The 56,750-nt window shown below is 68.9% G+C and carries 47 protein-coding genes, 1 pseudogene and 1 riboswitch (1 of these 49 running past the window's edge); of the genes and pseudogenes, 19 read left to right on the forward strand and 29 right to left on the reverse strand.

What is annotated here, in order from left to right:
• A pseudogene (locus tag DI526_RS03815) lies at positions 1 to 98 on the reverse strand (SPOR domain-containing protein); the annotation flags it as partial.
• A 161-nt stretch (positions 99 to 259) separates the two neighbouring features.
• A complete protein-coding gene (locus DI526_RS03820; protein ID WP_304274202.1) occupies positions 260 to 1,444 on the reverse strand; it encodes a deoxyguanosinetriphosphate triphosphohydrolase in 1,185 nt (394 codons plus the stop codon).
• Between the two features lie 88 nt (positions 1,445 to 1,532).
• On the opposite strand from DI526_RS03820, the gene erpA reads away from it, so the two are divergent.
• The 3 genes from erpA (at position 1,533) to DI526_RS03835 (ending at position 3,992) form a co-directional block, all read left to right on the forward strand.
• Positions 1,533 to 1,865, forward strand: a complete 333-nt coding sequence (gene erpA, locus DI526_RS03825; RefSeq protein ID WP_304274205.1) for an iron-sulfur cluster insertion protein ErpA — start codon at positions 1,533 to 1,535, stop codon at positions 1,863 to 1,865.
• A 378-nt stretch (positions 1,866 to 2,243) separates the two neighbouring features.
• A complete protein-coding gene (gene xth, locus DI526_RS03830) occupies positions 2,244 to 3,032 on the forward strand; it encodes an exodeoxyribonuclease III (RefSeq protein WP_304274209.1) in 789 nt (262 codons plus the stop codon).
• A gap of 54 nt (positions 3,033 to 3,086) precedes the next feature.
• On the forward strand, positions 3,087 to 3,992 hold the full coding sequence (locus DI526_RS03835; protein ID WP_304274212.1) for a hypothetical protein: 906 nt from the start codon (positions 3,087 to 3,089) through the stop codon (positions 3,990 to 3,992).
• Positions 3,993 to 4,061: 69 nt separating this feature from the next.
• Here DI526_RS03835 and DI526_RS03840 read toward each other — a convergent pair whose 3' ends face one another.
• Positions 4,062 to 4,700 carry a LysE family translocator gene (locus DI526_RS03840; RefSeq protein ID WP_304274214.1) on the reverse strand — a complete coding sequence of 213 codons (639 nt, stop codon included), beginning with the start codon at positions 4,698 to 4,700 and terminating at the stop codon, positions 4,062 to 4,064.
• Between the two features lie 31 nt (positions 4,701 to 4,731).
• On the reverse strand, positions 4,732 to 5,649 hold the full coding sequence (locus tag DI526_RS03845; RefSeq protein ID WP_304274216.1) for a Gfo/Idh/MocA family protein: 918 nt from the start codon (positions 5,647 to 5,649) through the stop codon (positions 4,732 to 4,734).
• A 113-nt stretch (positions 5,650 to 5,762) separates the two neighbouring features.
• On the opposite strand from DI526_RS03845, the gene DI526_RS03850 reads away from it, so the two are divergent.
• Complete coding sequence (locus DI526_RS03850; RefSeq protein ID WP_304274218.1) at positions 5,763 to 6,788, forward strand: NADP-dependent oxidoreductase; 1,026 nt, start codon at positions 5,763 to 5,765, stop codon at positions 6,786 to 6,788.
• Positions 6,789 to 6,839: 51 nt separating this feature from the next.
• Here the strand turns inward: DI526_RS03850 and DI526_RS03855 are convergent, their stop codons facing one another.
• Positions 6,840 to 7,190 carry a copper-binding protein gene (locus tag DI526_RS03855; RefSeq protein WP_304274221.1) on the reverse strand — a complete coding sequence of 117 codons (351 nt, stop codon included), beginning with the start codon at positions 7,188 to 7,190 and terminating at the stop codon, positions 6,840 to 6,842.
• A gap of 282 nt (positions 7,191 to 7,472) precedes the next feature.
• On the opposite strand from DI526_RS03855, the gene mdoH reads away from it, so the two are divergent.
• Positions 7,473 to 9,467, forward strand: a complete 1,995-nt coding sequence (mdoH, locus tag DI526_RS03860) for a glucans biosynthesis glucosyltransferase MdoH (protein ID WP_304274224.1) — start codon at positions 7,473 to 7,475, stop codon at positions 9,465 to 9,467.
• Positions 9,468 to 9,557: 90 nt separating this feature from the next.
• Positions 9,558 to 10,454 carry a cobalamin biosynthesis protein CbiG gene (locus tag DI526_RS03865; protein ID WP_304274228.1) on the forward strand — a complete coding sequence of 299 codons (897 nt, stop codon included), beginning with the start codon at positions 9,558 to 9,560 and terminating at the stop codon, positions 10,452 to 10,454.
• A gap of 87 nt (positions 10,455 to 10,541) precedes the next feature.
• Here DI526_RS03865 and DI526_RS03870 read toward each other — a convergent pair whose 3' ends face one another.
• Positions 10,542 to 11,969 carry an MATE family efflux transporter gene (locus DI526_RS03870; RefSeq protein WP_304274231.1) on the reverse strand — a complete coding sequence of 476 codons (1,428 nt, stop codon included), beginning with the start codon at positions 11,967 to 11,969 and terminating at the stop codon, positions 10,542 to 10,544.
• A 127-nt stretch (positions 11,970 to 12,096) separates the two neighbouring features.
• Between DI526_RS03870 and DI526_RS03875 the strand changes: the two genes are divergently transcribed.
• The 3 genes from DI526_RS03875 to DI526_RS03885 are packed head-to-tail and all read left to right on the forward strand — an operon-like array spanning position 12,097 to position 14,583.
• The gene (locus tag DI526_RS03875; RefSeq protein ID WP_304274234.1) at positions 12,097 to 13,104 is read left to right on the forward strand and encodes an SDR family oxidoreductase; all 1,008 of its coding nucleotides are present in this window, start codon (positions 12,097 to 12,099) and stop codon (positions 13,102 to 13,104) included.
• Between the two features lie 43 nt (positions 13,105 to 13,147).
• Positions 13,148 to 13,534, forward strand: coding sequence for a VOC family protein (locus tag DI526_RS03880; RefSeq protein ID WP_304274236.1), 387 nt, complete (start codon positions 13,148 to 13,150; stop codon positions 13,532 to 13,534).
• A 5-nt stretch (positions 13,535 to 13,539) separates the two neighbouring features.
• Positions 13,540 to 14,583 (forward strand): ThuA domain-containing protein, encoded by a 1,044-nt coding sequence (locus tag DI526_RS03885; RefSeq protein ID WP_304274240.1) that lies wholly within the window; start codon positions 13,540 to 13,542, stop codon positions 14,581 to 14,583.
• On the opposite strand, the gene DI526_RS03890 is transcribed toward DI526_RS03885, so the two are convergent.
• From DI526_RS03890 to DI526_RS03930, 9 genes are all read right to left on the reverse strand, one after another.
• Positions 14,538 to 15,125, reverse strand: coding sequence for a DUF2239 family protein (locus DI526_RS03890; RefSeq protein WP_304274243.1), 588 nt, complete (start codon positions 15,123 to 15,125; stop codon positions 14,538 to 14,540). The two genes, DI526_RS03885 and DI526_RS03890, sit on opposite strands and share 46 nt — an antisense overlap.
• Positions 15,125 to 15,460: a GIY-YIG nuclease family protein gene (locus DI526_RS03895; protein WP_304274245.1), complete on the reverse strand. Its 336-nt coding sequence runs from the start codon at positions 15,458 to 15,460 to the stop codon at positions 15,125 to 15,127. The genes DI526_RS03890 and DI526_RS03895 overlap by 1 nt, the downstream gene beginning before the upstream one ends.
• 63 nt (positions 15,461 to 15,523) lie before the next feature.
• Complete coding sequence (locus DI526_RS03900) at positions 15,524 to 15,910, reverse strand: hypothetical protein (protein WP_304274248.1); 387 nt, start codon at positions 15,908 to 15,910, stop codon at positions 15,524 to 15,526.
• Positions 15,911 to 16,010: 100 nt separating this feature from the next.
• Positions 16,011 to 18,734, reverse strand: a complete 2,724-nt coding sequence (locus tag DI526_RS03905; RefSeq protein ID WP_304274250.1) for a TonB-dependent receptor — start codon at positions 18,732 to 18,734, stop codon at positions 16,011 to 16,013.
• Positions 18,735 to 19,006: 272 nt separating this feature from the next.
• The gene (locus DI526_RS03910; RefSeq protein ID WP_304274254.1) at positions 19,007 to 20,377 is read right to left on the reverse strand and encodes a S41 family peptidase; all 1,371 of its coding nucleotides are present in this window, start codon (positions 20,375 to 20,377) and stop codon (positions 19,007 to 19,009) included.
• Positions 20,378 to 20,435: 58 nt separating this feature from the next.
• A complete protein-coding gene (gene thiC, locus DI526_RS03915; protein ID WP_304274257.1) occupies positions 20,436 to 22,274 on the reverse strand; it encodes a phosphomethylpyrimidine synthase ThiC in 1,839 nt (612 codons plus the stop codon).
• A gap of 73 nt (positions 22,275 to 22,347) precedes the next feature.
• A riboswitch (TPP riboswitch) is annotated at positions 22,348 to 22,454 on the reverse strand.
• 80 nt (positions 22,455 to 22,534) lie between these two features.
• Entirely contained in the window at positions 22,535 to 23,383 is an 849-nt protein-coding gene (locus DI526_RS03920) for a neutral zinc metallopeptidase (protein ID WP_304274260.1), read from the reverse strand.
• 15 nt (positions 23,384 to 23,398) lie between these two features.
• On the reverse strand, positions 23,399 to 23,794 hold the full coding sequence (locus tag DI526_RS03925; protein ID WP_304274263.1) for a hypothetical protein: 396 nt from the start codon (positions 23,792 to 23,794) through the stop codon (positions 23,399 to 23,401).
• 44 nt (positions 23,795 to 23,838) lie between these two features.
• Entirely contained in the window at positions 23,839 to 24,396 is a 558-nt protein-coding gene (locus DI526_RS03930) for a tetratricopeptide repeat protein (protein WP_304274266.1), read from the reverse strand.
• Positions 24,397 to 24,538: 142 nt separating this feature from the next.
• Here DI526_RS03930 and DI526_RS03935 point away from each other — a divergent pair, with 142 nt between their 5' ends.
• Complete coding sequence (locus DI526_RS03935) at positions 24,539 to 25,540, forward strand: D-cysteine desulfhydrase (RefSeq protein WP_304274269.1); 1,002 nt, start codon at positions 24,539 to 24,541, stop codon at positions 25,538 to 25,540.
• A gap of 12 nt (positions 25,541 to 25,552) precedes the next feature.
• Positions 25,553 to 26,218: an aspartate/glutamate racemase family protein gene (locus DI526_RS03940; RefSeq protein WP_304274272.1), complete on the forward strand. Its 666-nt coding sequence runs from the start codon at positions 25,553 to 25,555 to the stop codon at positions 26,216 to 26,218.
• Between the two features lie 255 nt (positions 26,219 to 26,473).
• On the opposite strand, the gene DI526_RS03945 is transcribed toward DI526_RS03940, so the two are convergent.
• From DI526_RS03945 to DI526_RS03955, 3 genes are all read right to left on the reverse strand, one after another.
• Positions 26,474 to 27,052 (reverse strand): SRPBCC family protein, encoded by a 579-nt coding sequence (locus tag DI526_RS03945; RefSeq protein ID WP_304274274.1) that lies wholly within the window; start codon positions 27,050 to 27,052, stop codon positions 26,474 to 26,476.
• A 66-nt stretch (positions 27,053 to 27,118) separates the two neighbouring features.
• Complete coding sequence (locus DI526_RS03950; RefSeq protein WP_304274279.1) at positions 27,119 to 27,379, reverse strand: DNA-binding transcriptional regulator; 261 nt, start codon at positions 27,377 to 27,379, stop codon at positions 27,119 to 27,121.
• A gap of 76 nt (positions 27,380 to 27,455) precedes the next feature.
• Positions 27,456 to 30,311 (reverse strand): ATP-dependent DNA helicase, encoded by a 2,856-nt coding sequence (locus DI526_RS03955; RefSeq protein WP_304274282.1) that lies wholly within the window; start codon positions 30,309 to 30,311, stop codon positions 27,456 to 27,458.
• A 114-nt stretch (positions 30,312 to 30,425) separates the two neighbouring features.
• On the opposite strand from DI526_RS03955, the gene DI526_RS03960 reads away from it, so the two are divergent.
• From DI526_RS03960 to pdeM, 3 genes are read left to right on the forward strand one after another with little or no spacing between them, the layout of a single operon-like run.
• Entirely contained in the window at positions 30,426 to 31,175 is a 750-nt protein-coding gene (locus DI526_RS03960; protein ID WP_304274284.1) for an SIMPL domain-containing protein, read from the forward strand.
• 42 nt (positions 31,176 to 31,217) lie between these two features.
• The gene (locus DI526_RS03965) at positions 31,218 to 33,758 is read left to right on the forward strand and encodes a ligase-associated DNA damage response DEXH box helicase (protein WP_304274286.1); all 2,541 of its coding nucleotides are present in this window, start codon (positions 31,218 to 31,220) and stop codon (positions 33,756 to 33,758) included.
• The gene (gene pdeM / locus DI526_RS03970; RefSeq protein ID WP_304274288.1) at positions 33,755 to 34,462 is read left to right on the forward strand and encodes a ligase-associated DNA damage response endonuclease PdeM; all 708 of its coding nucleotides are present in this window, start codon (positions 33,755 to 33,757) and stop codon (positions 34,460 to 34,462) included. The genes DI526_RS03965 and pdeM overlap by 4 nt, the downstream gene beginning before the upstream one ends.
• Positions 34,463 to 34,472: 10 nt before the next feature.
• Here pdeM and DI526_RS03975 read toward each other — a convergent pair whose 3' ends face one another.
• Both DI526_RS03975 and DI526_RS03980 read right to left on the reverse strand, forming a co-directional pair.
• On the reverse strand, positions 34,473 to 34,934 hold the full coding sequence (locus DI526_RS03975; RefSeq protein WP_304274290.1) for a DUF3429 domain-containing protein: 462 nt from the start codon (positions 34,932 to 34,934) through the stop codon (positions 34,473 to 34,475).
• 195 nt (positions 34,935 to 35,129) lie between these two features.
• Positions 35,130 to 37,841: a tetratricopeptide repeat protein gene (locus tag DI526_RS03980; protein WP_304274292.1), complete on the reverse strand. Its 2,712-nt coding sequence runs from the start codon at positions 37,839 to 37,841 to the stop codon at positions 35,130 to 35,132.
• A 208-nt stretch (positions 37,842 to 38,049) separates the two neighbouring features.
• On the opposite strand from DI526_RS03980, the gene DI526_RS03985 reads away from it, so the two are divergent.
• Entirely contained in the window at positions 38,050 to 38,265 is a 216-nt protein-coding gene (locus DI526_RS03985) for a hypothetical protein (RefSeq protein ID WP_304274295.1), read from the forward strand.
• On the opposite strand, the gene DI526_RS03990 is transcribed toward DI526_RS03985, so the two are convergent.
• Complete coding sequence (locus DI526_RS03990; RefSeq protein ID WP_304274297.1) at positions 38,262 to 39,914, reverse strand: bifunctional lysylphosphatidylglycerol flippase/synthetase MprF; 1,653 nt, start codon at positions 39,912 to 39,914, stop codon at positions 38,262 to 38,264. The genes DI526_RS03985 and DI526_RS03990 overlap by 4 nt on opposite strands.
• Positions 39,915 to 40,086: 172 nt before the next feature.
• On the opposite strand from DI526_RS03990, the gene DI526_RS03995 reads away from it, so the two are divergent.
• The 4 genes from DI526_RS03995 to DI526_RS04010 all read left to right on the forward strand — a co-directional run bounded on the left by DI526_RS03995 (position 40,087) and on the right by DI526_RS04010 (position 44,092).
• Complete coding sequence (locus tag DI526_RS03995) at positions 40,087 to 41,292, forward strand: acyl-CoA dehydrogenase family protein (RefSeq protein ID WP_304274299.1); 1,206 nt, start codon at positions 40,087 to 40,089, stop codon at positions 41,290 to 41,292.
• Between the two features lie 22 nt (positions 41,293 to 41,314).
• Entirely contained in the window at positions 41,315 to 41,926 is a 612-nt protein-coding gene (locus tag DI526_RS04000) for a 2-hydroxychromene-2-carboxylate isomerase (RefSeq protein ID WP_304274302.1), read from the forward strand.
• The gene (locus tag DI526_RS04005; RefSeq protein WP_304274304.1) at positions 41,926 to 43,059 is read left to right on the forward strand and encodes an acyl-CoA dehydrogenase family protein; all 1,134 of its coding nucleotides are present in this window, start codon (positions 41,926 to 41,928) and stop codon (positions 43,057 to 43,059) included. Before DI526_RS04000 ends, DI526_RS04005 begins: the two co-directional genes overlap by 1 nt.
• Positions 43,060 to 43,342: 283 nt before the next feature.
• Positions 43,343 to 44,092, forward strand: coding sequence for a Crp/Fnr family transcriptional regulator (locus DI526_RS04010; protein ID WP_369691872.1), 750 nt, complete (start codon positions 43,343 to 43,345; stop codon positions 44,090 to 44,092).
• A 2-nt stretch (positions 44,093 to 44,094) separates the two neighbouring features.
• Here DI526_RS04010 and pyk read toward each other — a convergent pair whose 3' ends face one another.
• The 8 genes from pyk to DI526_RS04050 form a co-directional block, all read right to left on the reverse strand.
• On the reverse strand, positions 44,095 to 45,525 hold the full coding sequence (gene pyk / locus DI526_RS04015) for a pyruvate kinase (RefSeq protein WP_304274310.1): 1,431 nt from the start codon (positions 45,523 to 45,525) through the stop codon (positions 44,095 to 44,097).
• Between the two features lie 22 nt (positions 45,526 to 45,547).
• Positions 45,548 to 48,022, reverse strand: coding sequence for an exo 1,3/1,4-beta-D-glucan glucohydrolase (locus DI526_RS04020; RefSeq protein WP_304274313.1), 2,475 nt, complete (start codon positions 48,020 to 48,022; stop codon positions 45,548 to 45,550).
• Between the two features lie 296 nt (positions 48,023 to 48,318).
• Complete coding sequence (locus DI526_RS04025; protein WP_304274316.1) at positions 48,319 to 49,338, reverse strand: LacI family DNA-binding transcriptional regulator; 1,020 nt, start codon at positions 49,336 to 49,338, stop codon at positions 48,319 to 48,321.
• 84 nt (positions 49,339 to 49,422) lie between these two features.
• Positions 49,423 to 50,418 carry a glucokinase gene (gene glk / locus DI526_RS04030; RefSeq protein ID WP_304274321.1) on the reverse strand — a complete coding sequence of 332 codons (996 nt, stop codon included), beginning with the start codon at positions 50,416 to 50,418 and terminating at the stop codon, positions 49,423 to 49,425.
• A gap of 14 nt (positions 50,419 to 50,432) precedes the next feature.
• Positions 50,433 to 52,241: a phosphogluconate dehydratase gene (edd, locus tag DI526_RS04035; RefSeq protein ID WP_304274323.1), complete on the reverse strand. Its 1,809-nt coding sequence runs from the start codon at positions 52,239 to 52,241 to the stop codon at positions 50,433 to 50,435.
• A gap of 4 nt (positions 52,242 to 52,245) precedes the next feature.
• Positions 52,246 to 52,932: a 6-phosphogluconolactonase gene (gene pgl, locus DI526_RS04040; RefSeq protein WP_304274326.1), complete on the reverse strand. Its 687-nt coding sequence runs from the start codon at positions 52,930 to 52,932 to the stop codon at positions 52,246 to 52,248.
• Between the two features lie 2 nt (positions 52,933 to 52,934).
• Entirely contained in the window at positions 52,935 to 54,398 is a 1,464-nt protein-coding gene (gene zwf, locus DI526_RS04045) for a glucose-6-phosphate dehydrogenase (protein ID WP_304274329.1), read from the reverse strand.
• 281 nt (positions 54,399 to 54,679) lie between these two features.
• Positions 54,680 to 56,750 carry the 3' portion of a lipopolysaccharide assembly protein LapB gene (locus DI526_RS04050; RefSeq protein WP_304274331.1) on the reverse strand. Its footprint extends 803 nt past the window's final position, so the window shows 2,071 of its 2,874 coding nt (coding positions 804-2,874); the start codon falls outside the window, past its right edge — the gene reads right to left on this strand; it ends in the stop codon at positions 54,680 to 54,682.

Here is a 56,750-nt window from a genome sequence, read left to right on the forward strand (position 1 = left end):
ATGGGCAGCGGGCGCGCCCCGCGCACGGGCTGACGCGCGTCGAACGACAAAGGCGCGTCGGTGGGCGGCGTATAGGCCCCGCGGTGCGGATCGGACATCGTAAGCTAAGCTCCAAAAACTCGGGGCGCGGATCGAAGGCCTCGAATCGGACGCGCCGGCTCCTAGGTTACCCCAAGGCCGCGCGGTCCCAGAAGCGTTCGCGCCGCGCGACAGGCTGTCAGGCGCGCTGGCCCAGCCGCTCCGCCCCGCGCGAGGAAGCCTAGTTCCAGACGTCGAGATGAAACAGCTTGCGGTGCTCTTCTATCGCGAAACGGTCGGTCATGCCGGCGATGTAGTCGCACACCACCCGCGCCCTGCCCGCTTCGTCGCGGTTCTGCGACTTGGCGAACCAGTAGGTCGGAAGGACCTCCGGCTCCTTGAGGAATAGCGCGAACATTTCGCCGAGAATACGGCGAGCCTGGCTGCGCGTGCGATTGACGCGCCAGTGGCGGTACATGCGCTCGTAGAGGAAGGCGCGCAGGCGGGCCAGGTCCTCGGCCATGTCGGGGGAGAAGGCGACCAGGGCGTGGTCCAGCGCCCGCACGTCGTCGGCGGACTGGACACCGCTGGCCGCCGCGCGCTGCAGGGTCTCGCCCATGACGTCGTCGACCATCGCCCCGATCATGCGGCGCACGGCCTCCAGATGCGTGAGGCGCGGGTCGAGATCGGGACGCTCGCTCTTCACCGCGAACAGGATCGGGCCGATCAGCGGCACGTCCATCAGCTCGTCCAGGGTGAAAAGGCCGGCGGTGACCCCGTCGTCGACGTCGTGGTTGTTGTAGGCGATGTCATCGGCCAAGGCCGCGACCTGCGCTTCGGCCGAGGCCCAGCTATCCAGGCCCAGCTCATACTCGTTGTCGTATTTCGAGATCGCCTTCCAGGACGGCTTGCCCAGCTTATTGGTCACCGGGCCATTGTGCTTGATGATCCCTTCCAGGGTTTCCCAGGTCAGGTTCAGGCCGAGAAAGTCCGGATAGCGGTGCTCCAGCTCGGTTACGACCCGGAACGTCTGGACGTTGTGGTCGAAGCCGCCGTAGTCGCGCATCTGGATCTCGAGCTCGTCCTCGCCGGCGTGGCCGAACGGCGGGTGACCCAGGTCGTGGCCCAGGGCGATGGTCTCGGCGAGATCGCTATCCAGGCCCAGGGCCGTGGCCAGCGAGCGCGCCACCTGCGCCACTTCCAGCGAATGGGTCAGGCGCGTGCGGAAATTGTCGCCCTCGTGCGCGACGAAGACCTGGGTCTTTTCCTTCAGGCGGCGGAACGCCGAGGTATGGATGATGCGATCGCGGTCGCGGGCGAACGGGGTGCGGGTCCGGCTCTCGTCTTCCTTGAAGCGGCGCCCCTTGGACTTGAAGGGATCTTCGGCGTAGGGCGCGCGCGGGACGAAGTACGGGACCTGAGACATAGACCGCCTTTATCGCGTTGAACGATTTGGCCCCTTCCGAAGAGGCCGCGACACCCTCATATAGGGCGAAGGTGACTTTTCCACAGCCATGACCCAAACAGACTTAACGCTTTCCGAAAACGCCGCTCGCCGCATCAAGACCATCAGCGAGAGCGAAGGCCGCCCGCTGATGCTGCGCATCGCCGTGGACGGCGGCGGCTGCTCGGGCTTCCAGTACCGCTTCGACCTGGTCGACTCCGTCGAGGAGGACGACCTGAAGATCGAGCGCGACGGAGCCGCCGCCCTGGTGGACGTCGTCTCCCTGGCCCTGCTGAAGGGTTCGGAGATCGACTTCGTCGACGAACTGGCCGGCGCGGAGTTCCGGGTCCGCAACCCCAACGCCAAGTCTAGCTGCGGCTGCGGGGTCAGCTTCTCGATCTAGCTTACTCAGCACGATCGTGAGAGCCTCGCCCTATGCCCAAGACCTCCAGGCTCGTTCTTCCCATCTTACCCGACAAGGTCGACTTGGTGAGGACGACCTTGATGGAATGTGGCATATCCAAATGGCAGGAAAGCGAAATCAGTCCGAAACGAACGGATTTCCTCATGAAGGTTACGCCCGATGAGGAGCGCCAAATCGTAGCTCGTCTGATGCACGACTTGATCGAGGTCTTTGCGCTTAGGGGCGTAATACTCTGACGGCTGCTCGCGCCCCCTCGCACTGGGAACATGAACGTCAGCTTCTCGATCTAGCCGCCAAGCAACGCTTGAGCCGCTCCGCTTGGGGCCCTAGCTTCCGGCCTCAAGTCTGGAGTCCCCGATGCGCATCGCCACCTGGAACGTCAATTCGGTCAACGCCCGCCTGGAGCGTGTCCTGGGCTGGTTCGAGGCCGAGACGCCGGACGTCGCGGTGCTGCAGGAGATCAAGTGCGTCGACGAGAAGTTCCCGACCGAGGCCTTCGAGCGCCTCGGCTACAACATCGTCGTCCACGGCCAGAAGACCTATAACGGCGTCGCCCTGCTCTCCAAGCATCCGGTCGAGGACGTCCGCAAGGGCCTGCCCTTCCTGTCGGAGGACGAGGTCGACGAGCAGGCCCGCTATGTCGAGGCGGTGATCGGCGCGCCGACGCCGTTCCGCGTCGCCGGCATCTACCTGCCCAACGGCAACCCCGTCGACACCGAGAAGTTCGACTACAAACTCGCCTGGATGCGCCGCCTGAACGCCCACGCCCAAAGCCTCCTGACGTTCGAGGAGCCGCTGGTCATCGCGGGCGACTACAACGTCATCCCCGAGGCGCAAGACGTCGCCAACCCCGAGGCCTGGGTGAACGACGCCTTGTTCCGCCCGGAAAGCCGCGCCGCCTTCCGCGCCCTGAAGAACCTTGGCCTCACCGACGCCTACATGCAGGCCGACGGCGCCCCGGGCGGCTATACCTTCTGGGATTACCAGGCCGGCGCCTGGCAGCGGAACCTGGGCATTCGCATCGATCACCTGCTGCTGTCGCCGCAAGCGGCCGACCGCCTCGAGAACGTGGTCATTCACCGCGACGAGCGCGACAAGGAAAAGCCGTCCGACCACGTGCCGGTCGTCGGTCACTTCCGCGCCTGACGCGACGACGCGTCCCCCTGTGCGGGAATCGCAAGCGCCGCTAGTCTGCGCCTCATGAGCGAACTCGCGCGTCTTCTGCTGTTCGTGGCCATCGCCGGCACGGCGGTGACGTTCCTGGGCAGCTTCGCCATCTGGTACGGCGACGAGGACCGGCGCATCCGCCGGGCCCTGCGCAATGTGCTCAAGAGCGAACCGGAGGGCGTGATCGTCGCGCGGGGGCGCGGCCGCGGCGCGGGTTTCTCGTTCTCCACCAACCTCCTGGCCGTCGCCTGGGACCGTGGGGGCTGGTGCCTGGTCTATCGCCTGGAAGAGCTGACCGGAGCCGAACTCCTGGTCGACAATCAGGTCATGGGCCGGGTGTTCCGGGGCGAAGGCCGCCGCGCCATCGACCACATGTCGCCCCAGGCCGACACCGTGACCCTGCGCCTGGTCTTCGACGATCCGCGCCATCCCGACTTCACGCTCGATCTGTGGACCCCCGGCGACGAGCAGCGCCGCGAAAGCCGCTCGGCCGGCGAGCTGGTGCAGGAGGCCAACCGCTGGCTCGCCCGCTGCGAGGCGATCGTCCGCCGTCCGCTGCCGCCTCGGCCGGAAAAGGCCGCGCCGGCCGCCTTCACGACCGGGCCTACGCCGACGCGACCGCCCGCAGCGCCGCCGCCGCCGCCTCCGGAAACCTTCGACGACGAGCCTGACGACGAGACGTTCGCCGCGCCGGAGCCCGCGCCCGTCGCGCCCTCGCCGAGCGCCCGGCACTCGTCGTTCGATCAGGTGGCTCGTCCGACGCCCACGCGCCCCCGCCCCGCCGAGCCGGACATGTTCGACGACCCGCCGTGGGATGACGACGAGGACGACCGCTCGCCGCCTGCACCGCCGCCGGAGCCGGTCTACAAGCCGGTGTCCAAGGCCCGCCGCGAGACGCCCAGCGACCAGAACGAGCTGCCGTTCGACCTGGACGACTGACCCGGCTCTCAATCAGACACTTAGAGCGTGAGGTCAGCCGAAACCGGTTCCCACTTTCGGCCTCACGCTCTAGCGGCCGGTTTCCACTGCGATCCAGACCGCGGTGGCGACCAGGGCGATCGCGAACAGCCGGCGCGCCATGACGCTGCTTCCGACCAGGGTCAGTCGCCGCGCCAGCCCGTCCGACGACAGGACAATGGTTGCGTGGACCAGGATGCTGACCCCGATATGCGCGCCGCCCAGGATCAGGGCCTGGGCTACGGGCGAGGCATGGCCAGGCTGGACGAAGCCCGGCAGCAAGGTGACGTAGAACAGCGCCGCCTTCGGGTTCAGCAGGTTGGCGAGCAGGCCCTTGCGGAAATGCGTCCAGTCGCTGGCGCCGTCGCGAAGGTCTTCGGCCTTCTCCTTGCCTCGCCAGGCGTCCAGGGCCAGCCACAGGACATAGGCGACGCCCGCCCAGCGAAGGAGATCGTAGAGCGGACGATTGACCCGCAGGATCTCGGTCAGGCCAACCACCGAGGCCAGCATATAGGCCAGCAAGCCACAGGTGATCCCGGCCACCGTGACCAGACCCGCCCGGCGCCCCTCGACCGCCGAGAGCCCCGCCAGATAGCCCATGTTCGGACCCGGCGTGAGCTCGATCAGGATCACCGCCACCAGGAACGGCAGCAGGACGGTGGGGTCGATCGGCCAGGCGTCGTGCGGCAAGATCGTCTCCACAGGGTCAGCGAGCAGCTCCTTAGCCTTCTACCGCCTGCTCGACCGCCAGGGCCAGATCAAGCGCGCGGGCGGCTTCAGCGCCGGTCACGACCGGACGCGGCGCCTCGCCTCGGACGGCGGCCAGGAAACCGGCCACAGAGAAGCCCAGCGGATCCTTGCCGGCCGGGGTTTCGGTGAAGTTCTCGATCAACGGGTAAGGCGTGGTGTTGCGGAAGGCGCGCGTCAGAAAGTCGATCTCGACCTCGCCCGACGGATAGACGACCTTCATCGTCCGCTCGCGGGCCTCGGCGACGCGCGAGCTGTCGAACACGGCGGTGAAGCCGTTGTCGAAGTTCGCCTCGGCCTTGACCCAGTCCAGCGAGGTCGAGCGAGCGATCGCCCCCTCGCCTTCCACCGCCACCGGCTCGCCGTCGCAAAGCGCCAGGGCGAGATCGATGTCGTGGATCATCAGGTCCAGAACGACCGAGACGTCGAGGTTGCGGTCCGACGGCGTGCCGCGACGCACCGCCTCCAGCCGCAGCGGCTGCTCGGGAATGTCGAGCAGGCCCATGGCCTGGAACACGACCCGCTCCTGGTGGCCGCAGGCCAGCGGTACGCCGGCCTTGGCGGCGGCGGCGACCATCTTGTCGGCGTCCTCGGGCGTCACGGCGAGCGGCTTCTCGGAATAGACCGGCTTGCCCGCCTTCAGCGCCGCCAGGGCCGCGCCGGCGTGATGCACCGCCGGCGTTGCGACGGTCACGACATCCACGGCGGCCAGGAAGGCGTCCATGTCGTCGAAGGCTTGCGCGCCCAGCGGTCCGGCCAGCGCCTCGGCCCGCGCCAGATCGACGTCGAACACGCCCGCCAGCGTCACGTCCGGCAGCTCCGCATATTTCTTGGCGTGATAGCCGCCGAACACTCCGGCGCCGACGACGCCCGCTTTCAAAGTCTGGGTCATGGGGCGCTTCCTACTCCGCTTCGCGGTCGCATAGAAGCACTGGAGGCTTCCGTAAGGACGCGCTAAACAGTCGTTTAAATCAGCAGACTTGGCCTGGCCAAGGGAGGAAGATCATGACCACGTCGCGCGAAATCCGCCTGAAGAGCCGTCCCGTCGGCCTGCCCACGGCCTCGGACTTCGAACTGGCCACCGTCGACCTGCCCGCGCCGGGCCCCGATGAGATCCAGGTCCGGAATCTGTGGATGTCGGTCGACCCGTATATGCGCGGGCGGATGTACGATCGGCCCAGCTATGTCCCGCCCTTCCAGATCGGCCAGGCCCTGCAAGGCGGCGCGATCGGCGAGGTCGTCGCCTCCAACGATCCGAACTTCAAGCCGGGCGACATCGTCAATTCGATGTTCGGCTGGCGCGAGGCCTACAACGCCTCGCACAAGGCGCTGGCGGCCGGGGGCCTCGGCGCCATTACCAAGATCGAGACGCACGGCATCCCGCCCCAGGCCTTCCTCGGTGTGGTCGGCATGCCCGGCCTGACCGCCTATGTCGGCCTGCTACGCATCGCGGCCCTTAAAGAAGGCGACGTCGTCTTCGTCTCGGCCGCCGCCGGCGCGGTCGGCTCGGTCGTCTGCCAGATCGCCAAGCTGAAGGGCCACACCGTGATCGGCTCGGCCGGCGGTCCCGAGAAGGTCGCGTTCCTGAAGTCGATCGGCGTCGATCACGTGATCGACTACAAGGCCACGCCTGACGTGGTGGCCGAACTGGCCAAGGTCGCCCCCAAGGGCATCGACGTCTATTTCGAGAATGTCGGCGGCGTGCACCTGGAGGCGGCGATCAACTCGGCGCGTCCGTTCGCCCGCTTCGCCCTGTGCGGAATGATCTCGCAATACAACGAGACGGGTAAGCCCGAAGGCCCACCGAACATCATCCAGGCGGTCGGCAAGAGCCTGCGCCTGGAGGGTTTCATCGTCTCGAACCACGCCGACATGTTCCCGCAGTTCGCCCAGGACATGGCCGAGTGGATCAAGGCCGGAAAGATCACCTGGAAAGAAACCGTCGAGGAAGGCGTCGAGCGCGCGCCGGACGCCTTCGTCAAGCTCTTCACCGGCGAGAACCTGGGCAAGATGCTTGTGAAGCTCAGCTAGATCCCCTCACACGGTCATCTCGCGACCTGTTCGCGGGATGACCGGGTTGGATTAAGGGCGAGCCTCCAAGCTGGACACTTCCAGGCCGCCAGCCGTCTTCTTGAACTGGAACTTCACGCGGGAGCCCGGCGTGATCGGCGCCTCGGCCAGCGTGTCGGCATAGACGATAAACCGGTCGCGGCCGGGCTTCAGTCCCGCCGCGCTCGCGCCGTCGTGATCGAGCGTGAGAATTTGCCCGTCCAGGCTGGATATGACGCCTTGCGCCTCATAGGCCGGCAGCGCCTCGGTGGAGGCCACCGCTTCAACCCCAGCGGGTTTCACGTGCGAGGGCGCTGAAGCGTCGTCGCAGGCCGTGAGGCCCAGAATGCCGGCCAAAAACAGGAAATTCCGGCAATTCATCATGTTAGCAAAACTCTCCTGTGAGGCGACCTGCCCGCGTACGGCTCGCGGCCAGGGTAATTTCTCGCCACTGCGAGATTGACGTGATTTCCGGTAGCGAATTTGTGATCGAGGTTTTACTGTGTGCGTCGCCGGTGCTTCTCCACGCCGGTTTTCGCCGTCATGAATCCGTCACGTGCGCTTGCGCGGTTCCCCTAGCGGAGCCTGGGCGATGCGGAAAGGGCTTAGGGCGACGAAACATTCGGAGAGAGCCCGGCTCGCCGGAAAAGTCCGAGATCTGACGATATGAGCGATCGTTCCGCCCTCTTCGACGTGCGCACCTCCACGAGCGTGTCCCTCGATCAGGTCGTCCCGCGCCGAGACAGCGTCGAGATCCCGGCCGAAGCGCCGCTGGCCATGCCGGTCCAGCCGCTGGGCTTCTGGCAAGGCGGCCCGCGCCGCGCCGCCTCGATCGTCGCCAACATGACCATGCGCCGCTGGATCGTCGCCCTGGCCACCATCGTCATGGGCGTCGCCGGCTGGAAGGCCACCTTCGACACCATCGCCCTGGGCGGCGTGACTCGCCTCGAAGCCATCGTGCTGACCCTGCTGGCCCCGCTGTTCCTGGCCCTGTCGCTGTGGTTCTGCACGGCCGTGGCCGGCTTCGTGATCCTGCTGGGCAAGCCCAAGGACCCGCTGGGCATCGACAGCGAAAAGCCGATGCCCAAGCTGCACACCCGCACCGCCATCCTGATGCCGGTGCACAACGAGGACGCCGCCGCCGTCTTCGCCCGCCTGCGCGCCATGGACGCCTCGCTGGCCGAGACGGGCCTGAGCCGCCACTTCGACATCTTCGTGCTCAGCGACACCCGCGACGCCCAGGTGGCCCTGGCCGAACAGGCCTGCTTCGCCCGCTTCCGCCGCGAGGCCCACAGCAACGTCTATTATCGCGTCCGCAAGGAAAACACCGGGCGCAAGGCCGGCAACATCGCCGACTGGGTCAGCCGCTGGGGCGGCGGCTACGAGCACATGCTGGTCCTGGACGCCGACAGCCTGATGACCGGCGAGGCGATGGTCCGCCTGGCCGACGCCATGGAGCGTCACCCGGGCGCCGGCCTGATCCAGACCATGCCGATGATCATCAACGGCCAGACGATCTTCGCCCGCACCCTGCAGTTCGCCACGCGCCTGTACGGCCGCGTCGCCTGGACGGGCCTGGCCTGGTGGTCGGGCACGGAGAGCTCCTTCTGGGGCCACAACGCCATCGTCCGCACCCGCGCCTTCGCCGAGACCTGCGGCCTGCCGCATCTGGCCGGTCCGAAGCCCTTCGGCGGCGAGGTGATGAGCCACGACGCCCTGGAAAGCGCCCTGCTGCGCCGCGGCGGCTGGAGCGTGCACTTGGCCCCCTATCTGGAAGGCTCCTACGAGGAGAGCCCCTCGAACCTGCTCGACTTCGCCACCCGCGACCGTCGCTGGTGCCGGGGCAACATCCAGCACGTGCCGCTGGTCGGCCTGCCCGGCTTGCACTGGATGAGCCGCCTGCACCTCGTGATCGGCGTGCTGAGCTACGCCCTGTCGCCGCTGTGGTTCATCGCCCTGTCGGCCGGGATCACCTCGCGCGCCCTGATGCCCGAGCTGAAGAAGGCCGCCTTCACCATGGCCGACCTGCAGGCCGCCGCCCACGCCCTGATCGACTGGCGCGAGATCCAGGCCACCGCCTGGGCCATGATCATCACCTTCGTGCTGCTGTTCGGGCCCAAGATCCTGGGCGCGATCCTCGTCCTGAACCGCAAGGCCGAGGTCAAGGGCTTTGGCGGCAAGCGCCGCATGGCCGCCGGCCTGGCGACCGAGATGCTGCTGTCGGCCCTCGTCGCGCCGATGCTGATGTTCACCCAGACCCGCGCCATCGTGGAAATCCTCGCCGGCAAGGTCGGCGGCTGGGCCACCCAGCGCCGCGACGCCGACAAGGTCAGCTTTAAGGAGGCCTCGGCCGCCATGGGCTGGATCAGCGTTGCGGGTGTCGTGCTCGGAAGCATCTTCTGGTTCACGCCGGACCTGTTCACCTCGACCGCGCCGATCCTGCTGGGCCTCGTGCTGGCCGTGCCGCTGACCATGCTGGGCGCCCACAAGGTCGCCGGCCTGAAGCTGAAGACCAACGGCCTGTTCATGACCCCGGAAGAGCGCCGTCCGCCGGCCATCGTCCGCGCGGCCCTGGGTCCGTCCTGCGAGCCGCCGATCCGCTGGTTCGCCCGCAACGGTCGTCCGATCGGCCCGACCACAAAGATCCGCGACGCGGCCTGATATCGGCGCGTCAAGCGCTTTGATGATCTGGCGGCGGGGCTCCCGGAAGGGTAGAAGCGCGGCTTCGTTTCTCTTTCGGAGCCGTGGGCCGTGTCGCGTCTGTTCAGCGCCTATGTGATCGTGGATTGGAGCGCCGCGGCCAAGCCGAGCACGGGCGCGGACTCCATCTGGATCGGCGTGCTCAAGCGCGACGTGCGCTTTCGCCTGACCTTCGAGAGCTACAATCCGGCGACCCGCGCCGAGGCCGAGACGCGCCTTGCGGCCATCCTCGACGACCTGAAGAAGCGGGGCGAGCGCGCCTTGGTCGGCTTCGACTTCCCGCTTGGCTTTCCCCGCGGCCTGGCCAAGGCCCTTGCCCTGCCGGGCGACAAGCCCTGGCGCGCGGTCTGGGACCAACTGGCCAAGATGGTCAAGGACAAGGCCGACAACACCAACAACCGCTTCGGCGTCGGCTCGGAGATCAACCGCCGCCTGACCGGCGGCCCCTTCCCGTTCTGGGGCTGCCCGCCCAAGGACGCCCTGACGACCCTGCAGCCCAAGCGCGTCCGCGAGCACGGTCCGGACGACCTCCCGGAGTTCCGCCAGGCCGACAAGGCCGCGAAAGGCGCGCACTCGATCTGGAAGCTCTATTACAATGGCTCGGTCGGCGGACAGGCGATCGTCGGCATCCCGGCCGTGCGCCGCCTGAAGGACGCGCGCGGTGAGGCGGTGCGCGTCTGGCCGTTCGAGACGGGCTTCAAGGCGCTGACCGAGGCCGACCTCGAGGGCGTCGCCGTCGTGGTGGCCGAGGTCTATCCGTCGCTGCTGAAGGCCGTTCCGGCCCCGGGCGAGGTCAAGGACCTGGCCCAAGTGCGGGAACTGGCCGAACACTTCGCCAAGCTGGACGAAACCGGCAAGCTGGCCGCCGTCTTCGCCGCGCCCAAGGGGCTGGACGAGGACGCCTTGGCCGTCGCCGAGACGGAAGAAGGCTGGATCCTGGGCTCGTAATCCTTCTCCCCTTGCGGGAGAAGGTGGCTCGCGGAGCGAGACGGATGAGGGGTTGAAGATCCTATCCGACGAGCGCCGCGCAACCCCTCATCCGGCGGCTGCGCCGCCACCTTCTCCCGCAGGGGGAGAAGGTGCGTTCCGCTTGTCCCGCAGATCCAGGATCCTGAACCGCGCCAGCAGGAAGCCGGCCGCCAGGAAGCTGGTGACGATCACCGACAGCACCACCCCGTTCAGGCCCATGCCGCGCGGGATCGCCAGCCACCAGGCCAGCGGCCCCATGACCAGCGCATAGCTGATCAGGTGGGTGATGGTCGGGACCCACACCTCGCCGCGCGCCCTCAGCGCTTGGGCCGCCACGACCTGCACCGCGTCGGGCGCCAGGAAGAAGCAGGTCAGCAACAGGGCCGGCAGGATCAGCTCCAGCGCCGCCGGATCGGTCGTATAGGCCAGGGCCACCCAATGCCGGGTCGGATAGAGCAGCAGGCCGGCGACCAAGCCGATCACCGCGATCACGCTGAAGGCGATCCAGCCGGCGCGGGTCATGCCGGCCGGGTCGCGGGCGCCATAGGCTCGCCCGACCTGCACCGCCGTCGCCGAGGCGACGCCCAGTGGGATCATGAAGATGATCGCCGCCACGTTCAGCACCACCGCCCAGGCCGCGACGGCCAGGGCGCCGATCCAGCCCGCCACAAGGTTCATGCCGGCGAAGGCCGAGACCTCGAAGAAGTTCGATGCGCCGGCGCCATAACCGATCCGGCGCTGCTCGATCTCGGCGGGGCGGTCGCGCGCCGGCTTGTCGAAGACGCCCAGCTCGCGGGCCTCCTTCATCCGCAGCACATAGATCGCCAGGGCGACCAGCAGGGCGACGCGCGCCGCGAAGGTCGACCAGGCTCCGCCCGTCGCGCCCAGGGCCGGCAGGCCGAAGGTCCCCGGCACCAGCAGCAGGTTCGCCGCCAGGTTCACCAGATTGGCCAGCCACATCATCACCGCCCCCGGCGTCGGCCGCGCCAGACCTTCGAGCCAGAAGGTCAGCACCACCGACACGCAGTAGATCGGCAGGGACAGCGAGAAGACGATCAGCGGCAGGGTCGCGCCGTCGGCGAGACCGTCCTTCAGGCCCAGGCTGTGCAGGAACAGCGGTCCCAGCAGCGCCTGGATCGCCATGCCGCCGAGGCCGAGCCACAGGCTGTAGGTCAGGCCTCGCCGCAGCACCGCGCCCGTCTCGTGCCGCCTGCCGGCGCCGATGGCGCGGGCGGTCATCACCTGCACCCCGACCAGCAGGCCGACGTTCATGGTCACGAAGATCGAGGACGGGGCCCAGGCCATGGCGTGGAAGCCCAGTTGCTGGGCCGAGTAGTGTCCGACGACGATCGCGTCGGTCAGGCCCATGACCATGATGCCCAGGCGCGACAGCACGACCGGCCCCGCCAGGCGAAGCAGTTCGATCAGGTCAGTGAGGATGGGGCCGCGCGGCGGCTTCGAAGGAAGCGCCGTTCCGGCCGCGTCGCGCGGCATGAGGTCACCAATGTCAAAGAAGGCGGGCAAGGTGGCCGAAGCGCCTCGTGGGAGCAACCGCTTTCAGTGACGGTTGGAACATCGCGCGGCGCCAGTGGTTTTCCGGGCTCACGCTCAGGAGGCAGCCATGGCTGAGACCCAAACGCCGCAATTCGAACAGGCCGGCGACCGCGCCGCCGAAGCCGAGCGCGCCATCCAGGCGCCGCTGGACGCCCAGGAGGAGCGTTCGTTCCAGTCGAAGGACGACGACGAGTCCGAGGCCATGCAGGCCGGCGCGCGCCCCTATCCCGCCCCGCCGTTCCCCGAGCAGCACCAGAGCAAGCCGGGCGACGAATACCGGCTGGATCCCGCGCCCATGTACGACGCCCCCTTCTACAAGGGCTCGGGCAAGCTTGAGGGCAAGGTCGCCCTGATCACCGGCGCCGACAGCGGCATCGGCCGCGCCGTGGCCGTGCTGTTCGCCCGCGAAGGCGCCGACGTCGCCATCGCCTATCTCAGCGAGGACAAGGACGCCGAGGTCACCCGCCTGGCCGTCGAGATGGAAGGCCGCCGCGCCATCCTGCTGCCCGGCGACGTCGCCGATCCCGCCTACGCCCAGGCCGCCGTCGAAAAGACGGTTGAGGCGTTCGGGCGGCTCGACGTGCTGGTCAACAACGCCGCCTTTCAGGAACACGTCACCGACTTCGAGGACCTTACCGAGGAGCACTTCGACAGGACCCTGAAGACCAACCTTTACGGCTATTTCCACATGGCCAAGGCGGCGGTGAAGCACCTGCCCAAGGGCGGCGCGATCATCAACACCGGCTCGGTCACCGGCCTCTTGGGCAATAAGGACCTCCTCGACTACTCGATGACCAAGGGCGGCATTCATGCCTTTACGCGCTCGCTGGCGACGCATCTGGTCGACAAGGGCATCCGCGTGAACGCCGTCGCGCCCGGCCCCGTCTGGACGCCGTTGAACCCGGCCGACAAGCTGGGGCCGCAGGTCGCCCAGTTCGGGAGCCAGACGCCGATGAAACGCCCGGCCCAACCCGAGGAGATCGCGCCGGCCTATGTGTTCCTGGCCTCGCCCCAGACCTCCAGCTTCATTACCGGCGAGATCCTGCCGATCATTGGCGGCTATAGCGGCGGCTGATCGGCGCGCATGCTAAGAGCGACTCCTGTTCAAGGAGTCGCCCATGGCCCGCCGCGTCGCCCTCGTTTCCCTGCTGGTCGCCGACTACGACGCGGCGATCGCCTTCTATGTCGGCAAGCTGGGGTTTGATCTGGTCGAGGACACCGACATGGGCGGCGGCAAGCGCTGGGTCGTCGTCTCGCCCGGCTCTGATGGGACGAATTTCCTGCTGGCCCGCGCCATAGGCGACCAGGCCGAGGCGATCGGCCGCCAGGGCGGCGGCCGCGTCTGGCTGTTCCTGCACACCGACGACTTCGCCGGCGATCATGCGCGCATGAGCGCCGCCGGCGTGAAGTTCTTGGAAGAACCACGTCACGAGGCCTACGGTACGGTGGCGGTGTTCGAGGATCTCCACGGGAACCGTTGGGACCTCCTGCAACCCAAGGCTTGAACCGCATGACGCGCCTGCTCGTTCTGATCGCGACGCTTCTCGCTTTCGCTCTCCCCGCCTCCGCCGCGCCCAAGGTCGGCCAGGTGCGGGTGCTCTATCTCGACCAGTCGGTCGGCTTCGTGCATGCGCCGGTCACGCCGCCCAAGGCGAGCAATGGCCCCACCCTGTCGGAAGTGGCCATGGCCGAGATCGGTGCGCGCTCGGGCGTCTTCACCGTCCGCTCGACGCGCGACGCCAGCACAATCACGCCGGAGATCCTGAAGGATATCGACGTCCTGGTGTTCTACACGACCGGCGCCCTGCCGATCGCCCCGGCGACCTGGGCGGCGATTCAGGACTGGATCAAGAGCGGCCAGGGCGGTTTCGTCGGCCTGCACAGCGCCACCGACACCGGCTGGCCCTATGACGGCCCCGGCGAGACCTACACCGCCTTCATCAACGGCAAGTTCGCCGGCCATCCCTGGACGCAAGGCACGCCGATCACCATCCAGGCGCTGGGCGAGGCGAAGGAGCCGATGAACCAGGCCTGGCCGCGCCGCTTTACCTACGCCGAAGAGATCTACCAGTATGCCGACTACGACCCCGCCAAGGTTCGCGTGCTGCAGGCGATGGACTTCAGCGACATGGCGCTGAAGCGCCCGTGGTTCGTGCCGATCACCTGGACACGCCAGGTCGGCAAGGGTCGCCTGTTCTACACCAACCTGGGCCACACCCCGAGCACCTGGGACGACCCGCGCTATCGCCGGCAGATCGTCGACGCGGTGCGCTGGACCGCCGGCCGCCTCCCGGGCGCGGCCAAGCCTAATCCGAACGCGCAGGCGCTGTGGGCGCTACGGTCGCTGCTGGCCTACGCCGGACGCCCGGCGGCCGAGATCGATCAGCGCGCCATGCGACTGGCGAAGGCCGACCCTGCCTGGCTGCGTGACGCGGCGGCCCGGTCCGCGGCGCTGCGGCCGCTGTGGCCGATGAAGCCCGACAGCGACCGGGCGCCGTTCGAAGCGGCCTATTCCGCCCTGCTGGCCGAAGTGCTGGCCAAGTCCGAGGCCTGATCAGGCCCGAACGCCTCCGCGGCGTAGGTTCGAAGCTGGGCGGCGATGTCGCCGGGCCAGGCTTCGATCCTGGCTTCGAACGCGGTGTCGTCGCCCGCGAACAGGGCGCGCATGGCCTCCTCGAAGCCCGGCAGGTCGCCCGCCATGGCCGAGGCGAAGCGGTAGGCGGCCTCTCGCGCGGTGCGGAGGCGATCCGGACCAGAGGCCGCGCGGCTGGCGGCCTCAACCAGCTTGCGTAGCGCCACGGAGGCCCCGCCCGGCTGGCTGGCCAGCCAATCCCAGTGGCGCGGCAGCAGGGTGACCTCGCGCGCGACAACGCCAAGTTTTGGCCTTCCGCGCCCGCGCGGCGCCTCGGCGGGCGCGAGCCGCGCCGCGACGTCATCCGCGGTTCCGCTAAGGTCGAAGTCGACGCCGCGGCCGTCGGGGCCAAAGATCAACACGCCCGGCTCGCCGGCCAGGGCGCGGGCCGCCAGACCCGCTTCCAGGCGGGTTCCGACGGCGACGCGCTGGTCCCCCCGGAACACGACATAGCGCTCTTCCATCAGCTCAGCCCCCGCGCGCCCAGCGTTCCGACCCAGTGGTCGCGGCGGTCCTTCAGGCGGCTTGCGCGACCGAAGGCGTCGAGCCCCTCCACGTCGATGGTCTCGAGCGGCTCGAAAGCGAAGGCCTCGCCGCCATGGGCGTTCCACGCCGCCTGCAGCGTCGGCTCCCGGTGCGAACCGAGCCGCAAAGTGAACCAAACCCCGCTTTGCCGCGTGGCGAGGTCCGGGGTCGCGCCGACCCAGGCCTGACCGGTCGCGTGACAGCGAACGGCGTAGACCCCCGCCTCGACCTTGCGTTCCTTGTATGCGCGCAGCAGCGCCTTGCGTCCGGACATGATCGCCTCCTGGACGCTGCTTTTACCCGGATGATATTCCGAGTCAATATTACCCGGATTTATTTATGCCGGGATCGGGCGATAGGCGACGTAGCCGCGCTCGACCATGCGCCGCATGGCCTCGTAGACCGAGGTGAGTTCCTCATAGGTGGAGCGTAGATGGTGCAGGCGGGCCACCTGAGCCTCGGTCAGGGTCGCGCCGTGGTCGGTCATGGCCACGGCCTCGGTCACCCAGCGAGCCCGCGCCGTCGAGGCGGCCACGGCCAGCCGCTGAAACTGCTCGCCCTCCACGCGCGGCACGGTGACGGACAGCACCGCCTTGTTCGAGGCGAAGGCGGTGTAGTCGATCTGTTCGAGATAGCCACGCATGCGACGCTGGACCTGCGGGTCCGTATCCGTAGGTTCAAAGTGATCGCCACCGCGACGCGTACCGGATGTCATGATCGACATGACGACCTCCGACCCAGCCAAATCGGCCGCTCAGAACTCGACGATGCGACCAACAGCTTAAGGACGTGTTGAGACGCCGATCACCTGTCGTTCACCGCCGCTAGAGCAGTTTTCGGAAGCCGATACGCACCGTGCGCCCTAACGGATCCAAGTAATCGCGCTGGTAAGCCTGCGGCGTTTTGCCGTTCTGGTCTCGAACCGTCTGCTTGGCGTCGAAGATGTTGTCGAAGTTCAGCGACACCTGCGCGCCCTTCAGGATCGGGAAGCGATCCACCGCCTTCTTCCGCGCCGGCGAGCTGAAGTTGGCGAAGAAGTTCACGCCCACCGTGGCCAGATCCGAGAAGTACAGCGTCTGCCCGCCCGTGGCGCCGCCATTGACCCAGGTCGAGGCCTTCCAGCTGCCATTGAAGCGCATGCCCAGGCCGTCCTTGAAGTAGCCGCCCTGGATCTGGACTTCGTGCCGCGCCTGGCCGGTGCGCGAATTGATCGCCGAACCGTCCAACTGGTCGAGGACCGGCAGGCCCTTGCGGATGGTCACTTCGTCGGTCAGCCGCCACGTGTGATAGACCGACAGCTGGAACATGCCCTGTCCCGGCCGCATCAGGCCAGGCGGCGGACCGCCGCCGCCCGGACCGCCGGGGCCGCCAGGACCGCCGCCGCCGAAGCGCATTCCACCGCCGCCGCCCGGGCCACCGCCGCCGAAGCGCCCGCCCGGGCCGGCCGGCGCGCCAGGCGTCGGCTGGCCGATCGGCTTGAACAGGTTGAAGCCCCAGCGGATGTTTTCGCTTTCGGCGCTGGCGAAGTTCACCGGCCGCGCGTCGATCGCCAGCAGCCGCCCCGTCGCGTCGCGGGTGAAGCGTTCGGGGAAGGCGCGCTCCAGGTCCGGCGTGATCGCCGGGAACGACGAGATCATGTTCTTGGTCTCGGCGCGGGTATAGGTCGCGTTGAAGGTCAGCTCGATCTTGTCGAACGGCTTGTAGTTGACCGCGAACCGCTGGACCTGGCGGTTGTCGTTGCGAAGGTTCGCATTGCCGCCGTCGGTCCGGGTGATGATTACGGTCTGGCCGGTCGTGAAGTCGAACACCGAGACGTTCGGCGTCACCAGCACCGGATCGTTGATCTGGTTGGTGGACGGCGCGCCTTCCTCGTCGGTGAAGCTGGCGATGAAGCTGACCTGCTTGATCGGCGCCCAGTTGAGGCCGCCGCCCAGGGTGGTCAGTCCGCCCAGGTCGGACAGGTCGTCATAGCCGAGGTTGAAGTTGACCGAGAGATCGCCGGCCTTGGCCAGGAAGTCCTGGCGGGTGCTGGTCAGCGGCAGGTTGAAGCTGCTCTGGAAGCTTTCGGTCGTGCGCGTGATATCCCGGCTGGTGGTCACGCCGGAGCGGACGGTCTTGGAATCCAGGCCCTTGCTGTTGGCGCCGACCTTGAACGTCGTCTGCAGGGGACCGGCCGGCAGCTGGAACAGGTTACCGTTCAGCACCAGCTCGGCGCTGGCCGCGGTGGAGACCGAGTGCGCCGTGTCGGCCGCGACGGTCTTATAAAGACTGGACGGGATCACGCCGAACGGATTGACGGTCGGATCCCCGGCCGAAAGCGCGGCCTGCAACGGCGAGGCGTCCAGGCCTCGGCCGGTGGTGGTGTCGGTGGTGGTGCGGTCGAAGTCGCCGGTCAGGTTCCAGCGCCAGTCCTTGACCCGGCCGTTGGCGGCCATGCTGACCTGGGTGCGGAGGGTGTCGACGTCGCGCGCCAGGGTCCCCGGCGCGTCGATATAGCGATAGCCGGTGACCGCCTGAGAGAACGGCGAGAACGGGCTGCCCGCCGGCAGGGTGAAGCTCACGCCGGGCAGGCCCAGCAGGGCATGGCTGCTGGTGTCCTCGAGGTTGCCGCTGATCGTCAGCTGGGTCTGCCTGTTGAGGTCGCGGCTGTAGGAGCCACGCAGCGTCGCCTTGTCGGACTGGGAGATCAGCGAGCGGTCGCGGGTCAGGTCGTCGGTGTTGTAGCTGTTGGCCAGCCGCGCATAGTCCGAAAGACTGGCGCGCCCGATCAGGGCTGAGCTCGGAACGCCGGCGAAGGTCACGGCGCCGCCCGTCAGGCTGGACAGGTCCGAGATGTTGGCGCCGCCGACGCCCGCGATATTGCCGGTAAGATCGTAGGGCTGGCCATTGGCGGCGCGGACGATGTTGCGGTCGGTCTCCAGCAGGTAAGGCTCGTGGGAGAGCTGGACGTCGACGTTCCAGCGCTTGTCGCCATTGATCTGGACCCGGTTGCCGCCGGCGCTCGGGCTCGTGCGTCCGCCGTTCGTGGCGACGGTGGCCGCGGCCTGGGTCTGCAGCGCGTTGTAGTTCTTCTTCAGGATGATGTTCACGACCCGCTGGTCGGCCTTGTAGCCGTAGCTGAGCGCGACCTCCTCGGGCAGAACCTGGAACTTCTCGATCGCCTCGGGCGGGATACCCTGGATCTCCTGGAAGCCGGAAATGCGGCGGCCATTGACCAGCAGCACCGGTCCGCCGCCGCCGTCGCGGCCGCGCGTGCTGGTGGTCTGGGGCGTCAGCATGGTCAGCAGTTCGCCGATGCTGGTCGCGCCGAAGCTCTGGATCTCGGCTTCGTTCAGCTCGATGTCCGGCTTGATGTCGCCCTCGACCTTGCCGCGCGGATCCGCCTGGATCACCAGCCCCTCGACCTCGTTGGGCGCGTCGTCCTTGACGGTCGATTGCTTCTGGTCCTCGACCACGGGAACGGCGGCGGGCACGGGGGTGGTGACCGCCGCGGTGGCAGGATCGAGCGCGGCGGCGGCCAGGCCATACAGAAGCACGGAAAGGGTCATTCGGCCCACGAAACAGGAGTTGCAAGCAGGAGCGCCGCGCAGGCGGCGTCGACGCAGGGTCGCCGCTCTTACGGGGGAAGGTCCCGCGTCGCAACGCCCCCCGGCGCCGTCCCCCACTATGTGTGATAAAGCGCGCACCAGTGTGTCCTGGGCGCGCCGCCCCCAGGGTGAAGCTTTGAAATTCGGTTACACGCGGGACAAGCTCACGGCGAAGGCTGCAACTTTGTGTCTAGCGCGAAACAAATCTCGCGCCGGAGCAAGCCTGACGACCTCTAGCGTCCGCCGCGCCGAATCTCGGCCAGAAGCGCCTCGATGGCCTTGGCGTGGCCGCCCGCCAGGTCGTCGGCCGGGAAGATCACCATCGGCTGATCCGGCGCCAAGCCCTTGCCTTCGAGATCCCGACCATCGGGGGCCTTGTAGAGTTCGGCCGGCAGGGCGAAGGCCCAGCCGTTCGGCAGGGGCTTGGGCAGCTGGTCCGAATAGGCGCCGTGCGTGACGCCGCCGACCTGCTTCACATTGGGCATGGCCTTCATCATCAGGCCGAACGTCTCGCCCGCGCTGACAGTGATGTCGCTGGTGACCAGATAGACAGGGCCCGTGAAGCGTGGGCCACGGGCGGGCTCGACGGTCACCGTCTGCGCCGTCGCCTTCGCGCCGACCGCGATCTTGGCGTAGGCGGGACGCGGCTGGTCGGTGAACCGGCCGGCGATCGCGCGGCTGATGGTGTCATAGCCGCCGCGGTTGTTGCTGACGTCGACCACCACCGCCCTGGCGCCGGCGAAGGCGGCGAGAGCCTCGTCCAGCACCGCGTCCAGGGGGCGGGGATCGTCCGGCGCCGCGTTGCGCGCGAACGCCCCCATGGTCACGACGTTGAGGTAGCCAATGTCGTCGATCCGGCCCCAGAAGATCCGGTTGTTGGCGGCCTGCCGCCCCTTGCCGGCCAGGATGCGTGTCAGGACGCCGTCGCGATAGGCCTGCAGCCACGCCTTTTCGCCCCCGTCGGGATCGGCGGCGTGAACGCGCGACAGGGTCGGAGCGACTCCAGGCTCCAGGTCGCGCTGGGCCCCGGCGACGACGCCGTGCAGCTCGACGTGCGGATCATCGAGACCGGCCATCAGTTCGGCGAGCGCCGCCCAGAGCTGGGCCTCGTCGGCTTGCGGACCGATCTTGGCCATGGCGGCGGCGCGACGCGCCGGCCAGTCGAGACCGCGCTCCGCCGACCGCGGATAGAGTTCGGCGAAGGTGTCGGCGGCGAAGGCCACGATCCGGTCCGGCGTCCAGGTCGCCGTGGACCCGCAGGCGGTCGGAAGGCTGGGCAGGCGGTCGAACAGGTAGCGCGTGGCGGCGGGATCGCCGGCCAGGGTGATCGTCCCCTGCCCCTCCGCGCGCCAGACGCCCATGATCCCGTCCGGGTCGGGCTCGCGGCGCGGATCGGCGTAGCAGGCGCCGCCAGCCGTCTGGAACAGCTTGCCGCCCTCGGGACCGAACTCGACGATCCAGCCATAGCCACGGGATTTCCAGACGCCGCGCAGTTCGGACGCGACGACTCCCTTGGTCTGGACGGACCAGAACGGGCTTTCGGCGAAGGCGGGGGCGGCGAAGGCGACGACAGCGGCGGCCGCCGCGAGACTCAGGCTTTTCATGGCGCGACGGTGGAGGGCTCTCCGCCGCCGCGCCAGTGAAATCAACGCAATAGAGGCCTTACTCGGCCTTCAGATAGATCTCCGAGCCCTGCTCCTTGAACTTCTCGCTCATGGCGGCCATGCCGAGTTCAGCCTCGTTCGGGGCCTTGGCGGCCGCGAAGTCGCGGACCTCCTGGCTGATCTTCATCGAGCAGAACTTGGGCCCGCACATCGAGCAGAAATGCGCGGTCTTGTGCGCCTCCTTCGGCAGGGTCTCGTCGTGGAACTTGCGGGCGGTTTCGGGGTCCAGGGCCAGGTTGAACTGGTCCTCCCAGCGGAACTCGAACCGCGCGCGGCTGATGGCGTCGTCCCACATGGCAGCGCCGGGGTGACCCTTGGCGAGGTCGGCGGCGTGGGCGGCCAGCTTGTAGGTGATGACGCCGGTCTTGACGTCGTCGCGGTCCGGCAGGCCCAGGTGCTCCTTGGGCGTGACGTAGCAGAGCATCGCCGTGCCGAACCAGCCGATCATCGCCGCGCCGATGGCCGAGGTGATGTGGTCGTAGCCAGGCGCGATATCCGTGGTCAACGGGCCGAGGGTGTAGAACGGGGCCTCGTGGCAGTGCTTCAGCTGCTCGTCCATGTTGGCCTTGATCTTGTGCATGGCCACGTGGCCCGGGCCCTCGATCATCACCTGGACGCCATGCTTCCACGCCACCTTGGTCAGCTCGCCCAGGGTGCGCAGTTCGGCGAACTGGGCCTCGTCGTTGGCGTCGGCGGTCGAGCCCGGACGCAGACCGTCGCCCAGCGAGAACGACACGTCGTAGGCGCGCATGATCTCGCAGATGTCCTCGAAGCGCTCGTAGAGGAAGTTCTCCTTGTGGTGCGCCAGGCACCACTTTGCCATGATCGAGCCGCCGCGCGAGACGATGCCGGTGACGCGCTTGGCGGTCAGCGGCACGAACGGCAGGCGCACGCCAGCGTGGATCGTGAAGTAGTCGACGCCCTGCTCGCACTGCTCGATCAGGGTGTCGCGGAAGACCTCCCAGTTCAGGTCCTCGGCCACGCCGTTGACCTTCTCCAGCGCCTGGTAGATCGGCACCGTGCCGATCGGCACCGAGCTGTTGCGGATGATCCAGTCGCGGATGTTGTGGATGTTGCGCCCCGTGGACAGGTCCATGACCGTGTCGGCGCCCCAGCGCGTGGCCCAGACCAGCTTGTCGACCTCGTCGGCGACCGTCGAGAGCACCGCCGAATTGCCGATGTTGGCGTTGATCTTGACGAGGAAGTTGCGGCCGATCGCCATCGGCTCCAGCTCGCCGTGGTTGATGTTGGCCGGGATGATGGCGCGGCCGCGGGCCACTTCCTGGCGCACGAACTCCGGCGTCACGAAGTCCGGGATCGAGGCGCCGAAGTCGTCGCCGTCGCGGACGCACGGGGCGTTCTGCTCGCGGCGCAGGTTCTCGCGGATGGCGACATATTCCATCTCGGCGGTGATGATCCCGGCGCGGGCATATTCCAGCTGGGTGACCAGCTTGCCCGGCTTGGCGCGGTAGATCTTGCGGCTGGCGTCCGGGAACTCGGGGGCCAGGTGCTTGCCCTGGGCGAAGCCGTTGTCCTCGGGCTTCACCTGGCGGGGATCGGCGACGACCTCCACGTCGCCGCGCGCCAGCACGAAGGCCTCGCGGGTGCGCGGCAGGCCCTTCTCGATGTCGATGGCGACGGTCGGATCGGTGTAGGGACCGGACGGGTCATAGACCGTCACCGGCGGCTCGTTGGCCGAGGGGTGGACCGCCACCTCGCGGAACGGCACGCGCAGGTCGGGGAACAGTTCGCCGGCCTGGTAGACCTTGCGCGAGCCGGGGATCGGACCGGTCGAGATCGTCTCGGCCACGGCCTTGATGGTCGTCTGGATGTTCATTTCGGGCGCTCCTCAAGCTTCCAAGGAGACCCGGACGTGTCGTGCTTGAGTCGGTCTGACGGACGCCATCTAGGCCGCGTCCGCGTTCCCTCCCTTCGCCGGCATGACCCGGATCAGGTTCTACGGGTCAGGGCCGGAAGCCCAATCTCAGCCGCGCGCGCGGCCCCCCGGTGAACAGAGGTCGGACACTAGGCGCGCTGACGCGCAGGTCAAGCGTTGATGCCGGTCAAGCGGTCACGCGCGCCGCGTTCCGAGCCGGCTCAGAGGCTCGCCGCCGAGAAGGTGTCGCAGGCCGACGGGTCCCCCTGCTCATAGCCGCGGCTGAACCACCGCATCCGCTGGGCGCTCGTGCCGTGGGTGAAGCTGTCGGGCACGACCTGCCCTTGCGTCTGCTTCTGCAGCGTGTCGTCGCCCACGGCCGCCGCCGCGCCGAGGCCGTCCTGGACGTCGGAGCGATTGATCACGATCCGTCCGCCCGACGCCTCGCCGGCGTGCGCGGCCCAGACGCCGGCGTAACAGTCGGCCTGCAGCTCCAGCCGCACCGAGCCGCTCTCCTGCCCGCGCGCGCCCAGGCGGCGGGCCTGCTGATCCGCGCCCAGCAGGTGCTGGACGTGGTGGCCGATCTCATGGCTGACCACATAGGCGCGGGCGAACTCGCCCTTGGCGCCGAAGCGGCCCTCCAGCTCTCGCCAGAACGACAGGTCCAGATAGACCTTCTGGTCGGCCGGACAATAGAACGGCCCCATGGCCGACTGGCCCGTGCCGCAGCCGGTTCCGGTGGCCTCCTTGTAGAGCACGATCGCCTCGGGCGGGCGGTATTCCACGCCCTCGCGTTGGAAGATCGGCGTCCAGACCTCGCGGTTGGAGGTCTCGATCACGTCGATGAACTGGCCGTCGCGGTCGGAGACCTCGCCGCGCGCGCCCTGTTGCTGGGCGGGCTGCTGCAGGCCCTGGGCGACATCCATGGTCGTGCGCGGATCGATGCCGAACACGAAATAACCGATCGCCGCCAGCACCACCGCGCCGATGCCGCCGCCGGCGATCCCCACCGGCCCCAGACCGCGTCGATCCTCGATATTGCCGGACCGACGGCCCCCTTCCCACTCCATGCAAGCCTCTCGTGTTTAGCGTTTCGGTTCGCTCGCCGGCCTGATGGCGCGCATGCGGGCGTTGCTCTGGGCCAGGGCGTCCTGGGTCAGCTGGTCGAGGCGGCTCATGTCGCTGGAGCGCTGGACTTCGCGCCGGGCCGGATCCTCCACGGCCCGGACGGGCGGCGCGGTTATGGACGGCGCGGCCAGAACGGCGCCGGCTCGCTGCTGATCGAGACCGCGCAGCAGGCTCTCGGTCCTCGCCCGCTCCTGCGCGTTCGAGCTCTCGATCTGGCTGGCCAGCATGTCGCGCCGCACGTCCTCCACCGCCTGGGCGGCGGCGTTGCGGGCCTGGATGTCGCGCAGGCTCTGGGCCTGGGCGCTCGCGCCCAAGGCCGCGAGGCAGAAAGAGATGCAAAGGGCTTTCCGCACGGGACGCGCCGCTCCTGGTTGGAACGGCCCGCCGCGCGTTGCGATCAAGGCCGTTTGACGGTGAAACGCGCGAGTTCGGTCTTCGGCGCCGCCCAATCCGGATTAAGCTCCGCCGCCTTGGCGTAGTCCAGATAGGCCGCGCGCAGGTCGCCGAGGCCTTCATGCGCCAGGGCGCGGTTGTAGAGCGCCCGCTCGGGGTCCTTGACGCCCAGCGAAAGGCCCTTGTCGATCTGGGCCATGCCCTCCGCGTAGCGCGCCTGCCCCACGAAGGTCGCGCCACGGTTCACATAGGCTTCGCCGAGATTGGGATCGAGGCTGGTGGCCTGGTCGAAGTCCGCGCGAGCGGCCTCGAAATGCAGCTGTCGCATCTGCAGCACGCCCCGGTTCACATAGGTCTTGGCGCGGTCGCGGAAGCCGAGGACCTCGAGTTCCAGCGCGGTCGTGCAGGCGAGAATGGCGCGGTCATCGGATCGTCCCTTCAGCGCGGCGTCGGAACATGCGTTGGCCGAAGCGCCGCCGACGACGACGGTCGAAGCGCCGGCCGCGCCGGCGAACAGGAAAGCCGCCGCGCCCAGCGCGACGCACGGGATCATCCGGGTCATGTCTTCCTCCGTGGGGCCGCTCGTTCGCGCGGAGGCCCTCGCGCCGATCATACCACCAAAGGCGCTCGCCGCCGTCACCTTGTGGTCGCACCACCCGCACGGCGTGCTAACAGGAGAACGACTCCGAGAGGGACCTCGCCTAATGCATCTCGCCCGCTTTCCTCGCGCTCGCTTCGCCCACCTGCCGACGCCCCTGGAGCCCCTGCCCCGCCTCGGCGCGGCGCTCGGGATCGACCTCTGGGTAAAGCGCGACGACTGCACGGGCCTGGCGGGCGGCGGCAACAAGACCCGCAAGCTGGAGTTCCTGCTGGGCGAGGCCCTGGCGCAGGGCGCCGACACCCTGGTCACCCAGGGCGCGGTCCAGTCCAACCACGTGCGCCAGACGATCGCCGCCGGCGCGCGCTTCGGCCTCCCGACCGAGGTGATCCTGGAGGAGCGCACCGGCTCCAAGGCCGAGGACTATGTCGGCAATGGCAACGTGCTGCTGGACAAGCTGATGGGCGCGGCGATCCGCTTCGTTCCTGGCGGCAGCGACATGGTGGCTGAGCTCGAAGCCACGGCGGAAAGCGTCCGCCAGCGGGGCGGCAAGCCCTATGTCATTCCCGGCGGCGGCTCGAATACCGTCGGCGCGCTGGGCTATGTCGACTGCGCCCGCGAGTTGATCGTCCAGGCCGACCAGATGGACCTGAAGATCGACCGGCTTGTCACCGCCACTGGCAGCGCCGGCACGCACGCCGGCCTCGTCGCCGGCTTCGCGGCGCTGTCGGTCGAGGTTCCGATCCTGGGCTTCGGCGTGCGCGCGCCCAAGGCCAAGCAGGAGGAGAACGTGTTCAACCTCGCCGTCGCCACCGCCGAGACCATCGGCGCGGCGGGCCGGGTGAGACGCGAGGCGGTCGTGGCCGACTGCGACTATGTCGGCGAGGGCTACGGCCTCGTGGACCAGGGCGTGATCGACGCTCTGACCCTGGCCGCGCGCACCGAAGGCCTGCTGCTGGACCCCGTCTATTCGGGTAAGGCGATGAAGGGCCTGATCGACCAGGCGCAAAAGGGCGCCTTCAAGGGTGAGCGCGTCGTCTTCCTGCACACCGGCGGCGCGCAGGGCCTGTTCGGCTACCAGAGCGTGCTGGAGCCGGCCCTCGGCTAAGGGAGCGATCGGATGAGCAAGATCCTCGGCGTTCTCGGCGGGATGGGTCCCGCCGCCACCCTCGATTTCCTGGCCAAGCTGCAGGCCGCCACGCCGGTCCAGCGCGAGCAGGATCACCTGCGGGTGCTGGTCGACATCAATCCGCACGTCCCCGACCGCAATGTCGGCGCCGAGGATCCCGCGCCCGTGCTCGCCGCGATGGCCGAAGGTCTTCGGGACGCCGGCGCCCAGGTGCTGGCGATCGCCTGCAACACCGCCCACGCCTATGCCGACGCGGTGCGCGCCAGCGGCCTGCCCCTGGTCGACATGCTGGAAACCGCCGGTCTGGCCGCCAAGGCGCAGGGCGCGTCCAGGGTCGGGGTTCTCGGCACGGGCCTGGCGCTGGGCCTCTATCGCGACCGCTTCTTCCACATGGGCCTGGAGACGGTCACCCTGGACGATCACGAGCAGGTCGAATTCATGGCCCTGCTCTATCGGATCAAGCATGGCGACGTGGGGCCAGCATCGCGCGAGACCATGGCCGCGCTGGCCCATCGCCTGGTCGGCAAGGGGGCGCAGAGCGTGGTGGCCGGCTGCACTGAGGTGCCGCTGGTGCTATCCGCCGACGACCTGTCGGTCCCGTTCCTGGACGCCACGCAACAACTGGCTATCCGCTGCGTGGACGTCTGCCTCGGCTAGGCCGGGCGAGCCGCGGACATGAAAACGCCCCCGGAGCCAAACGGACCCGGGGGCGTCGTCCTGTTCCCCAACAGGACAGCGTCGGCTGCTGCCAAACCTGGCGCGGCGGCGTCGCCTCGAAATTGATGAGTGAGGTCATCGTCGAACACGGCGCGCGGCGCAACGCGGCCCGCTGTCGCAGGCCGGACGAAATCGGGCCAAGGAAGCCCCCTAAGTCTTTGTATTGACGAACTTCTCGCTCACGCCGCCCGAAATCTACTCGCAGACCCGGCGCAGGTTCATCAGCACTTTTGGCGTATCGCGGCGCAGCGCCTCGCGCATCAGAGCCTTCGGCACGGGCCAGTCCACCGCGAGACGGTTCTCATAGAACACGCGGGTCCGGCGGCCGCCGTCCAGCGGCTGCAGCCGCCACTCGCCCTGCTGGACCTTCAGATCGCCCTCGACCAGCCGAAACCGGATCGAATTGTAGGGCTCGTAGTCCGAGCGGAACACGATCCTCATGCCCGGAAAGACCAGGTTCCGGCGCGTGACGTGCTCGCGGATATCCCAGCCGCGCGCCTGATCGCCCTCAACGACCCGGCACCCGGTCAAGGTGGTGATCATCACCTTGGCGGCCGCGCAGTCGGTCATGGTCCGCCACACCTTCTGCACCGGCGCGTCGATGTCGATCACCGCCTTCACATGACCGGCGACACCGTCGGGATCAGGCGTCACCTCCGCATAGGCTTCGCCGCGCTTCAGCGCGGCCTGGGCCTTGCCCGTCAGGTCGAACGCCTGCGCGCCAGAAACCGACAGGGCCCAGATCGCCAGAACAACTGAAATCCCAAACCGCATGTCGCTCTCCACTCGGGGAGCGATACGGCGAGACGGCGCACATGGATGGATCGGGCGCAGGCCCGTCTAAGACGCCCGGCCCAAGGCGGCCCGCACGACCTCCGGCGCGTGGTCGATAACGCGCAGATAGGCCGCCAGCGCCGGATCCAGCCGCGCCTCGCCGTGCTCCAGGTCCTGCAGCAGGGTGAGATCGATCTGGAACACGGCCGCGAAATCCGCCTGTGACAGTCCCGTTCGCCAGCGCACCGCCTGCACCAGGGCGCGAGCCGAACGGGCGCGCGCGGGCGTCGCGGCTTCGTCGATCGCGGGGTCGGCATGTCGGGTCATGGTACGCTCCTGGAACTGGCCCTCCCCATGGCCGACTTTTAGGACGTTCCCATTGCAGAAATTCGACGTCTTTGAGTCAGGAAGCCGCCAGATCGTCGCGCGCCCCGCCACGATCCTGTTTGGCCAGGAAGGCGGCGGTGGCCTCGATGGCCTCGACCAGCCCGACCCGCTCGATCTGGACGCCCTCCGGCAAGCTGGAGAACAACCGCGTCGGCGCGGCGGCGTCCAGCATGACAAAGACGCCCCGATCGTCAGCGCGTCGGATCAGGCGGCCAAAGGCCTGGCTGATCCGGGCCCGGGCCACGGCGTCGTCATAGCCCTTACCGCCGAAGCGCAGGCGCCGGGCCTTGTGCAGGACATCGGGACGCGGCCAGGGCACGCGGTCGAAGACCAGCAGGCGGAGTGAACGCCCCGGCACGTCCACGCCGTCCCGGATCGCGTCGGTGCCCAGCAGGCAGGCGTCTTCCTCGGCGCGGAAAATGTCGACCAGCGCCCCGACCTCCAGCGGATCGACGTGTTGGGCGTAGAGCGCCAGGCCCTGGTCGGCCAGAGGCGCGGCGATGCGCTCGTGGACCGCCTTCAAGCGACGGATGGCGGTGAAGAGGCCAAGTCCCCCGCCGCCGGCCGCCAGGAACAGCTCGCGCATCGCCGCCGAGACCTGGCGAGGATCTTCCTTGTTCACGTCGGTGACCACGAAGGCCTTGGCGTTGTTCGCGTAGTCGAACGGCGAGACCAAGCGTAGTACCTTAGGCGCCGACGGCAGGCGGGCCGCGCCCGTGCGCATCTCGGCCAGGGCGAACGGGTCCTCCAGCGCCGGATCGACCAGGGTGGCGCTGGTCACCAGAACCCCATGGGCCGGCGACAGGACGGCCGCGCGCAGCGGTTCGGTCGGATCGACCCAGTGGCGGCGGCAAGCGGCGTCGACGACGCGGCCATAGAGGAACGTCGCCTCGAACCAGTCGACGAAGTCGGGGTCGGTCTCGCTGGGATCGACGTCATCCTCCTCCAGCGCCTTCAGGATCGAGCGCCAGGCCGGCAGGGTCATGCGGGCGCGACGGTCGAGGCCGCGCAGCGCGCCTTCGATGCGGGCGCGCTCGGACGGGGCCAGATGCTCGGCCTCCTCGTCCAGCACGTCTTCCAGCGCGCGGGCCAAGGCCAGCAGCGGCGCCTCGATCGCGGCAAGCGCCTTGGCGGCTTCGGGGGCGCGCTCGCGGACGAGGTCGACCGGCGGGCGGGCGTCGCATTGCAGGCCAAGATCGGCCCCGCCCCGCTCGCTGGTGCGGGCGCGGAGCTGCTCGATGACGGCGACGAGGAAGTTCTCGATCGGCCCGATCGGATTGATCTGGCCATCCGGCGGCGCGACCCGGCCCGACCAGCCTTCGCCCGGCAGGGCGGCGGCGGCGTGGATGGCCTGGCTCATCGCCTGCCGCGCGCCCTCGCGATCGCCCAGGATGTCGAGCAGCCGCGCTTCCAGCCCCCGCCCCCGCCGCCCTCGGCCCTCCGGACCTCGGATCCAGCGGCGCAGTTCCGCCGCCTCAGCCCCCGACAAGGCGGCGGAGAAGGCGCTGTCGGCGGCCTCGAACAGGTGGTGGCCTTCGTCGAAGACGATGCGCTTGAGGCTGGTGGTCTCGTTGTCGCCTTTCAGCCCCCGCGCCGTCCGCGCGCCGTCGAACGCGGCCTGGGTCAGGACCAGGGCGTGATTGGCGATCACCAGGTCGGCGCGCTTGGAGGCCCGCACGGCCTTCTCGATGAAGCAGATCCGATAGTGCTGGCAGCCGGCGTGGATGCACTCGCCGCGCCGGTCGACCAGGTTGGCCGGGCTGGCCTGGGCCGACGGCGGCACAGCGGAGAGCGTCGGCAGCCAGGCCGGGAAGTCGCCGCCGGTCATGTCGCCGTCGCGCGTCGCCCGCGCCCAGCGCGCGGTCAAGGCCAGGCCGATCAGGTCGCCATTGCCCAGCTGCGCGCCGTTGATCTGCTCCTGGAAGTTCAGCAGGCACAGATAGTTTTCGCGCCCCTTGCGCACCACCGCCTTCTTGGCCCGCTCCTTGGGATCGGGATAGATCGAGCGGCTCTCGCGCTCGATCTGCCGCTGCAGGGCGCGGGTGTAGGTGCTGACCCAGACCGAGGGGCCATTGGCCTCGGCCCACAGCGAGGCCGGCGCCAGATAGCCCAGCGTCTTGCCGACGCCCGTGCCGGCCTCGGCCAGCATCATGCGCGGCTCGCCCTCCCGCTCGCGCGGCTGGAAGGCGTAGGCCGCCTCCTTGGCGAAGGTCGCCTGGGCCTCGCGGATCTCCTCCAGGCCCGAGCGTTGCAGCAGCTCGGCCAGGCGCTGGCCGGCGCGCTCCGGATCGATCGGCCGGGAGCCCGCCTCGCCCGGCGGCGCCTGATCCTCCCACTCGGCCAGCCGCGCCCAGACGTCGAGGCCCGAGCCGCGGAACTGGTTGCCGACGGGGACCGAGCGCAGAGCGCCGATGACGGCGGCCCCCCAGGACCAGCCGGCCTTGGCGAGGGTCTCGGCGACAGCCAGGGCCTCTTCCCGCGACGGGACCGGCGTCAGCGCGAGTTCACGCAGCAGGGCGTCCGCGCTTTCGCGCAGGCTCTGGGCCTGCTGGGCCGCGCCATGCGGCTCGGCAAGACCCAGCGCCATGGCCAGGCCCACCGCCGAGGGGGCGCAGAAGGCGCCGGGACGAACGAAGGCATGCAGCTCCAGCACGTCGAACAGCCGCGGCGAGCGCGATGGCGGCGACAGGTTCAGCCGCCGCGCGGTCATCGCCCCGTGCGCCACCAGCACCGGGCCATGCTCGAACAGGTCGCGGGCGTCCGGGGCGCGCAGCATCCGGCCTTCGCCCCCGCCGTCGGCCACGCCGGCGCGCGGCCCGGGCAGGACGACCAAGGCCGGGGCCAGATCCAGAGTCGGGGGGGAAGCGGTCACGCGACTCTGTTAGCAAAACCACGCCGAAACAGAAAGGGAACACTGGCCGCTGCAGTTGCCAAGTCGATCCCGGGGCTCGAATACTCGTCCCACAACCTCCAATGGAGCTTTGCCTTGCGCAAGATCGCCCTTACCGCCTGCCTGCTCTCCGTCGTCACGCCAGCGCTTGCGGCGGAGGTTCAGCCGCCGACCATCGCCGTCATCGGCAGTGGGCGCGCGGAACGGCTGGCGGATTACGCCCTGCTCAACTTCACCCTGCGCGGCGAAGGCGTGACCGCGCCCCAGGCCGTGAAGGCGCTGGCCGACGCCCAGGCCAGGCTCGACGCCAGCCTGCCCAAGCTTCCGGGCAAGCCAGCGGCGGAGACGCGCAGCGCGACGCTGCAGATCCGCGAAGTTCGCGCGAAGGGCTGCGAGAACCGGGGCTATCCGCTGCCGACCGCTGGCGACTGCGCCGTGGTCGGGATGATCGCGACCCAGGGCTTTCAGGTGCGGATCTCCCCGGCCACGCGGGCCGGCGACGCCGCCTCGCTCGTGGCGCAGATCGGCGGGGCCGACGTCAATGTCTCGAATGGCGGCGTGAATGACGAGAAGGCCCTGGAAGACGCCGCCATGCGCGATGCGGTCGCCGACGCCAGGCATCAGGCGGAGCTGCTGGCCGCCGCATCGAGCGTCAAGCTCGGCCCGGTGATCCGTGTGCAGGACGGCCAGACCAATCAGATCGTGGTCACCGCCAGCAGCTTCGCCGCGCCGCCCCCGCCCCCGCCGCCCATCCCGCCCGTACAGTTGAGTTCGCCGCTGAACTACACGCCGCAGCCGGTCGTCCGGACCGCCCGGGTGATGGTGACCTACGGCTTGGAGCCTTAATCGCTGGACGAAACAGAAAGGGAACATGCTATATGGGCGTGAATGCTCGCGGCTGACGCCCTTCCCCCTCGCTTCCAGCAATGGTTCGCCGACCGCGGCTGGAGCCCGCGCGCCCATCAGCTGGCCATGCTGGAGAAGGCCCGCGAAGGGCGTGGCGCGCTGCTGATCGCCCCGACCGGCGGCGGCAAGACCCTGGCCGGTTTCCTGCCCAGCCTGATCGAGCTGGCCGAGCGGCCGCCGCGCAACGCGCCGGCGGGTGTCCACACCCTCTATATCTCGCCGCTGAAGGCCCTGGCCGTCGACGTCGAGCGTAATCTGCTCACGCCCATCCGCGAGCTGGGACTGCCGATCGTGGCCGAGAGCCGCACCGGCGACACCGGCGAGAGCCGCAAGGCGCGCCAGCGGATCCGGCCGCCGGACATCCTGCTGACCACGCCCGAGCAGCTGGCGCTGTTCTGCGCCTGGGAGGGCGCGCGTGAGTACTTCTCCGACCTCTCCTGCGTGATCATCGACGAAGCCCACGCCATCTGGCCGTCCAAGCGCGGGGATCTGCTGGCGTTGGGTCTGGCGCGCCTTCAACAATTCGCGCCAAGGATGCGACGGGTGGGCCTGTCGGCGACGGTCGATGATCCGGATCTGGTGCGGCGGTGGCTGGGATGGAGCTCCCCTCCCCCTTGCGGGGAGGGGGCGGGGGGTGGGGGTGCTGGCTCCGAGCTGACACCCCCATCCCCAACCCCTTCCCCGCAAGGGGGAAGGGGCTCGAACATCGACCTCGTCCTCGGCTCGGGCGGCGCGCAGCCGGTCGTCGAGGTGCTGGTGTCGGGCGGCCGCGTGCCCTGGGCCGGCCATACGGCCGAGCACGCCATGGCCGAGGTCTATGAGATCATCAAGCAATCGAAGACCGCCCTCGTCTTCGTCAACACCCGCTTCCAGGCCGAGTTCGCCTTCCAGCGCCTGTGGGAGCTGAACGAGGACGACCTGCCGATCGCCCTGCACCACGGCAGCCTGTCGGCCGAGCAGCGCCGCAAGGTCGAGGCGGCCATGGCGCGCGGCGAGCTGCGGGCCGTCGTCTGCACCTCGACCCTCGACATGGGCATCGACTGGGGCGACGTCGACCTCGTGATCCAACTGGCGGCGCCCAAGGGGGCCTCTCGGATGGTGCAGCGGATCGGCCGGGCCAATCACCGCCTGGACGAGCCCAGCCGCGCGTTGTTCGTGCCCGCCAGCCGCTTCGAGATGCTGGAGTGCCGCGCCGCCGCCGACGCGATCCTCGAGAACCACTTGGACGGCGAGCCGCCGCGCGTAGGCACGCTGGACACCCTTGCCCAGCACGTCATGGGCTGCGCCTGTTCCGAGCCGTTCGACATGCTCGCCCTGTACGAGGAGGTCCGCTCGGCGGGCCCTTACGCCGACCTCACCTGGGAGGACTTCGAGACCGTCGTCGACTTCGTCTCGACCGGCGGCTACGCCCTGCGCACCTACGACAAGTTCCGTCGCATCGTGAAGAACGCCGACGGCCTTTGGACAGCCCGCAACGCCCAGGCCCGGCAGCAGCACCGGATGAACGTCGGGGCCATCGTCTCGCCCGGCATGATCAACATCCGTATCGGCGGCGGCAAGCGGCCGATGGGGGGAAGGAAGATCGGCGAGGCCGAGGAAGGCTATTTCGAGCAGTTGACGCCCGGCGACACCTTCATCTTCGCGGGCCAGGTGTGGCGCTACAACAGCCTGGTCGGGGCCGACGCCTTCGTCACCCCCGCGCCGAACGACGACCCCAAGATGCCCAGCTGGGGCGGGTCGAAGTTCCCGCTCTCGACCTATCTGGCCAGCCGCGTTCGCCAGATGATGCACGACGAGACCGAGTGGACCGCCCTGCCCGGCGACGTCCAGGAGTGGCTGGCCTGGCAGAAGATCCGCTCGGCGATCCCCGACGAGGGCGAGATGCTGCTGGAGACCTTCCCGCGCGGGAAGCGGTTCCACCTGGTCTGTTATCCGTTCGACGGTCGCCTGGCCCACACCACCCTGGCGATGCTGCTGACGCGCCGGCTGGACCGTCTGGGCGTCGGCCCCCTTGGCTTCGTCTGCAACGACTACGCGCTCAACATCTGGGCGCTGCGGCCGATGGACGGTCTCGATCTCGACGAGCTGTTCGCCCAAGACATGCTGGGCGACGACCTGGAGGCCTGGCTGGACGAGAGCTTCATGATGAAGCGGGCCTTCAAGCACTGCGCCCTGATCGCCGGCCTGATCGAGCGCCGCCATCCGGGCGCCGAGAAGTCCGGGCGGCAGGTGACCTTCTCGACCGACCTGATCTACGACGTGCTGCGCAAGCACCAGCCCGACCACCTGATGCTGCGCTGCGCCCGTCATGACGCCGCCACCGGCATGCTCGACATCGCGCGCCTGGGCGACATGCTCTCGCGGGTCAGCGGCAAGATCCGGCACGTGGCGCTGGAGCGCGTCTCGCCGTTCGCCGTGCCGATCATGCTGGAGATCGGCCGCGAGCGCGCACCGGGCGACGCCGCTGGCGAAATGATCCTGGCCGAGGCCGAGGAAGACCTGATCGCCGAGGCCATGCATTGACCCGCTTTTCCCCCTCCCCCTGCGGCGGCCTTCGCATCGCCCTGGCCAATGTCGAGGTGATGCTGCGCTGGTCGGGCGCGATGTGGCTGGAGACCGAGCGCACCCTGGTGGTCGCCGACCTGCACTTCGAGAAGGGCAGCAGCTATGCGTCGCGCTTTGGCCAGATGCTGCCGCCCTACGACACGCGCGAGACCCTGGACCGCCTAGACCGCGAGATCGCCATGCTGTCGCCGCAGCGCCTCGTGTTCCTGGGCGACAGCTTCCACGACGGCGACGGCGAGACGCGTCTGGCGGCCGAGGATTACCGGCGGCTGGAGGGCCTGGCGCTGGGGCGTGAGCTCGTCTGGGCGGTCGGCAATCACGACGCCGACGGTCCCAAGGCTCTGCCGGGCGACGTCATCGACGAGGGCGCGCTGATGGGCCTGACTCTTCGCCACGAACCCCAGCCGGGTGTTCAGATTGGCGAGGTGGCCGGCCACCTGCACCCGGCGGCCAAGGTCTCCAGCGGCCGGGCCACGGTCCGGCGGCGGTGCTTCGTGACGGACGGCCAACGCTTGGTGCTGCCCGCGTTCGGCGCCTTCACCGGCGGCCTGAACATCCTGGATGAAGCCTTCTCGAACCTGTTCGGCGGACCGATGCTGGCCGGCGCCCTGGGGCCCAAGCGTGTCCATGCGGTGGGAGTGAAGTCTCTGCGGCCGGACTAGCCGCGCGGAACTACATGTGCAGCGCCTGCTCCAACGAGAAGGCCAGAGAGACCGCCGCGCCGGCGGTGAGCAGGGTCCGCATCCGCGGCCGCCAGGCTGGTCCCTCGTGGTTCGTCACGTCCCAGACCCATTGCAGGAGGAACACAACCAGGAAGCCCGACAACTGCCACGCGGGATCAAACTTGAGTTCGCCCACCAGAAGGCCGAAGCCGGCCAGTGGGAACAGCAGAGAAATGCCCAGGACCGACCAGCGGGGACTGGTGTTCTCGATCTCCAGGCCCGTGCGCACGCCGCCGAAATACGACACCATCGCGGTCGCGTAGGCCAGCAGCGCGGTCAGCGCCGCGCGTTGCATGCTGGCCGGGCCATAACAGAACAGAGCCGACGAGACGAAGAATGGAATGAGGGTCGACAAACCAAAGACCCATACCGCCGGAGGAACCGGCGTCCGCCCGCCCACGGACTCGTTCATGATCTACTCCTTCGGACGGCGCCCCTGTCGCCCTCCCTGCCCCGAGCGGACTATTACCGACCCGAAGGCCGAGGTCCACGGACGATCTTTCATGAAAACATCAGCCTGGCGGGTTTGGATCGCGCTTTCTAAACCAGGAGGGACAGGCTTTGGCTGTTGGAGCTGGAGCGCGTTCATACGGCTAGCGCCAAGGCCTTACAGCCCGCGCCGCGCCGGATCGGCCGAAGGCGCGGCGCCGCTGATCGCGGCCGTCGCGGTCTGCACCGGCGCCTGGGCGCGGAACGCCTCAGCCGAGCGATCCGCCGTCTGCACGGCGCTCGCCGTGAGCTGCGCCCGCAGCGCCTTGGCCCGGCTGCGCGCGGTCGCGTCGCCAGCCCGGCCGGCGATCGCGTACCACTTGTAGGCTTCGGCGGCGTTCCGGCTGACGCCGATGCCGCTTTCATAGAGCTGGGCCAGGTTGAACTGGCTGTCGACGAGCCCCGTATCGGCCGCCTTGCGGAACCACTGGACAGCCTTCGCGGTGTCTCGCGGGCCACCCTCGCCCCTGATCGCATAAAGGGCCAGGTTGTGCATGGCGCGCGGGTCGCCGCCCTTGGCGGCCAGTTCGCCCCAGCGCCGCGCGGCGACCAAGTCGCGATCGACGCCGCCCCTGCCGTCTTCGAGCAGCTTGGACAGGTAGAACTGCGCGGCTGGATAGCCTTGGCTGGCGACTCGCCTGAGGCCGTCCAGCCCGGCCAAGTCCCCGGCCTCGATCTTGCGAATGGAAGCGTCGAACACGGCCTTGGTCTCGTTCGACACCGGCGCGGTAGTCGGGGCGCCCTCGACCGGGCCTTGAGCCGCCGGTGCGGCCGTCAGGGCGACCGAGGCGCGGGCGTTGGGCGTCGCGGCCGCCGCCAGCGCCGGGGCCGGGGCCGGCTTGCGGCTCGGCGCGGCCTCAGCGGCTTGCTCGCCGGCCCGTGTGTTCTGGTCGCCGAGCATCAGCAGCCCGCCGACACAGGCGCCGATCACCGCCGCGCTGCCGATGGCGACGGCCACGCTGGCGACCGTCGTCCCCACCGGCCGCTTCGGCTTCTTGGCCGAAAAGCGTCCAAAGCCAAACAACGATCCGCCGCCGGCCTTGCGGTCCTTGGCCTTGCCGTCGAGGCCCTCGGCGTCGGCGGCGGCGGCGCGGGCGGCCGCGCGGGCCTGCTCGATGATGTCTCGCGTCGAAAGCGGCGGCTGAGGCTGCTCCGAAACGGTCTCGGACGCCTTTTGGCCATGCGGCTCGGCGCCGTCGTCGTCCAGCGGATCCGCGAAGACATCGTCGTCGAACGACTCGTCGTCGGCCGCGTCCAGCGGGAACGCCGAATGACCGTCACGGGCGGCCGGCGGCGGGGTGTCGAAGACGTCGTCGTCGGCGAACGGGGAGTCCTCGCCCAGCACCAGGTCGTCCTCGAAGGGCGCGGCGGGCGGCGGGACGAATTCCGTGACCGGCTCGGACGAAAGCGGCGGCGCGGCGGCTTCCTGCCGGCGCTGGGTCTCGTGCAGGCGATCGTCGATCTTGCCGCGCGCCTCCTCGAGCATGCGCAGCGTGCGCTCCTCGCTGAGACGGATGCGCTCCAGCAGCTCCTGACTGGAGCGCTCGTGACGCTGGTTCAGGCGCTCGGTGACCCGGGCGACCTGCTCGCCGACGTCGTCGATCGCCAAGGCGTTGCGGCGCTCGGCGCTGCCGATCCGTTCGGTCAGTCGCTCGGTGATGCGGGCGATCTCGGCGCCGAGCTTCTCAAGGGCCTGGCCCTGGACGCTGTCGGCGCGATTCAGGCGGCTTTCGACGCTGGCGGCGATGCGGGCGACCTCGCCCCCGACCTGTTCGATCGCCGCGGCGCTACGATTCTCGGCGGTGTGGACCCGGCGATTGAAGGCTTCAGCGACGCTGACGACCTCGCGGCCCATACGCTCGATGGCCTGGGCCGAGCGCTGCTCGGCGGCCTCGACATGGGCGGCCATCTCACCGAGCTTGCGCTCCATGCGATCGAAGCGCCCGTCGGCGGTTTCGCGCAGCCGCTCGGCCATCTCCAGGCGCGCGGCTTCCATCTTCTCGGCCAGGCTGGCCGCCAAGCTGTCGAGGCGCTCCTGCATGTCGGCGGCGGGATTGGCGGTCTCCACGACGCCGAGACGCTCGTCGAGCGCCGAGAACGAGGCGCCGAGTTCGCGCAGGGCTTCGCTGGTGCGGGTTTCGGCGGCTTCGAGCCGCTCGCCCAGACGGGCCACCACGGCCTCGACCAGGGCGTCCGGATCCTGAGGCTCAGGCGCAGGGGCGGCCTGCTGCGCGTCCAGCCGGGCCTCCAGGGCGGCGATGGCCTCGCGGGTGCGGGCCTCTCCCTCATAGAGATGGCCGGCGACCTTGCCCAAGGCGCCTTCGAGCGCGCGCAAGGCTTCCACCGAACGCGGGCCGGCGGCTTCGGCCTCGATGCGGCGCATGCGCTCGGCGGCGCGCGCCTGCTCGGTCTTCAGATCGTCGACCGCGCCTTCGAAGCGGGCGGCGACCGCGATCTGCTCGCGCTCGGCCCGGCCAAGCCGCGCGATGGCGTCGCGGACCGAGTGGTCGATGCCGGAGATGGCGGCGGCGTTGCGCCCCTCGGCCACCTCGATCCGGCGGGTCAGGCGATCCAGGGCCACGGCGACGCGCCCGACCTGGTCGGTCTGCTCGGCGATGGCCGCGCGGGTCGGCTCGTCGTGGACGACTTCGAGATGGCCGCGGCTGGGGGTGTCTTCAGAGGCGCGATAGTCGGCCTGACCATCGCCCTCGATGATCATGCGGTTCAGCCATTCGCCCAGAGTCATGCCGGAGCGACGCGCGAGGTCCTTTGCGACCTCCCGTGCCTTGGGGTCGATCCCCTTAACGCTCCATGGCGAAGCCGCCGTCATGCGAATCTATCTCCCCGCATCTGGGGAAAACGCTAGTCAGCGATTCCTAGAGTGTAAACGCGACGAAAACGCTAGATATAGCGCGCGCGGATTTCACTGTGGAGGAATCAGGACGCAGCTCAAACCCCTTGTACCGGGGTTCAAAAGCAAGAGGGTTAACGCGGCTTAAGGATTTGCCAGGCCTATTGTCGCAGGCCTAGAAGCCCGCATGAACCTGCCCCTGACCCTCGCGGCCTGCGCTCTCTTCCTCGCCCTGGCGATTTTTTGCGGCTGGCGGGGCGCCCGTCCGATCAATGTTTTAAAGGGTCCGCGCCTGGTTCCGTGGCGTCCGCTGATGATGGTCTGCGTGGTCGCCCTGATGTTGATGATGGTGCATCTGGCCAACCTTCTGGGCGTCCAGACAGGCAACCAGACGCGCTATTAGGTCGCGGCCTTCTTGGGACGCTTGGTCAGGCCCGAGACGCCTCCGGACGAGAGGAGACCGATGTCGGCGAGCAGGAAAGGGATCGCCCACTTCTGGGGCGCGGCAATGTAGCGCGGCTGCCAGACAGGGTCATATTTATCTTTGTACCGGCGCACGCCCTGGAAATTGTAGATTTCCTCGCCGCGTTCATAGAGCAGCCGGCCGACGCGCGACATGATCGGGGCGAGCGGCCGGTCTTCCAGGCCGGCAAGCGGCGCCATGCCGAACTCGAACGCCTGGTAGCCCTCGTCCTTGCCCCACTGCAGAAGCTCGACGAACAGGTAGTCCATGACGTTCTTGGGCGCCTCGTCGGAGTAGCGCATCAGGTCCATGGAGAACGAGACCTTCGAGGCGGTCAGCCACAGGGTGGCGAAGGCGACGATCTTGCCCTCTTCGCCCCGCACCACCGCCACCGGGAACTCGGCGACATACCGCGGATCGAAGCCGCCCATCGAGAAGCTCTTCTCGCCGCCGGCGTGGTGGCCGAGCCAGGCGTCGGAGATCGCCTTCAGTTCGTCCATGATCGCATCGGCCGCGCCCACGGGAAGCACCTCGAAGGCCGCGCCGCCCTCCCCGGCCTTGCGCCAGTTGCGGCGCAGGACCTCGCGACGGCGGCCGACCAGGCTGAACGCCTCCAGCGGCACGGCCGCGCTCTCGCCGGTCTTCTGGATGGCGAGGCCAAGATCGACGGTGTCGGGCAGGTCGTCGGGACCCAGGCCATAGAAGCCCGCGCGCGCGGCGTGGGCGTCGGCCAGCTCGCGGAAGCGCCAGAACAGCTCCATCCGCTCGTCCTGGCGGCCGACCGGCGCGCCCAGGGCGATCCAAGACCGCCCCCGCACGCCGAACATCAGGAAGGTCTCGCCCGAGGCCGAGAACAGAAAGCGCTTGTCGCCCAGCAGGGCCAAGTTGGCGCTGGGCTCGGCGTCCTCGGCCTTGGCCAGGATCGCCCGGACCTTGTCGAACTCCGGATCGGTGTCGTCGACGACGGCCGGCGTCGCGGCGGTCGAGATCAGGCGCCAGATGCCCACGGCCAGCAGCACGATCGCCGCGGCGACCGACGAGCGGATCGCGCGCGCGGCCTCGTCGTGGTCCTGCAGGACGCGGATCCAGGACTTGTCGGCGAATTCGGTGTGGTGGAACGACCACCAGCCCAGCAGGCTGGCGCCCACGATCGCCGCCGCCGCCGACAGCAGCCAGCCGGGCGTGATCTCCATCCGCGACAGGGCCGCCTTGCGCGGGAAAGCGTCCCGGAACGGCAGGATCAGCAGGAAGCAAAGCAGCAGCGTCGCCGTCTCTTCCCAGTTCAGGCCCTTGAAGATCGCCAGCACCGCGGCCGAGGCCAGCACGATCAGGGCCGCCCACCAGGCCGCGCCCAGGCGGGAGCGCAGGCCGAAGGCCAGCAGCAGCAGCACCAGGCCCAGGATCGACGAGAAGAAGTGGCTGATCTCGATCAGCAGGTCGGGCGCGAAGGCCAGCAGAAGCAGGAAGCGGGTGGGCTCGGACGGCGTGGCCCCCGACGCCAGAAGCATGACCCCAGCCGACGCGGTCAGGATCGCCGCCAGGGTGGGGGCGATCGCAAGAGCCGCGGGCCTGAAAACTGTCGAGGACATCCAGATCCCGAAACGACGAATCCCTGACGGGATCCAGTAGCGTCCTCATATAGCCTGCAAAGTGTGAAGTGGTCGTGGCCGTTGCGGCGAACGATCGTTTGAATCGACTTGCCCGCGCTGATGCGAAGCGTAGTGTGGCCGCAAGAGACAATACGCTTAGGGAGATGAGACGATGGCCGATTTCGGGGGAACCGAACTCGACGCCTTCCGCGCCGAGACCCGCGCCTGGCTGGAAGCCAACTATCCGAAGTCCCTGAGCGCGCCGATGGCCGAGGACGAGGCGCCTTGGGGCGGCCGCAAGATGGCCTGGAAGAACCCCGACGCCAAGCTCTGGCTGGACCGCATGGCCGAGCGCGGCTGGACCGCGCCGATGTGGCCGAAGGAATATGGCGGCGGCGGCCTCTCCAAGGCCCAGAACAAGGTGCTGGAGCAGGAGCTGCGCCGGATCAAGGCCCGCCCGGCCCTGATGAGCTTCGGCGTCTGGATGCTGGGCCCGGTGCTGCTGGAATACGCCACCGAGGAACAGAAGCAGCGCTTCCTGCCGCCGATCGTGCGCGGCGAGATCCGCTGGTGCCAGGGCTACAGTGAGCCCGGCGCGGGCTCGGACCTGGCCTCCCTGCAGACCAAGTGCGAGGACAAGGGAGACCACTACCTGATCAACGGCCAGAAGGTCTGGACCAGCTACGCCGACCAAGCCGACTGGATCTTCTGCCTGGTGCGCACCGACACCACCAAGAAGCACGAAGGCATCTCGTTCGTGCTGTTCGACATGACCTCGCCCGGCGTCGAGGCCCGGCCGATCAAGCTGATCAGCGGCTCTTCGCCCTTCTGCGAGACCTTCTTCGACAATGTGAAGGTCCCGAAGGAACAGTTGGTCGGCAAGCTGAACGGCGGCTGGGACATCGCCAAGCGCCTGCTCCAGTACGAGCGCCAGAACATCAGCGCCTCGGGCTTCGGCGGCGGCGGCGGCCTCTCGCCCGTCGAGGCGGCCAAGACGGAGATCGGCGTCGACGCCGAGGGTCGGATCGCCGACGGCGACTTCCGGGCCCGCCTGGCGGCCCACTCGATGGACGCCCACGCCTTCATGCTGACCGTGCGCCGCGCCGAGGCGGAGTCCAAGCAGGGCACAGGCCCCAGCGCCGCCGTCTCGATCATCAAGTACGCCGCCGCCAAGATGAACCAGGAGCGCACCGAGCTGCTGGTCGAGGCCTTGGGCTTGCAAGGCCTGGGCTGGGAGGGCGAAGGCTTCAGCGCAGAGGAGCTGGCCGCTCCACGCGCGATGCTGCGCGCCAAGGGCAACTCGATCGAGGGCGGCACCAGCGAGGTGAACCTGAACGTCGTCGCCAAGCGCGTCCTGGGCCTGCTGGACCACCAGTAAGGCCGATGATCGAGTACTGGCCATGTTAGAATTTTGGTACGAGTTCGCGTCGACCTACTCCTATCCAGCGGCCATGCGGATCGAGAAGCTGGCCGCCGACAAGCGCGTGGCCGTGGCGTGGCGGCCATTCATCCTGGGCCCGCTGTTCCATGAACAGCAGGGGCTGAACGACAGTCCGTTCAACGCCTTCCCGGTGAAGGGCGACTACATGTGGCGGGACCTGGCGCGCGTCTGCGACGCCGAGGGCCTGCCGCTGCGCCATCCCAGCCAGTTCCCGCGCAACAGCCTGCTGGCCGCCCGCGTCGCCATCGTCGGCCTGGAGGACGGCTGGACGCCGGCCTTCAGCCGCGCGGTCTACCAGGCCAATTTCGTCGACGACCAGGATATCGGCAGCCCTGACGTCCTGGCCCCGTTGATCGCCTCGGTCGGCGCGGGACCTGAACACGTCCTCGCGGCGGCGCAGTCCGACCCGATCAAGACCCGCCTGAAGGACCACGTCCGCCAGGCCAAGGAGCGCGGCCTGTTCGGCGCGCCGAGCCTTCTCACCGCCGACGGCGAGCTCTTCTGGGGCAACGACCGTCTGGAACAGGCCCTCGACTGGGCCGCCCGTCACCAATCCAGGGAGCACGCCTGATGGCCGTCCTGACCGAAGAACAGACGATGCTGCGCGACGCCGCCAAGGGCTGGGCCAGCGAAAGCGCCCCCGTCGGCGCCCTGCGCAAGCTGCGCGACGGCAAGTCCGGCCGCAGCTTTGATCCCGTCGCCTGGAAGGAAATGGGCGAGATGGGCTGGGCCGGGGTTATCGTGCCCGAGGCCTACGACGGCTCGGCGTTCGGCTATCTCGGCCTTGGCCTGATCCTGGAGGAGACCGGGCGCACCCTGGCGGCCTCTCCCCTGCTGTCGACGGCGATGATCGCCGCCTCGGCGCTGCAGCTCGCGGGCTCGGACGCTCAGAAGCAGGCCTGGCTGCCGCGCATCGCCAGCGGCGAGATCGTCGCGACCCTCGCCGTCGATGAAGGCTCGCACCACGCCCCGGCCCGCACGGCCCTGACCGCCACCAAGAGCGGTTCGGGCTATGTCCTGAACGGGAGCAAGACCTTCGTTCTGGACGGCGAGGCCGCCGAGCTGCTGATCGTCGTCGCCCGCACCGGCGGCGCGCCGGGCTCCACCGAAGGCCTGACCCTGTTCCTAGTCTCCGGCGACGCGCCGGGCGTGACCCGAACCCATCTGGCCCTGATGGACTCGCGCGGCGCGGCCCAGATCGCCTTCGACGGGGTCGAGGTTGCGGCCGACGCCGTGCTCGGCGAGATCGACAAGGGCTGGGCGGTGCTGGAGCCGACCCTCGACCGCGCCTATGCCGGTCTCGCCGCCGAGATGCTGGGCAGCGCCAGCGCCGCCTTCGACATCACGCTGGACTATCTGAAAACCCGCACCCAGTTCGGCCAGGTGATCGGCTCATTCCAGGCGCTGCAGCATCGCGCCGCCAAGTGGTTCACGGATCTGGAGACCACCCGCTCGTGCGTCGAGGCCGCGCTCGAAGCCCTCGACAGCGGCGCCGACACCCGCGCCCTCGCCTCCCTGGCCAAGGCCAAGGCGTGTGAGCTGGTCCACCTGGCCTCCAACGAGATGGTCCAGATGCACGGCGGCATCGGCATGACCGACGCCCACGACGCGGGCCTCTACATGAAGCGCGCGCGAGTCACCGAAGCCCTGTTCGGCGGCGCCAGCTTCCACCGCGATCGCTATGCGCGGCTGATGGGCTTCTGAACGCCTCTAGGCGCCACACAACAACTTAAAAGCCGCCGCGCTGGCGGCTTTTTTATTGCGCACAATGGAGGGTCGTCTGGTCTGGCATCGTCTTGACTTCGCCGCAATGTCGGAAACCCGACTATGTACGGTTGTGCCAAATGATGGTTGCTCGAATTCAGACAGAAGACGTCTTGATTTTTTACCCCCCACCTAACTGGATTGTGTCGACTACGCGACGGCGCCGCCCATTCGACCCACCTATAGCTTGCAACCCTTGCCGTAAGACGGCGTTCGATTCAGCATGCTAGGGTCGCTTTATCTCTTGAAGAACCGCCTCCTTTCCGCTTTGCCGTCAGAGGACAAGGCTCTTCTCGTCCCATACCTCGCGGCGATGGATCTCGATAAAGGCCGGCTCCTGTACGACCCGGGCGACGTGATCGATCAGATTTATTTTCCCAACGACGGCGTCATTTCCCTGATGACGCTGATGGAAAGCGGCGCGGCCATCGAGTCCGCCACGATCGGTCGTGAAGGCGCTCTGGGCCTGATGGCCGCGGTGGCGCCGCGCCAGTCGCTGTCGCGCGCGATCGTTCAAGTGCCGGGTTCGGCGCTTCGGATCGCCGCGGGGCCACTACACGATGTCTGGAAGCGAAGCGCCGCGCTTCGGGGCCTTGTGGACCGACACAACGACGCCCTGTTCGGCCACGCGATCCAGTCGGTGGCCTGCAACGCCCTGCACGCTGTCGAGGCGCGGTTCTGCCGCTGGCTGCTGTCGTGTCATGACAGGATCGACAGCAACACCGTCAGCCTGACCCAGGAATTCCTGGCCGACATGCTGGGCGTCCAGCGCACGACCGTCACGGCCGTCGCCGGCTCGCTGCAAGCCAAGGGCTTGATCCGCTATCGCCGGGGCGTGGTCGACATCCTGGATCGCGCGGGCCTCGAGGCGATGACCTGCGAATGCTACGGCGCGGTGCGCAGGAGCTATGAGCGGCTGCTGCCCGACCCGTTCGGCGACGAGGACGCGCCCGGCCTGCGCCTGCGCGGCTGATCCTAGCGCCGGCGCGCCGGCGCGGGCGCGTGGGCCAGACGCAGCAGGTTGGCCGCGCCCGGCGCCCCGAACGGCGTGCCGGCCACGACCAGCAGACGTTCGCCCGGCGCGACCAGACCCAACTCCAGCGCCTTGCTCGACGCATCGGTCGTGACGACCTCCAGGCTGTCGGGCTGGGCGCTGACGCGCGACTCGACGCCCCAGACGAGCGTCATGCGGCGTACCGCATCAAGGCGGGGCGACAGGGCCAGCACAGGCTGTAGCGGCCGCTCGCGCGACAGGCGGCGGGCGGTCGCGCCGGTCGTCGTGAACGCGACGAGGCACTTGGTCGAGCCCGACTTGGCGGCGCCGGCGGCGGCGACCACCAGCACGTCGGCGTCCGCGTCGTCGTGGCTCTGCTCGGCCTGCATCAGCTCGGGCCAGCGCGGATCGCGCTCCACCCGTTCGATGATGCGGTTCATCATCGAGACGGCCTCTTCCGGATAGTCGCCAGCGGCGGACTCCGCAGACAGCATCACCGCGTCGGCGCCTTCATAGACGGCGTTGGCGACGTCGGAGGCTTCGGCGCGCGTCGGCGTCGGCGAGCTGGTCATCGACTCCAGCATCTGGGTCGCGACGATCACCGGAATGCCGCGCTCGCGGGCCGCGCGCAGGATTTCCTTCTGCGCCACCGGCACCTCTTCGGGCGCCATTTCGACGCCGAGGTCGCCGCGGGCGACCATGACGCCGTCGCACAGGTCGAGGATCGGACCCAGCACCTTCAGCGCCTGGGGCTTTTCGATCTTGGCCAGCACGGCGGCGCGGCCTTCGACGATCCGGCGCAGCTCGGCCATGTCTTCCGGCGCCTGCACGAAGGACAGGGCGATCCAGTCGACGCCGAGGCGCAGGGCGAAGGCCAGGTCCTCGCGATCCTTGGCGGTCAGCGGCGACATCGGGATGACGACGTCCGGGACGGCCACGCCCTTGCGCTCGGACAACTTGCCGCCGTTGACGACCGTGGTGTTGGCGTAGCCGGGACCGGCGTCGGTCACCGTCATCCGCAGCTTGCCGTCATCCAGCAACAGGGTCGCGCCCGGCCGCATGGCGGTCAGGATTTCCGGATGCGGCAAGTGCACGCGGGTCGCGTCGCCGGGCGTCGGATCGCTGTCGAAGCGGAAGGCCTGACCGGCCTTCAGCATCACCGGGCCGTCGGCGAACTTGCCGACGCGCAGCTTGGGCCCTTGCAGGTCGGCCAGCACGCCCAGCGGCCGCCCGACCTCCTTCTCAGCCTCGCGAATGGCCTTGTAGACCGCCGCATGGGTTTCGTGGGCGCCGTGGCTGAAGTTCAGGCGGAAGACGTCCGCCCCGGCCTTGGCCAGGGTGACGATCATCTCCGGCGAACTGGAGGCCGGACCGATGGTGGCGACGATGCGGGAGCGGCGAGCGCGGATCATGCCGCGGCTCCGGCGTCGATGATCAGTTCGCCGGACAGAAGGCGTCGCCCTCGTTTGAGGCCAGCCGGATTTCTGTGAAGGTCAGCGACAGTCGCCCGGATGTCGTCAGCGCGAACGGCGCGCTGATGCGCGTCATGTCCGCGCCCTTTGCCTTGAAACAGGACAATTTGATCTTGGCCGTACGCCATTCGCCGATTTTCACACCTGACAACGTTGACGTTACGTCTACCGCCGCCCCGCAGGATTCGCCACAGGCGATGGCCAGGGAGACGGGTTTGTCTGGGGACGCATCGACCCGATAACGGAGCATCACGGCCATGTCGCCGGTGGTCTGGCGCGACAGGTCGACGGGACGGCCGGAGATGGCCAGAAGCCCCGGCCCCTCCCCGGTCCACACCGCTTGGCGGGCGTTTTCCTGAGCGCCGGCGTCGATGGTCTTGGTCGCCACGGCGCCCGACGTGGTCAGGGTCCAGGGCGATGGCGAGCGGCCGGCGATGAAGTAGCGGTCGACATTCACGGCCGCCGCCGACGAGACGCCGGACTCTTCGGACAGCACGGCCACCTTGCCCGGCTTGGCGTAGCTCAGGCCATAGCCGTAGGCGAACAGCGGATCATAGCCCTTGTCGCCGACATTCAGCGGCTCCTGGTCAGCGCGCTTGGGCCACGAATAGGACAGCTTGCCCGTGAAGTCGAAGCGGGGCTTGCCGGCCTTGTCGCCGATCAGCACATCCGCGACGCCGCCCCCTTCCGAGCCGGGCAGCCAGGCCGCGACGAAGGCGTCCGAGGCGTTGATCTCGGGGTTGGTCCACAACGGGCGGCCGCTCAGGAACACCGACACCACGGGGATGCCCTGGGCCTTCAGCTTCTTCAGTAGAGCCAGGTCGGTTTTGTCGCCGGGCTGGTATTCGGCCGTGGCGATATCGCCCTGGAACTCCGCATAGGGGTTCTCGCCGAACACCACGATCGCGACATCGGGCTTTTGCTTGTAGTCGCCGCTGACCGACAGCTCGGCGCTGCCGCCGCCAGCCTTCACGGCCTCGGCGATGCCGCCAAAGATCGACTGACCATTCGGGAAGTCGCTGTTCTTGTTGCCCGTGCCCTGCCAGGTCAGGGTCCAGCCGCCGGCGGCCTTGCCGATGTCGTCGGCGCCGTCGCCGGCCACCAGCACGCGCGCCGAGCTCTTCAGCGGCAGGACGCCCTCGTTCTTCAGCAGGACCAGCGACTTGCGGACTGCCTCGCGCGCCACCGCGCGGTGGGCCGGCGAGCCCAGCAGCTCCAGCTTGCCCTCCAGCGGGCGCTTGTTCTCGAACAGCCCGGCCTTGACCTTGACGCGCAGGATACGGCGCACGGCGTCGTCGATCCGCGCCATCGGGATCTGGCCGGCCTTCACCTGGGCCAGGGTGTTGTCATAGAGGCCCTTCCAGCTATCGGGGGCCATGATCATGTCCATGCCGGCGTTGTAGGCCTGGGCGCAGCTGGTGTTGGTGCAGCCCTCGACCTGGCCGTGGGCGTTCCAGTCGCCGACGACGAAGCCCTCGAAGCCCATCCGCCCCTTCAGCACGTCGGTCAGCAGGCTCTTGTTGCCGGTGTGCTTGACGCCGTTCCAGCTGGAGAACGAGACCATGACCGACAGGATGCCGGCGTCGATGGCGGGCGGATAGCCGGCGTTGTGCAGGCGGATCAGCTCGGTCTCGGGCAGCTTGGCGTCGCCCTGGTCCTTGCCGCCGTCGGTGCCGCCGTCGCCCAGGAAGTGTTTGGCCGAGCCCGCAATACGTCCGGCGGCCAAAGGCTTGCCGGCGACCAGCGCGCCCTGCAGCCCCAGCGTCATCGGACCGGCATAGGTCTTCACGACCTCCGGATCCTCGGCGTAACCCTCGTAGGTGCGGCCCCAGCGCACGTCGCGCGGCACGGCCACCGTCGGGCCAAAGGTCCAGTCGGCGCCGGTCGCGGCCATCTCTTGCGCCGTGGCCTCGCCGATGCGGCGGATCAGGTCCGGATCGCGCGCCGCGCCCAGGCCGATATTGTGCGGGAAGATCGTCGCGCCGACGACGTTGTTGTGACCGTGGACGGCGTCGACGCCGAAGATGATCGGGATCTCCTGGTGGCCGCCGCGGTTGTCGAGAGCGGCGGCGCGGAAGGCGTTGATCCACTCGATCCAGCGCTGGGCCGAGGCGCGGTCATTGCCGTCCGGCGCGCTGTTGCCGCCGACCAGCACCGAGCCCAGGCGGTACTTCTTGAGCTCTTCCGGCGTGATCGAGGCCCCGTCCGCCTGGATGGTCTGGGCGACCTTCTCCTCGACGGTCATCTGGCTCATCAGCTTGGTGACGAAGGCTTCGGTCTTGGCGTCGGTGATCGCCGCGGGGCTGGCCGCCTTGGGCCACAGCGCCGGATGGGTGGTCGCCGCGCCGGGCGAGGACTGGGCGAGGACGGCTCCAGGAAGTCCCCCTGCGATCGCCAAGGCCATCACGGAGACACGGAGGGAGCGACGCGAAAACATGAGCGGTCCTCGAAAGCCTTTGCCAGGCTGCAAACTTTTTATGGGGAAGAAAAGCGCCCGGCGCGGGGCTTGCGGGATCCCGCGCCGGGCGAAAGAGAGCGGCTAGGGTAGCCGCCTGGAGGGGAGTGATCGTGCGCGCAGGACGGCGCGACGGGCGCTGGTTGGGCCAGGCGGGATCATGGCGTTTCCTCCTGACGCCGCCTTTCCTTGGGCGACCGTCTTGATCGCCGACGATCTCAATCCGAAAGGACAGCGCTGTCAAGGGTCATTCCCGTCGGACGGCCAAGTATTCGATCCTAGGTCGGGGCTTTTCCGGTCGACTCCCGGACGACCAGCTCGAACTCCAGCAGCCGCGACGGCGGCGGCTCGCCCGCGTCGTGATGAACTCCGCTCATCAGCATGTCGGCCGCCGCCCCCGCCATGGCGGCGATCGGCTGGCGGACGGTGGTCAGCTGCGGCCAGGTGATCCGCGCGCCGGGCGTGTCGTCGAAGCCGGCGATCGATAGCTGGGAGGGCACGTCCAGCCGCATCCGGTTGGCGACCGCCATGACGCCCAGAGCCATGTCGTCGTTTGACGCGAAGATCGCCGTGGGGCGATCGGCTCCGCCCAGCAGGCGCTCGGCCGCCTCGAAGCCGGAGCGGAACGAGAACCACCCCTGCTCCACCCGATCCTGCCGCACCGGCAGGTCGGCGTCGCGCATGGCGTCGACAAAGCCATGATGGCGACGCGCCGAGGCGCCGTGATCGGGGTGACCGATGATGAAGCCGATATCGCGATGCCCAAGGTCAATCAGATGCCGGGTCATCTCATAGGCCGCGCGGCGGTCGTCCATGCTGACCCACGGGGCGCGCTCGATGTCGTCGCCCGGCGCGATCCGGACATAGGCGACGCCCTCGCGCTCCAGGGCCGCCAGTACGACCGGATGGTCGCTGAGCGGCGGCGTCAGGATCACGCCGTCCATGCGCAAGGTCGCCAGCATCGGCGACACCTGCTCGTCGACGTCCCCCCGGGAGTCGATCGGCTCGACGATCAGGTGGTAGCCCTCCTGCCGGCAGCGCGCGATCGCCCCAAGCTGCACGTCGGTGACGTAGCCGGGGCTGGGGTTGTCGAAGAAGACGCCGATCAGATAGGCCTTCGCCCCCGCCAGGCTGCGCGCCGAGATGTTGGGGCGATAGTTCAAGGCCGCCACCGCGGCCTGGACGCGGTCGCGGGTGTCGGCCTTGACGTTGGGCTCGCGGTTGAGCACCCGCGAGACGGTCTTGATCGACACGCCGCTCTCGCGGGCCACGTCGTGGATCGTGATCTTGGCGCTCAATTCCGTCCCCCACCGCACCGATTCGTTCGGTTTGGCGGGTACTAAGCCATGACAAGGTTGTCATGGCGAGCCCCAAGAGGAAGCCTAGGCGACGGCCGACCGTCCCTCCGGCGTCAGCACGACCGCCGCGCCGATCAGCGCGGTGTGCGGGTGCAGGATGGCGTGGGTGGGGATGGTCTGGGTGAAGCCCGACAGCCGGCCCTTCGCCTCGAAGCGCGCTCGGAACGGGCTCTTTTCGAGAATGTCGATGATCCGCGGCGCGATGCCGCCGGCGATAAACACGCCGCCCCGCGCGCCCAGGGTCAGGGCGATGTCGCCGGCCGTCGAGCCCAGCACTGCGCAGAAGCGGTTCACGGTCGCCAGGCAGTCGGGGCAATCCTCGGTCGCGCGCTCGGTGATCTGCTTGGCGGTCAGGCTGTCGACCTTGCGGCCCTCGGCCTGGCCAAGGGCGACGTGCAGGTCTTCCAGGCCGGGCCCCGACAGGATGCGCTCGACCGACACGCGGCCGCCGTTTAGCTGCTGGGACAGCAGCCGCAGCACCTCGATCTCGACCGCGTCCAGCGGCGCGAAGGCGACGTGGCCGCCCTCGGTCGCCAGCGGAATTTCCTGGCCGTGACGCCGAACCAGGCCGGCGACGCCAAAGCCGGTGCCCGGGCCGAGGATGGCAAGGTCGCCCTCACCCAAGGTCGGCAGATCACCGATCTGGCGCAGGTCCTTGGGCGAAAGGCGTGGCGCGGCCAGGGCCTGGGCGGTGAAGTCGTTGATCAGCTTGGCGCTCCGGAAGCCGCCCGCGCGCCGCAGGCCATCCTCGGAGATCCGCCAGTCGAGGTTGGTCATGTGGACCTGACCGTGGTCGATCGGGCCCGCCACGGCGACCACCGCCTGGTCGGCCTGCTTGACGCCGACCTTGTGCAGATAGGCCTCGATGGCGTCCTCGGCCGTGCCGTAGTCCTCGCCCTTGAACGCCGTCGGCTCGATCAGGCGCGGATCCGCACCGTCGAACTCGACCAGGGCGAAGCGGGCGTTGGTGCCGCCGATGTCGCCGACGAGGCCGAGACCCCCGCTGTGATGACCATCCATGACCTGATGCTTCCTCAACCGAAGACGGAGGCGCCGGCGTCGGCTGCGCCGACCCCCGACCGCATCCATCCGAACAGTTCCCTGCCAAAGCCCGGCTTGGACGCCGGGACGCTTGCTGGCGTGCGGGCGAGCAGCGTCGCTTCGTCCACCAGGATCTTCAGTTCGCCCGTCTCGGCGTTGACGCTGATCACGTCGCCGTCCTGGACATAGGCCAGAGGTCCGCCCTTGGCGGCTTCCGGCGTCACGTGGATGGCGGCGGGCGTCTTGCCGGAGGCGCCGGACATGCGGCCGTCAGTGACCAGGGCGACCTTGTAGCCGCGGTCCAGCAGGACCGAGATCGACGGCGACAGGTTGTGCAGCTCCGGCATGCCGTTGGCCGAGGGGCCCTGGAAGCGAAGCACGACCACGACGTCGCGATCCAGCTCGCCGCGCTTGAAGGCGGCGATGAAGTCTTCCTGCTCCTGGAACACGGCGGCCGGGGCGACGATCACCTGGTGCTCGGGCTTCACGGCCGAGATCTTCATCACCCCGCGGCCCAGGTTGCCAGCCATCAGGCGCAGGCCGCCCTCCTTGCTGAACGGGTCGGAGACCGGGCGGACGATGGCCGGGTCCAGGCTCTCGGCGGCGCCGTCGCGCCACTTCAGCTCGCCACCGTCGAGGTAGGGCTCCTGGGCGTAGCGGGACAGGCCGGGGCCGGCGATGGTCAGGACGTCCTCGTGGACGAGGCCGGCCTTCAGCAGTTCGCGGATCACGAAGGCCATGCCGCCGGCGGCCTGGAAGTGGTTCACGTCGGCCGAGCCGTTCGGATAGACGCGGGCCAAGAGCGGCGTGGCGCGCGAGATGTCGTCCAGGTCCTCCAGCGTCAGCACGACGCCCGCCGCGTGGGCCATGGCGATCAGGTGCAAAGCCAGGTTGGTCGAGCCGCCGGTGGCCATCAGGCCGACCACGCCGTTGACGACCGACTTCTCGTCGATCATCCGGCCGACCGGCACATACTCGTTGCCCTTGGCGGTGACGGCGGCGGCGCGGCGCGCGGCTTCCTTCACCAGGGCCTCGCGCAGCGGGGTGTTGGGGTGAACGAAGGCCGAGCCGGGCAGATGGAAGCCCATCAGCTCCATCAGCATCTGGTTGGTGTTGGCCGTGCCGTAGAAGGTGCAGGTGCCGGGGCCGTGATAGCTGGCCTGCTCGGCCTCCAGCAGCTCGGCGCGACCGACCTTGCCTTCGGCGTAAAGGGCGCGCACTCGGGCCTTCTCGCTGTTGGGCAGGCCCGAGGTCATCGGGCCCGCCGGCACGAACAGGGCCGGCAGGTGGCTGAAGGTCAGGGCGCCGATCACCAGGCCCGGGACGATCTTGTCGCAGACGCCCAGATAGAGCGCCGCGTCGAAGGCGTCGTGGGTCAGGGCGATGGCCGTGGCCATGGCGATCACCTCACGCGAGAACAGCGACAGCTCCATGCCCGGACGGCCCTGGGTGACGCCGTCGCACATGGCCGGCACGCCGCCGGCGAACTGGGCGGTGGCCCCGACCTCGCGCGCCGCGTCCTTGATCAGGGCGGGATAGGCTTCCAGCGGCTGGTGGGCCGACAGCATGTCGTTATAGGCCGAGACGATGCCGAGATTCGGCGCGTTCGGGTCCAGGGCGCGGACCTTGTCGACGCCCGGCGAGGCGGCGAAGGCGTGGGCCCAGTTGGCGCAGGACAGCTTGGCGCGGCCAGGCTGGCTGTCGATGGTCCGCTGCATGTTCTCCAGATAGGCCGCGCGGCTGTCGCGGCTACGCGCCACAATGCGGGCTGTGACTTCAGCGATGACGGGATTGAGGCTCATGGCGTTACTCCGCCCAAAGGATGCGGACCTTGGCGCGGTCCTGCTTCAGGATGGCGGCGACCGGCAGGGCCGGATCGACGTCGCCTTCCAACAACGCCTTCTTGGCCGCTCCGGTGACCAGCAGCACGATCAGGTCGGTGCGGGTCAGGGCGGCGAAGGTCAGGCTGAGACGAGGAATGTCGGGCGCGGGGTCGCTGGGCGGCACGTCCAGGACCAGGCGGTTGGAGCGCGGATCCAGGCCCTGGGCCAGGACCGGATTGCCTGGGAACAGCGAGGCGAAGTGGCCGTCGGGACCGACGCCCAGCAGCACGGCGCCGAACGGCGTGGCGGCCTCGACGCCGGCCTCGGCGGCGCGGGCGCTGTCGGCGTGGCTCAGGCCCTCGATGTAGAGCGGCGCGAAGCTGGCCTTGGCCGCCTCCCCGACCAGCAGGTGTCGGCGCACGAGACCTTCGTTGCTGCTGGGATCGGTCGGCGGGACGAAGCGCTCGTCGGTTAGCGTGACCGTGATCTTGTCCCAGGGCGCGGTCAGGGTCGCGAGGCGGTCATAGACCGGCGCCGGGGTCGTGCCGCCGGTCGCCGCGAAGCCCGTTCGCCCGGAAGCGGCGACCGCGTTGGTCAAGGCGTCGACCAGGATCGACGCGGTGGCGTCGTAGAGGGCTTCGCGCGAGCCAAAGGCTTCCAGCTTCGGCATCGTCAAGCCTTCCACGACCGGCCGCCGGGCGAGATCAGCGCGTTGGCGGTCTGCGGTCCCCAGGTGCCGGCGGCATAGGGCGCGGGGTCAATGCCGGCCTCGGCCCAGGCGGCCGAGACGCCGTCGATGAAGCGCCAGGCCTGTTCGACCTCGTCGCGGCGCACGAACAGCGTGCGGTCTCCGCGGAAGGCGTCGAGGAACAGCTTCTCATAGGCGATCCGACGGCGGCCGCCCGTCTGGCTGAACGAGAGCGACAGGGGCAGCGACTGCAGGCGCATGCCCTCGTCAGACAGGCCCGGACGCTTGTTCATGATCGTCAGCGAGATGTCTTCGTCCGGCTGCAGGTCGATGACCAGGCGGTTGGCGCATAGCTCGCCGTCGGTGGCGGGGCCGAAGATGTTGTGCGGCAGCGGCTTGAACTGCACGACGATCTGGGTGCGGCGGTCAGGCAGGTTCTTGCCGGTGCGCAGGAAGAACGGCACGCCGTCCCAGCGCCAGTTGTCGATCGCCACCTTCATGGCCACGAAGGTCTCGGTCTTGGTGGGCTTGCCCACTTCCTCGACATAGCCCGGACGCGCGCCGCCCTCGACCACGCCGGCGACGTACTGGCCACGCACGGTGTCGTGCGCCACCGTCTCCTTGGTGAACGGACGCAAGCTGCGGAGCACCTTGACCTTCTCGTCGCGGACGGCGTCCGGGTCGAAGCCCGACGGCGCCTCCATGGCGACCAGACAGAGCAGCTGCAGCATGTGGTTCTGCACCATGTCCCGCAGGGCGCCATACTCGTCGTAATAGGGCCAGCGGTCGCCGACCTTCTCGGTCTCGGCGATGGTGATCTGCACGTGGTCGATCGTGTTGCGGTCCCACAGGGGCTCGAACAGCACGTTGGCGAAGCGCAGGGCCGTCAGGTTCTGGACCGTCTCCTTGCCCAGATAGTGGTCGATCCGGAAGACCTGGCTTTCGTCGACCACCGCCGCGACGGCGGCGTTGGTCACCTTGGAGCTCTCCAGGTCGCGTCCCAGGGGCTTCTCGAGGATCAGACGGGTCTTGGGCCCCGTCAGGCCAGCCGCTTGCAGCGCCTGGCAGGCCGGACCGTAAAGGCTGGGCGAGAGCGAGAAGAAGATGACGAGGTCGCCGTGCTCGCCGATCCGATCGGCCAGGGCCTTGGCGTCGTCCTCGCTGGTGATGTTGGCCGGCACGTAGTCGAGACGGGCGGCCAGGCGATTCCAGGCCCCCTCCTCCACGGTCGCGCGCTTGCCGAGGTGTTCGCGCACCAGCGCCTTGTAGCCGGCCGCGTCATGGTCGGCGCGCGCCACGCCGACGATCCGCAAGTCATGCGGCAGCAGCCGATCGACCTCGAGGAAATAGAGCGAAGGCAGCAGCATTCGCAGGGCCAGATCCCCCGCGCCGCCCAGCAGTACCAGCACCTCGCGGCCATTCTCGCCGTCGTTGTTGTTCGTCACCAATGTCTTCCACCCTATGACAACGTTGTCATGACATGCCTGCGGCAGAATGGCAAGCGCGAGCTTGAGCGCCGCGCTGGAGGTGGGCTCCAACGCGAACCTCCCCGGCGCTGCGCCGGCGAGCCGGCCCTAACTAGGGCAAAGCCCCTGTCACCGCCATATGACCAATGGAGTTTCCACGGCGGTTTTCTCACCGCCCAACTCTGAAAGTGAAACGCCGTGCCCGAAGAGGTCACGAATCGATCAGGGCGAGGGATGGTTATGCCCCAAGCGGCGAGGAAGGATCAGCCGCCCGCGCGCGCCGGCGCGCCGGCGGGCTGTCCGGTGCGGAACTTGTCCTTCATCCGCGCGACCCAGCCGCTGAACGCTTCGTTGTCGGCGCTGACCTTGCCGAAATCGGTCGGCGAGACGGCTTCGGAGCCCAGTCCCTGCAGCGCCACGCGCAGGCCGTCGGGATTGCCGGCGTTGTCGACGAAGCGCGTCCAGCGTTGGCGCAGGCGGCCGAGAGCCGCGTCGTCGTCGGCCAGGCTGTAGGCGACCGCGGATCGCAGCAGGCGCGCCTCGTCGGCGGCCGACAGCGCCCCCTGCCCTTTCCAGCGGTCGCCCAGCATCCGCTCGTAGAGCGCGCCGGCGGTCGGCCAGGCCCGCTGCTTCCAGGCGATGTCGGCCCGGATTTCCTGGCCGTCCTTGCTGTTGTCGCGCTCGACCATCTCGCCGGCCGCGTCGTAGCGGCCAAGGCCGATCAGGGCGCGGGCTGTGGCGAGGCGCCGCTCGGCGTTGAGGGCCGGCGGCAGAATCGTCGTGCGGGTGGCGTTGATGGTGTTGAGGGCGTCCTCGGGACGCTTGTTCATCAGGTAGATCCAGGCCAGATCGGTCGCGACCTGGGCCTTGGGCACGCCGTTCAGTCGGTTGTCGACCTGGTACTTCAAGAGCTTGGCGGCGTCGTCCAGCAGGTCGACGTCCACCAGACGGCGCACTAGGTTTCGGACCATCTGGTCGCCGTCCGCGCCGATCGGGGTCAGTTCCTGGAAGTCGTAGAACAGACCGACGGCCTGGATCGGCTGCATGCCGTCCGCCAGGCCGTCCAGGAACAAGGCCCGGAAGGTATTGGAGATCTCGTTGCGCAGGGACAGCGCCTCGGGACGGTCCGACGTGCCGCGGCCCGCCGAACGCATCACCTCCAGCGCCTCGCGATAGCGGCCCTGGTCGATATAGAGCTTGCCGAGGGCGCGGATGACTTCCATCTCGACGCCGTCGCCGCGCCAGCGGTAGCGCAGCTGGTTCAGGGTGTCGGCCGCCTTGGCCGCGTTGATCTCCCGCTTCTCGTACTGCAGCTCCGTGGCGTGCAGCAGAGCCGGCGCGGCCAGCTTGTCGTAGGGCGCGCGGGCGATGGCCTGGAACATCTTCTTGGCGCGGACCTTCTCGCCCTTGGCCTCGAAGGCGCGCGCCTGGATCAGGCGGATGGCGAGCTGGTCCTGTACGGGGATCTTGGGCTGATCCAGCGCCTTGGCGATGTACTGGAACGCGCCGGTCAGGTCGCCGACACCCAGGGCCGCCTCGGCCTGGGCGCCCAGGAAGCGCGCCTTCCAGATCGGCGGGAAAAGCTCCAGAGCCCGCCCGCCGCTCGCGAACTTGGTGCGGGCGTCCAGCCACTGGCCGTTCCTGGTGGCGATATAGCCGCGCCACAGGGCGCTCGAGGGCTCGTCCGCCAGGACCGGCGACGAGAAGTCGGCCTCGGCTTCGGCGTAGCGCCCCGCCAGCGCCCGGGCCATGCCGCGCAAGCCCCGGAACTCCGGATTGGCCATCATCGTCTGGTGCTTGCGGGCGCCGGCGTTCAGCACGCCGATCGCCTCGAACGACATCTGCGAGCCCACGAGGAAGCGCGCCAGCGCCAGGCGGGCGGCGACGTCGGCGTCCTCGTCCGGCGCGGCGCTGATCGCGCTCTGCAAGGCGTTGTAGCGCGCCAGGAAGCCGCCGGATCCGAGCTTGGGCCAGGCCTCAAGATCGATCAGGGCTGGCATGGACAGCGGCTCGGGCGCGCCCGCGACCGCCTCTTCCGGCGGGGCGGCGGCGGAGGCCGGCGACAGCGCCAGCCCCTTGGGCCGGCCGATCCGCACCTGGTCGACGCTGGCCTGGACCATCAGATCGGAGGCGTAAGCCTCCGCCGCCAGACCCTGGGCCGATTGCAGCAGGGCGAACTCGACGTAGTCGCGGCGAGAGGACAGGCCCTTGGCCGGCGCCAGGGCGGGCGCGACGATGATCTTGTCGCCGACCGCCGGGTCCTCGACCCAGAGCGCCCGCGTGACCCCAGCCACCGCCGCCGAAAGCGCCGCGGCCGGCGCGGCCTCGTCGCGA

It is taken from the genome of Caulobacter segnis (assembly GCF_003243465.1).
Classification (GTDB): domain Bacteria; phylum Pseudomonadota; class Alphaproteobacteria; order Caulobacterales; family Caulobacteraceae; genus Caulobacter; species Caulobacter segnis_A.

What these genes read in the sequence shown, in the direction of transcription:
- DI526_RS03850 (WP_304274218.1), top strand. Translation starts at nt 5,763, where the DNA reads ATGACCACGTCGCGCGAAATCCGCCTGAAGAGCCGTCCCGTCGGCCTG.
- DI526_RS03990 (WP_304274297.1), bottom strand. Translation starts at nt 39,914, where the DNA reads ATGTCCTCGACAGTTTTCAGGCCCGCGGCTCTTGCGATCGCCCCCACC.
- thiC (WP_304274257.1), bottom strand. Translation starts at nt 22,274, where the DNA reads ATGAACATCCAGACGACCATCAAGGCCGTGGCCGAGACGATCTCGACC.
- DI526_RS03870 (WP_304274231.1), bottom strand. Translation starts at nt 11,969, where the DNA reads ATGCCGCGCGACGCGGCCGGAACGGCGCTTCCTTCGAAGCCGCCGCGC.
- DI526_RS04010 (WP_369691872.1), top strand. Translation starts at nt 43,343, where the DNA reads ATGCTAGGGTCGCTTTATCTCTTGAAGAACCGCCTCCTTTCCGCTTTG.
- DI526_RS03875 (WP_304274234.1), top strand. Translation starts at nt 12,097, where the DNA reads ATGGCTGAGACCCAAACGCCGCAATTCGAACAGGCCGGCGACCGCGCC.
- DI526_RS03855 (WP_304274221.1), bottom strand. Translation starts at nt 7,190, where the DNA reads ATGATGAATTGCCGGAATTTCCTGTTTTTGGCCGGCATTCTGGGCCTC.
- DI526_RS03890 (WP_304274243.1), bottom strand. Translation starts at nt 15,125, where the DNA reads ATGGAAGAGCGCTATGTCGTGTTCCGGGGGGACCAGCGCGTCGCCGTC.
- xth (WP_304274209.1), top strand. Translation starts at nt 2,244, where the DNA reads ATGCGCATCGCCACCTGGAACGTCAATTCGGTCAACGCCCGCCTGGAG.
- DI526_RS03945 (WP_304274274.1), bottom strand. Translation starts at nt 27,052, where the DNA reads ATGCGGTTTGGGATTTCAGTTGTTCTGGCGATCTGGGCCCTGTCGGTT.
- pyk (WP_304274310.1), bottom strand. Translation starts at nt 45,525, where the DNA reads ATGATCCGCGCTCGCCGCTCCCGCATCGTCGCCACCATCGGTCCGGCC.
- glk (WP_304274321.1), bottom strand. Translation starts at nt 50,418, where the DNA reads ATGGATGGTCATCACAGCGGGGGTCTCGGCCTCGTCGGCGACATCGGC.
- DI526_RS03880 (WP_304274236.1), top strand. Translation starts at nt 13,148, where the DNA reads ATGGCCCGCCGCGTCGCCCTCGTTTCCCTGCTGGTCGCCGACTACGAC.
- edd (WP_304274323.1), bottom strand. Translation starts at nt 52,241, where the DNA reads ATGAGCCTCAATCCCGTCATCGCTGAAGTCACAGCCCGCATTGTGGCG.
- DI526_RS03910 (WP_304274254.1), bottom strand. Translation starts at nt 20,377, where the DNA reads ATGAAAAGCCTGAGTCTCGCGGCGGCCGCCGCTGTCGTCGCCTTCGCC.
- DI526_RS03920 (WP_304274260.1), bottom strand. Translation starts at nt 23,383, where the DNA reads ATGGAGTGGGAAGGGGGCCGTCGGTCCGGCAATATCGAGGATCGACGC.
- DI526_RS03940 (WP_304274272.1), top strand. Translation starts at nt 25,553, where the DNA reads ATGAGCAAGATCCTCGGCGTTCTCGGCGGGATGGGTCCCGCCGCCACC.
- DI526_RS03885 (WP_304274240.1), top strand. Translation starts at nt 13,540, where the DNA reads ATGACGCGCCTGCTCGTTCTGATCGCGACGCTTCTCGCTTTCGCTCTC.
- DI526_RS03935 (WP_304274269.1), top strand. Translation starts at nt 24,539, where the DNA reads ATGCATCTCGCCCGCTTTCCTCGCGCTCGCTTCGCCCACCTGCCGACG.
- DI526_RS04000 (WP_304274302.1), top strand. Translation starts at nt 41,315, where the DNA reads ATGTTAGAATTTTGGTACGAGTTCGCGTCGACCTACTCCTATCCAGCG.
- DI526_RS03985 (WP_304274295.1), top strand. Translation starts at nt 38,050, where the DNA reads ATGAACCTGCCCCTGACCCTCGCGGCCTGCGCTCTCTTCCTCGCCCTG.
- DI526_RS03820 (WP_304274202.1), bottom strand. Translation starts at nt 1,444, where the DNA reads ATGTCTCAGGTCCCGTACTTCGTCCCGCGCGCGCCCTACGCCGAAGAT.
- DI526_RS03905 (WP_304274250.1), bottom strand. Translation starts at nt 18,734, where the DNA reads ATGACCCTTTCCGTGCTTCTGTATGGCCTGGCCGCCGCCGCGCTCGAT.
- erpA (WP_304274205.1), top strand. Translation starts at nt 1,533, where the DNA reads ATGACCCAAACAGACTTAACGCTTTCCGAAAACGCCGCTCGCCGCATC.
- DI526_RS03845 (WP_304274216.1), bottom strand. Translation starts at nt 5,649, where the DNA reads ATGACCCAGACTTTGAAAGCGGGCGTCGTCGGCGCCGGAGTGTTCGGC.
- DI526_RS03835 (WP_304274212.1), top strand. Translation starts at nt 3,087, where the DNA reads ATGAGCGAACTCGCGCGTCTTCTGCTGTTCGTGGCCATCGCCGGCACG.
- DI526_RS03895 (WP_304274245.1), bottom strand. Translation starts at nt 15,460, where the DNA reads ATGTCCGGACGCAAGGCGCTGCTGCGCGCATACAAGGAACGCAAGGTC.
- DI526_RS03995 (WP_304274299.1), top strand. Translation starts at nt 40,087, where the DNA reads ATGGCCGATTTCGGGGGAACCGAACTCGACGCCTTCCGCGCCGAGACC.
- DI526_RS04020 (WP_304274313.1), bottom strand. Translation starts at nt 48,022, where the DNA reads ATGTTTTCGCGTCGCTCCCTCCGTGTCTCCGTGATGGCCTTGGCGATC.
- DI526_RS03930 (WP_304274266.1), bottom strand. Translation starts at nt 24,396, where the DNA reads ATGACCCGGATGATCCCGTGCGTCGCGCTGGGCGCGGCGGCTTTCCTG.
- DI526_RS03975 (WP_304274290.1), bottom strand. Translation starts at nt 34,934, where the DNA reads ATGAACGAGTCCGTGGGCGGGCGGACGCCGGTTCCTCCGGCGGTATGG.
- pgl (WP_304274326.1), bottom strand. Translation starts at nt 52,932, where the DNA reads ATGCCGAAGCTGGAAGCCTTTGGCTCGCGCGAAGCCCTCTACGACGCC.
- mdoH (WP_304274224.1), top strand. Translation starts at nt 7,473, where the DNA reads ATGAGCGATCGTTCCGCCCTCTTCGACGTGCGCACCTCCACGAGCGTG.
- DI526_RS03965 (WP_304274286.1), top strand. Translation starts at nt 31,218, where the DNA reads ATGCTCGCGGCTGACGCCCTTCCCCCTCGCTTCCAGCAATGGTTCGCC.
- DI526_RS03900 (WP_304274248.1), bottom strand. Translation starts at nt 15,910, where the DNA reads ATGTCGATCATGACATCCGGTACGCGTCGCGGTGGCGATCACTTTGAA.
- DI526_RS03980 (WP_304274292.1), bottom strand. Translation starts at nt 37,841, where the DNA reads ATGACGGCGGCTTCGCCATGGAGCGTTAAGGGGATCGACCCCAAGGCA.
- DI526_RS03950 (WP_304274279.1), bottom strand. Translation starts at nt 27,379, where the DNA reads ATGACCCGACATGCCGACCCCGCGATCGACGAAGCCGCGACGCCCGCG.
- DI526_RS04005 (WP_304274304.1), top strand. Translation starts at nt 41,926, where the DNA reads ATGGCCGTCCTGACCGAAGAACAGACGATGCTGCGCGACGCCGCCAAG.